This window comes from Desulfosporosinus lacus DSM 15449, assembly GCF_900129935.1.
In the GTDB taxonomy this organism is placed as follows: domain Bacteria; phylum Bacillota; class Desulfitobacteriia; order Desulfitobacteriales; family Desulfitobacteriaceae; genus Desulfosporosinus; species Desulfosporosinus lacus.
The window spans coordinates 1-46,886 of the sequence record NZ_FQXJ01000030.1; the positions used below are offsets into that span (position 1 = coordinate 1).

39 protein-coding genes and 5 pseudogenes are annotated in these 46,886 nt (G+C 41.3%); 36 read left to right on the top strand and 8 right to left on the bottom strand.

Going from position 1 to position 46,886, the window contains the following annotated elements; genetic code table 11:
* From BUB11_RS24095 to BUB11_RS24105, 3 genes are all read left to right on the top strand, one after another.
* A partial coding sequence (locus tag BUB11_RS24095; RefSeq protein ID WP_143187706.1) for a zinc ribbon domain-containing protein occupies window positions 1–220 on the top strand: 220 nt, incomplete at its 5' end.
* Window positions 221–752: 532 nt separating this feature from the next.
* Entirely contained in the window at window positions 753–1,166 is a 414-nt protein-coding gene (locus BUB11_RS24100; protein ID WP_073032925.1) for a MarR family winged helix-turn-helix transcriptional regulator, read from the top strand.
* Window positions 1,167–1,426: 260 nt separating this feature from the next.
* The gene (locus tag BUB11_RS24105; protein ID WP_073032926.1) at window positions 1,427–3,289 is read left to right on the top strand and encodes a heavy metal translocating P-type ATPase; all 1,863 of its coding nucleotides are present in this window, start codon (window positions 1,427–1,429) and stop codon (window positions 3,287–3,289) included.
* 86 nt (window positions 3,290–3,375) lie between these two features.
* Here BUB11_RS24105 and BUB11_RS24110 read toward each other — a convergent pair whose 3' ends face one another.
* Both BUB11_RS24110 and BUB11_RS24115 read right to left on the bottom strand, forming a co-directional pair.
* Entirely contained in the window at window positions 3,376–3,642 is a 267-nt protein-coding gene (locus BUB11_RS24110) for a hypothetical protein (protein ID WP_073032927.1), read from the bottom strand.
* A gap of 445 nt (window positions 3,643–4,087) precedes the next feature.
* On the bottom strand, window positions 4,088–4,672 hold the full coding sequence (locus BUB11_RS24115) for a Uma2 family endonuclease (RefSeq protein ID WP_073032928.1): 585 nt from the start codon (window positions 4,670–4,672) through the stop codon (window positions 4,088–4,090).
* 482 nt (window positions 4,673–5,154) lie between these two features.
* Between BUB11_RS24115 and BUB11_RS24120 the strand changes: the two genes are divergently transcribed.
* The 9 genes from BUB11_RS24120 to BUB11_RS24160 all read left to right on the top strand — a co-directional run bounded on the left by BUB11_RS24120 (window position 5,155) and on the right by BUB11_RS24160 (window position 18,776).
* Window positions 5,155–7,077 carry an OPT/YSL family transporter gene (locus BUB11_RS24120; protein WP_073032929.1) on the top strand — a complete coding sequence of 641 codons (1,923 nt, stop codon included), beginning with the start codon at window positions 5,155–5,157 and terminating at the stop codon, window positions 7,075–7,077.
* 127 nt (window positions 7,078–7,204) lie between these two features.
* Window positions 7,205–7,567 carry a VOC family protein gene (locus BUB11_RS24125; RefSeq protein ID WP_073032930.1) on the top strand — a complete coding sequence of 121 codons (363 nt, stop codon included), beginning with the start codon at window positions 7,205–7,207 and terminating at the stop codon, window positions 7,565–7,567.
* Between the two features lie 477 nt (window positions 7,568–8,044).
* Window positions 8,045–8,722, top strand: a complete 678-nt coding sequence (locus BUB11_RS24130) for a response regulator transcription factor (protein WP_073032931.1) — start codon at window positions 8,045–8,047, stop codon at window positions 8,720–8,722.
* The gene (locus tag BUB11_RS24135) at window positions 8,719–9,756 is read left to right on the top strand and encodes a sensor histidine kinase (protein WP_200797985.1); all 1,038 of its coding nucleotides are present in this window, start codon (window positions 8,719–8,721) and stop codon (window positions 9,754–9,756) included. Before BUB11_RS24130 ends, BUB11_RS24135 begins: the two co-directional genes overlap by 4 nt.
* 310 nt (window positions 9,757–10,066) lie before the next feature.
* On the top strand, window positions 10,067–11,224 hold the full coding sequence (locus BUB11_RS24140) for an efflux RND transporter periplasmic adaptor subunit (RefSeq protein WP_073032932.1): 1,158 nt from the start codon (window positions 10,067–10,069) through the stop codon (window positions 11,222–11,224).
* A gap of 11 nt (window positions 11,225–11,235) precedes the next feature.
* The gene (locus tag BUB11_RS24145) at window positions 11,236–14,292 is read left to right on the top strand and encodes an efflux RND transporter permease subunit (RefSeq protein WP_073032934.1); all 3,057 of its coding nucleotides are present in this window, start codon (window positions 11,236–11,238) and stop codon (window positions 14,290–14,292) included.
* 724 nt (window positions 14,293–15,016) lie between these two features.
* Window positions 15,017–15,571 carry a flavodoxin family protein gene (locus BUB11_RS24150; protein WP_073032936.1) on the top strand — a complete coding sequence of 185 codons (555 nt, stop codon included), beginning with the start codon at window positions 15,017–15,019 and terminating at the stop codon, window positions 15,569–15,571.
* A gap of 316 nt (window positions 15,572–15,887) precedes the next feature.
* A complete protein-coding gene (locus BUB11_RS24155; RefSeq protein WP_073032940.1) occupies window positions 15,888–16,829 on the top strand; it encodes an N-acetylglucosamine kinase in 942 nt (313 codons plus the stop codon).
* A 30-nt stretch (window positions 16,830–16,859) separates the two neighbouring features.
* A complete protein-coding gene (locus tag BUB11_RS24160; protein ID WP_073032942.1) occupies window positions 16,860–18,776 on the top strand; it encodes a beta-N-acetylhexosaminidase in 1,917 nt (638 codons plus the stop codon).
* Here the strand turns inward: BUB11_RS24160 and nagB are convergent.
* Entirely contained in the window at window positions 18,773–19,495 is a 723-nt protein-coding gene (nagB, locus tag BUB11_RS24165; protein WP_073032944.1) for a glucosamine-6-phosphate deaminase, read from the bottom strand. The two genes, BUB11_RS24160 and nagB, sit on opposite strands and share 4 nt — an antisense overlap.
* 10 nt (window positions 19,496–19,505) lie before the next feature.
* Window positions 19,506–20,687, bottom strand: a complete 1,182-nt coding sequence (nagA, locus tag BUB11_RS24170) for an N-acetylglucosamine-6-phosphate deacetylase (protein ID WP_073032946.1) — start codon at window positions 20,685–20,687, stop codon at window positions 19,506–19,508.
* Between the two features lie 170 nt (window positions 20,688–20,857).
* Here nagA and rsgA point away from each other — a divergent pair.
* The 4 genes and pseudogenes from rsgA to BUB11_RS24190 form a co-directional block, all read left to right on the top strand.
* Window positions 20,858–21,068: pseudogene (gene rsgA / locus BUB11_RS24175) on the top strand (GTPase RsgA); the annotation flags it as partial.
* Window positions 21,069–21,292: 224 nt separating this feature from the next.
* The gene (locus BUB11_RS24180) at window positions 21,293–22,816 is read left to right on the top strand and encodes a hypothetical protein (protein ID WP_073032947.1); all 1,524 of its coding nucleotides are present in this window, start codon (window positions 21,293–21,295) and stop codon (window positions 22,814–22,816) included.
* A 53-nt stretch (window positions 22,817–22,869) separates the two neighbouring features.
* Window positions 22,870–23,022 (top strand): annotated as a pseudogene (locus tag BUB11_RS27270) (sigma 54-interacting transcriptional regulator); the annotation flags it as partial.
* A gap of 452 nt (window positions 23,023–23,474) precedes the next feature.
* Entirely contained in the window at window positions 23,475–24,242 is a 768-nt protein-coding gene (locus BUB11_RS24190) for an alpha/beta hydrolase (RefSeq protein WP_073032949.1), read from the top strand.
* Window positions 24,243–24,499: 257 nt separating this feature from the next.
* Here BUB11_RS24190 and BUB11_RS24195 read toward each other — a convergent pair whose 3' ends face one another.
* Together BUB11_RS24195 and BUB11_RS24200 are read right to left on the bottom strand one after the other, a co-directional pair.
* Window positions 24,500–25,054: an ATP-binding protein gene (locus BUB11_RS24195; RefSeq protein WP_073032952.1), complete on the bottom strand. Its 555-nt coding sequence runs from the start codon at window positions 25,052–25,054 to the stop codon at window positions 24,500–24,502.
* The gene (locus tag BUB11_RS24200; RefSeq protein WP_073032954.1) at window positions 25,054–25,935 is read right to left on the bottom strand and encodes an efflux RND transporter periplasmic adaptor subunit; all 882 of its coding nucleotides are present in this window, start codon (window positions 25,933–25,935) and stop codon (window positions 25,054–25,056) included. The genes BUB11_RS24195 and BUB11_RS24200 overlap by 1 nt, the downstream gene beginning before the upstream one ends.
* A 355-nt stretch (window positions 25,936–26,290) precedes the next feature.
* Here BUB11_RS24200 and BUB11_RS24205 point away from each other — a divergent pair, with 355 nt between their 5' ends.
* The 4 genes and pseudogenes from BUB11_RS24205 to BUB11_RS24225 form a co-directional block, all read left to right on the top strand.
* Window positions 26,291–27,421, top strand: coding sequence for a zinc-dependent alcohol dehydrogenase (locus BUB11_RS24205; protein WP_073032959.1), 1,131 nt, complete (start codon window positions 26,291–26,293; stop codon window positions 27,419–27,421).
* A 286-nt stretch (window positions 27,422–27,707) separates the two neighbouring features.
* Complete coding sequence (locus BUB11_RS24210) at window positions 27,708–28,283, top strand: molybdopterin-dependent oxidoreductase (RefSeq protein WP_242947736.1); 576 nt, start codon at window positions 27,708–27,710, stop codon at window positions 28,281–28,283.
* 535 nt (window positions 28,284–28,818) lie between these two features.
* Complete coding sequence (locus BUB11_RS24215) at window positions 28,819–29,082, top strand: AbrB/MazE/SpoVT family DNA-binding domain-containing protein (RefSeq protein ID WP_073032961.1); 264 nt, start codon at window positions 28,819–28,821, stop codon at window positions 29,080–29,082.
* 298 nt (window positions 29,083–29,380) lie between these two features.
* Window positions 29,381–29,728, top strand: a pseudogene (locus tag BUB11_RS24225) (DUF3102 domain-containing protein); the annotation flags it as partial.
* Here the strand turns inward: BUB11_RS24225 and BUB11_RS24230 are convergent.
* Window positions 29,674–29,922: an ATP-binding protein gene (locus tag BUB11_RS24230; RefSeq protein ID WP_084110537.1), complete on the bottom strand. Its 249-nt coding sequence runs from the start codon at window positions 29,920–29,922 to the stop codon at window positions 29,674–29,676. The pseudogene BUB11_RS24225 and the gene BUB11_RS24230 sit on opposite strands and share 55 nt — an antisense overlap.
* A pseudogene (locus BUB11_RS27275) lies at window positions 29,919–30,002 on the bottom strand (macrolide ABC transporter ATP-binding protein); the annotation flags it as partial. The pseudogene BUB11_RS27275 and the gene BUB11_RS24230, both read right to left, overlap by 4 nt.
* Window positions 30,003–30,399: 397 nt before the next feature.
* On the opposite strand from BUB11_RS27275, the gene BUB11_RS24235 reads away from it, so the two are divergent.
* The 16 genes and pseudogenes from BUB11_RS24235 to tnpA form a co-directional block, all read left to right on the top strand.
* The gene (locus tag BUB11_RS24235; protein WP_073032963.1) at window positions 30,400–31,278 is read left to right on the top strand and encodes a uroporphyrinogen decarboxylase family protein; all 879 of its coding nucleotides are present in this window, start codon (window positions 30,400–30,402) and stop codon (window positions 31,276–31,278) included.
* A 35-nt stretch (window positions 31,279–31,313) separates the two neighbouring features.
* Entirely contained in the window at window positions 31,314–32,375 is a 1,062-nt protein-coding gene (locus BUB11_RS24240) for a uroporphyrinogen decarboxylase family protein (protein WP_073032964.1), read from the top strand.
* 31 nt (window positions 32,376–32,406) lie between these two features.
* The gene (locus tag BUB11_RS24245) at window positions 32,407–33,066 is read left to right on the top strand and encodes a corrinoid protein (protein ID WP_073032990.1); all 660 of its coding nucleotides are present in this window, start codon (window positions 32,407–32,409) and stop codon (window positions 33,064–33,066) included.
* A 25-nt stretch (window positions 33,067–33,091) separates the two neighbouring features.
* The gene (locus BUB11_RS24250; RefSeq protein ID WP_073032967.1) at window positions 33,092–34,120 is read left to right on the top strand and encodes a uroporphyrinogen decarboxylase family protein; all 1,029 of its coding nucleotides are present in this window, start codon (window positions 33,092–33,094) and stop codon (window positions 34,118–34,120) included.
* A 38-nt stretch (window positions 34,121–34,158) separates the two neighbouring features.
* Window positions 34,159–35,961: an ASKHA domain-containing protein gene (locus BUB11_RS24255; protein WP_073032969.1), complete on the top strand. Its 1,803-nt coding sequence runs from the start codon at window positions 34,159–34,161 to the stop codon at window positions 35,959–35,961.
* Between the two features lie 97 nt (window positions 35,962–36,058).
* Window positions 36,059–36,682: a CobW-like GTP-binding protein gene (locus BUB11_RS24260; protein WP_073032972.1), complete on the top strand. Its 624-nt coding sequence runs from the start codon at window positions 36,059–36,061 to the stop codon at window positions 36,680–36,682.
* Entirely contained in the window at window positions 36,675–37,058 is a 384-nt protein-coding gene (locus tag BUB11_RS24265; protein WP_084110533.1) for a hypothetical protein, read from the top strand. The genes BUB11_RS24260 and BUB11_RS24265 overlap by 8 nt, the downstream gene beginning before the upstream one ends.
* A gap of 250 nt (window positions 37,059–37,308) precedes the next feature.
* Window positions 37,309–38,006: pseudogene (gene vanR / locus BUB11_RS24270) on the top strand (VanR-ABDEGLN family response regulator transcription factor).
* Window positions 37,996–39,120 (top strand): sensor histidine kinase, encoded by a 1,125-nt coding sequence (locus BUB11_RS24275; RefSeq protein WP_084110535.1) that lies wholly within the window; start codon window positions 37,996–37,998, stop codon window positions 39,118–39,120. Before vanR ends, BUB11_RS24275 begins: the two are co-directional and overlap by 11 nt.
* A 92-nt stretch (window positions 39,121–39,212) precedes the next feature.
* Window positions 39,213–40,175 carry a D-alanyl-D-alanine carboxypeptidase family protein gene (locus BUB11_RS24280; protein WP_073032976.1) on the top strand — a complete coding sequence of 321 codons (963 nt, stop codon included), beginning with the start codon at window positions 39,213–39,215 and terminating at the stop codon, window positions 40,173–40,175.
* A gap of 57 nt (window positions 40,176–40,232) precedes the next feature.
* Complete coding sequence (locus BUB11_RS24285) at window positions 40,233–41,786, top strand: spore germination protein (RefSeq protein ID WP_073032978.1); 1,554 nt, start codon at window positions 40,233–40,235, stop codon at window positions 41,784–41,786.
* A gap of 5 nt (window positions 41,787–41,791) precedes the next feature.
* Window positions 41,792–42,946, top strand: a complete 1,155-nt coding sequence (locus BUB11_RS24290) for a Ger(x)C family spore germination protein (protein WP_073032980.1) — start codon at window positions 41,792–41,794, stop codon at window positions 42,944–42,946.
* Window positions 42,947–42,950: 4 nt separating this feature from the next.
* Window positions 42,951–43,160 carry a hypothetical protein gene (locus tag BUB11_RS24295; protein WP_073032982.1) on the top strand — a complete coding sequence of 70 codons (210 nt, stop codon included), beginning with the start codon at window positions 42,951–42,953 and terminating at the stop codon, window positions 43,158–43,160.
* A 7-nt stretch (window positions 43,161–43,167) separates the two neighbouring features.
* The gene (locus BUB11_RS24300; RefSeq protein WP_073032984.1) at window positions 43,168–44,274 is read left to right on the top strand and encodes a GerAB/ArcD/ProY family transporter; all 1,107 of its coding nucleotides are present in this window, start codon (window positions 43,168–43,170) and stop codon (window positions 44,272–44,274) included.
* 456 nt (window positions 44,275–44,730) lie between these two features.
* The gene (locus BUB11_RS24305; RefSeq protein ID WP_073032986.1) at window positions 44,731–46,488 is read left to right on the top strand and encodes a cell wall-binding repeat-containing protein; all 1,758 of its coding nucleotides are present in this window, start codon (window positions 44,731–44,733) and stop codon (window positions 46,486–46,488) included.
* A 182-nt stretch (window positions 46,489–46,670) separates the two neighbouring features.
* Window positions 46,671–46,886 (top strand): IS200/IS605 family transposase (tnpA, locus tag BUB11_RS24310; RefSeq protein ID WP_143187707.1); only part of this gene is annotated, 216 nt, incomplete at its 3' end.

The following is a 46,886-nucleotide window of genomic DNA, read 5'->3' on the forward strand; positions in this document are numbered from 1 at the left end:
AATGCTGGATTATAAAGCGAGATGGTATGGACGGAAATTATCGATCATCGGCAAAACATTCCCATCCAGTCAGCTTTGTTTTGCATGTGGTTATCGCAATAAGGATGTAAAAAACTTAAACCTGCGAGAATGGATATGCCCAATTTGCGGCATGTATCATGATCGAGATGAAAACGCGGCCAAAAATATCCTTAGAGAAGGATTAAGGCTGGCAGGATAAATTTCTTTGCCGCGGGACACGCGGTTTAAGCTTGGGGAGTACACGGCATAAGCCGGTATGATGAACCTGGAATCCCCTGGATTCATCCAAGGGGAGTGTCAACATTGTCTACCGTATTGACGAAGCGAAAGAGCAGGTTGTTATTGTGACTATAAGATATTCGAAAGGTGAGTTTTAGGGTCAGGAGCAGTACAGCCCTCATCGTTTTGCTGGTGAGGGTTTGAGATAATCTCATCTTTGACAGTTGAAAATCATAAAAAGCTTGAAAGCCCTCGCATTTGCAAGGTGTTCATGCTTTTTTTTATGACCCTTCGCGAAACGACAAGTTTCGCCGAGTACAACTCGGGACGGTGGATATCGTACAAGCTTGCGGCTGCTGAGAAAATCAGTACGATTGGAAGAGGATTAAGACTCTGCAGTGGGTAACTTGTTTCCGAATTGTAATAAGGATTGTCAGAGAGGGATGTTTTTAGTATAATATAACTTGAATATCAAACAATAAGATGATATAACTAAATTCGGAGGATGGCTTATGAGTGAGGAATTAACCAATGAACTTTTATTTTTCTTTAACGGGTTTTCGTCTTGGGAAAATTCAATAGTACGTGCAAGTGATTTAACAATTTCAGAGGCTCATGCCTTAGAGGTATTGGGAGAACACGAAAAAATGAATATGAAATCTCTAGCTCAAAAACTGGGAGTTACTACGGGAACTACGACGGTTACAGTCGATAGGCTTGAGAAGAAAAATTTTGCAAAACGTGAATCAACTCAGGAAGATAGACGGGTTAACTTAATTGTATTAACAGAAAAAGGGAAGAAGGCTTTTGAAGAACACCATAACTACCACCTACAATTAACGGAACAGATGGTCTCAGTTTTGAGCGAAGATGAAATAAGGCAATTTCATGATACCCTTAAAAAGATAAATATGGAGACTTTCTAACTGGGTCAGTAAAGTCTATCCCCAATTTAACAATATCTGTAAACCTACTGAAAACACTTTGTTTTGAGGGGGTATTTTTATCATAATATATCTTGATTATCAAATAGTAAGAATTTCTTACTTAGGTCAAGGGGCTTATAACTGAGTATAAGGTTTAAAAATTTTGCAAAACGCTAAAGCAACCCAGGAAGATAGAAGGACTAACTTAATTGCTCTAACTGAAAACGGTAAAAAGATAGGTGTATGAAAGGATGATATAGTTGATAAAACTATTAAAAGACGAGGAAAAAAGGACAGTCCTATTTCTTGTGATATCGTTCATTTCCGTCGTAATCAGCTTCTTAAATGTAGGGGATTTACCCTTTGATGTCGCATGGTTGGCAATATTATTGTGCGGGATACCGATCATCAAGGGGGCTGTTGTCGGCCTCGTTACCGAATTTGATATTAAAGCCGACGTGCTGGTATCCATCGCCTTAATTGCCGCGGTTATCATTGGCGAAATTTTTGCAGCTGGAGAAGTCGCCTTTATTATGGCAATCGGTGCGTATCTGGAAGAACGCACTGTGGCAAAAGCCCGAGCAGGTATTGAAAAACTGGTGCACCTCACTCCTACAACTGCAAGGGTTGCCAGGAATGGGGAAGAAGTTATTGTCCCTGCCGAGCAGGTTAAGGTTGGTGATAGCCTCCGGGTGCTTGCGGGCGAAACCATCGCCGTTGACGGCATCATTATAAACGGTCAAACCTCGGTCAATCAGGCAGTGATGACCGGAGAGAGTCTACCGGTCGACAAGAGCAAGGGCGATGAGGTTTATAGCGGTACGGTCAATCAGTACGGCACATTCGAAATGAAGGCTACAAAAGTTGGCGAGGACAGCTCCCTGCAAAGAATGATAAGGCTGGTACAGTCGGCGGACGCCGGCAAAGCGAAGATTGTCGGGATTGCGGACAGATGGGCTACCTGGATTGTAGTTATTGCCTTGCTTTCGGCCGGAGCCACCTGGTTAATGACAGATGAAATAATCCGCGCTGTGACCATTTTGGTGGTATTTTGTCCTTGTGCTTTGGTGTTGGCAACGCCAACAGCTATTATGGCCGGTATCGGCAACGCCACGAAATTTGGTATCCTGATCCGCGAAGGCGACGCCTTGGAAAGACTATCTGCAGTAAAGCGAATTGCCTTTGACAAAACAGGCACCCTCACCTATGGAAAACCTGATGTCGCAGCCGTCGAGAGCTTTGATCCCAGCCTGACTGTTGCTGAATTGCTGTCTCTGACGGCTTCCGCAGAGCTGCGTTCCGAGCATCCGTTAGGAAAATCCATTGTCGCTCATTACAAGCTTGCCTCAAACACATCCCTACCGGAACCCAGCGATTTTCAAATGCTTGCGGGGCGTGGTGTTTCCGCCCTAGTAGACGGCCGCGCGATACTGGCCGGGAATGCAGAACTGCTGCGTGATAACTCTATCCTCTTACCCCCAACCATCGTAGACAAGGCGGATACATACAGAAATGACGGCTGCACCATCATCTTTGTATCTGTGGACGGTCAACCTTCGGGTTTTATCGCCTTGTCGGACACGTTACGGCCCGATGCCGTGAATGTGGTTAGGAAGATTGAGAAATTAGGGGTTAAGAACGTCTTGTTAACGGGTGACAATCATCATGCCGCTTCTCATATGGCAAAGATCGCAGGAATTCAGGATATCCATACTGAATGCCTGCCCGAAAATAAAATGGCTATAATCGAAAAGTATCAAAGCGGCGGCGAGTTGGTTTGCATGGTAGGCGACGGTGTAAACGATGCGCCTGCGCTAAAAAAAGCCCATGTGGGCATTGCTATGGGAGGTATCGGCAGTGATATCGCCGTGGAAGCAGCTGACATTGCCCTGGTCGGTGATGATATAAAGAGTATTCCCCATTTGCTTGCATTATCAAAACGAACGATGAATACTATCAAGTTCAATATGGCCATATCCATGGCACTGAATTTTGTCGCAATTATTCTGGCCATGGTAGGACTTCTCGGACCTGTTATGGGCGCGCTGGTACATAATGCCGGTTCAGTCGCGGTGATTATCAATTCATCCTTATTATTACACTGGAAGGAGAATAAAAAATAAGCCCGTTGATGCTTGCCATCCATGGTTCCACTTGAGTCTTTAAAGGGTAAAACAAATAGGAGTCGTGGACAACTCCTTCAAACTTTCTATTTTATTTTGCGTACATGGGCTGTTTCCATTTGCAAGATTTCAATTTTAGTTTCGATTCTTTCGAGGGCACAGATAATAGTATCATTTTTCTCATTTTGTATTTCGCGAGCATCATATAATGCTTTAATTTTATAGCCTAAATCATTTTCAGCTTGTGTTTCTATTTTTCGGACTCGGGAGGTTAGTTCAATAAGTTGGGAATTAGTTTCGGTTTGGTTTTCAAGGATCTTTGCGAGAAGATCCATTACCTTATCATCCAACACTATCGCCTCCTGATGAAAAGCTTATCGCTTTTGCAAGATAAGTCAAGGAGAATTTTTCAAAAGAACATATTCATGGAATAATGGCACACCCAGTAAGATGATTGAAAATGCCTGTTTTGAGGTCTGACTAATCTAGATTAGTCATCTCAAAACCCCGAATTTTTAAATTGGATATTCCAAGAAGCGCCGAGGGCAGTGAGTCCGGCCAGGTCTAGGATGTGATTTGTAACAATGGTGACACAGCCTTCGGCTTGGCATAGATTACGGACTAACGGGTGCCCCCAGGTGGGTGGGGATGACCAACCAGGCTTGTACAAAGAATCTTACGCGCGTAAGATTCTTTGTACAAGCCCAGGAGAAAGATCTGATTCTTGTAGGATAATCCCATATTGTGTGGATAAAGGAAAAAAAGGATCTGTGAAATAATGGAGGAGATTCCACTTTGTCAATACTCTTTAAATACCTCTGATAAATCAATACGTATCGACCTAGATATCTCAGATTGTATTAGATCAGTTTCGCAATAGATGTCGGGGCGACCGAATTTTCCTTCTTTGTCCAATTTGAAAACTACGACAGTTTTTTGTTCGGGGTAGATTATCCAATATTGATTTACCCCCGCTTTTTCATAGAGATAAAACTTATCCTTAATGTCTTTACGTAGAGTTGATGGAGATGTTACCTCAATAACGAGATCAGGGCCACCAAGACATCCATGATTATCCAGTTTATTTCGATCGCAGATAATAGCTAAATCAGGTTGTACAACAGTGAAGATATCGTCACTTTTTTTCTCCTGTTCGGGTAATCTTACCTCAAAAGGGGCACCAAAAACTTGGCAAGGACTGTCTTTAAAGGCGTTGTAAAATTGAGCTATGAGCGTAGTAACAATTTTCTGGTGTTGTGTCGATGGAGCGGGAGTCATATTATAAGGAATTCCGTTAATGAGCTCCCACTGTTCTTCTTCCGACCAAGTTAGATAGTCATTATAAGTGAATTTACGGTCAAGATTCTGTTCAGGTCGGCTCATCAAGGATCACCTCCTAACAAAGTTGGTTAAAGAGTTCTATTTCTATTCTGTCAAGTTCCACATTTTACCTTAATTTAATCATAACATAGAGGTTACCTAGCGGCAAGCGCCAACCAAGCTTGTGAGACCTGGAAATTTGGACATGGCGGTTTATACGATTCATATGATTAAAAATTGCCTGTTTTGAGGCGGCTAATCTAGATTGGTCCATCTCAAAACAGGCAATTTTTAAACTGGAGACTGTGAAATTCCTCGCCGTACGCCATAGTTTGCACAGTGAATTATCCACATAGTGTTAAACTCATGGGCTGGATTTCAGTAAATTGATGCTAAGAATTATCTTGATTTCTATGAAAATATCTCCGCGAATTTCAGGCATTATAGTCAAGAAGGAAAAATTCCCAACTGATATTTAGCCTGAAAATAAATATTTTTGAAACTAGGTGACAATACTACAAAGAAAATATGTTGTGAGGTATATTATGGATAAAAAGTTATCTAAAGATGCATATGGTGGCGTAGCTGGAAAAGACTATGTACCTTTCATTTCCGGCGATTCTAAAAAATCTGGTGGAAACGCCGCAGTATTAACAATCGGTATTGTTTTGGCTGCTTTGTTTGCAGCTTCTACGGCCTATTCAGGGATGAAATCGGGTCTTACAGTTGCAGCCGGTATTCCAGGTTCGATAATAGGCTCCGCACTAATAGCTGCTTTTGCTAAACAGAAAGGTATTCTTGGGAAAAACCTAATTCAAGGTATGTCAAGTGGCGGGGAATCAATTGCCAGTGGTATGATATTCGTTTTGCCGGCAATTATTTTAATAGGTTCAAAAGCTTCTTTTTTAGAAGGTTTTGTTGTTGGTGTAGGTGGCGTCTTATTCGGTATAGCCATAGCTTCCCTAGTTCATAATTACTTAATCGTTGAAGAACACGGTGAATTAATGTACCCAGAGTCAATGGCTATATCTGAAACACTTGTAGCTTCAGAAAGCGCTGGAGAATCTCTTAAGTACATGGGAATAGGGTTCGGAATAAGTGGTGTCATAATTATTATAACGGGTTCATTTTTAAATTTAGTTAACAACGTTATAAGCTATGTAAACGAATCCTTTTATAAGTGGAAATTTCAAGTTGAAGTTAATCCCTTATTATTAGGCATCGGATTCATAGTTGGTATAGAAGTTTCATTAACTATGTTTGCTGGTTCCATTTTATCTAACTTCGGTATTTTGCCTCTAATAGGTTACTTCTCTGATCTGGCAAAAGGTGGCGTAAACGTATGGAATAATCCGGGAGTTGCGATAAACGCTATGAAAGTTAGTGATATAGCCGGTAGTTATGTAAAATATATCGGCGCAGGTATGATGCTTTCCGGCGGTTTAATTGGTGCTGTAAAGCTAATACCCACTATAATATTTTCAATTAAAGAAACTCTCAACGCTAAGTCGTCAAATACTGATGATAGCTCATCTGTCACAAACTTAATACTACTTTGTGGTATAATCGTAGGTCTTATTGCCGGTTTCTTGATATCCGGCGGTAACATACTAATGGCCATAACTGCTTCTGTTTTATCATTATTCTTATCATTATTATTTGTCATAGTTTCTGGTCGTTTAACAGGTACTATAGGAACTTCCAACCTTCCTGTATCTGGTATGACTATAGCTTCTTTAGTTCTTGTAACATTTTTATTCGTTGTAATGAGATGGACAAATCCTGAAAGCAACAGATCTTTACTTCTATTTGGTACATTTATCGTTACTGCTATAGCAACAGCCGGCGGTTACTGCCAATCCCAAAAAGTTGCCTTCATAATAGGCGGAGACAAAAACGAAATGCAAAAATACTTCGCCATAGCGGGTATCGTTGGCGTTGTAGTTGTAACTGGTACTATATTATTACTTTCCAATCAACTTGCCATGACCGGTGATAACGTTCCCTTTGCCCTGCCTCAAGCTAACTTAATGGCAACCTTAACGGCTGGTATAATCTCAGGAAAATTACCTTGGGCCATGATTATTTTTGGTGTTATTATGGGAATCGTTTTATTCTTTCTAAACCTTCCTATAATGACAGTTGCTATAGGATTCTACTTACCAATTTCTACAACTTCCATAATTTTAGTAGGTGCCTTAATTCGTTCCCTTGTAGAAAGAACTTCTACATCTGAAAAGGAAAAAGAAGTTAAAGTATCTAATGGAATAAGCTTATCTTCCGGGCTGGTAGCTGGTGGTTCTATAATAGGACTTATCGGTATAATACTTCAAGTATTAGGTGTTATAAAAGGGAGTGAGCCAAGGGGCTTCGCTGCTTCTAACGGTATGGCAATTATGATATTAGTGATTCTGGTAGTAGCTACCATAATACCTATAATTACCAGTAAGGTTAAAGACGCTAAATAACAACGAAGGAAATCAAGTGTCAATTTGAAATTTTGACAAAATGCGGTATGGTTTCCTCATCTTAAGAAAATGAGAGCTATGTCCAAATTATAGGGTAACAATTCTAATTTAAGGGAGGATTAGTCCTATGAAATTCTGCTGGAGCACATTAAGGGTCGCAAATCTAGAGGAATCTTTAAAGTTTTATCAGGAAATAGTGGGCTTAAAATTAGTTAATAGGTTTCCTGCCGGGCCAGGCGTTGAGATAGCCTTTTTAGGAGACGGAGAAACAAAGATTGAATTGGTCTGTAACGCAGCCGATACGAAAATTAATTGTGGGACAGATATTTCTTGGGGATTCGAAGTAGAGTCTGTGGATGAATTTATGACATTCCTGAAAGATAGAGGAATAGAAATTCAAAGCGGACCGTTTCAGCCCAATCCTCATACAAAATTTTTCTTCATTAATGATCCCAATGGATTCAAACTTCAATTTGTAGAGAATAAGTGATTTGGTCAATTATATTCAGTTGAAGGCTGCAATCCAGAGCGACAATAGGCTCTGGATTTTTAGTTTAAACCACTGTGAGAAAGTCTAAGTATAGCTGCACAAATGAAGCAATGTTAAAACAAGCGGTTTTGAGGTCTGACTAATCTAGATGAGTCAGACCTCAAAACCGCTTGTTTTTGCGTGCTGCCAGGGTTAACCGTCGGGCTTGTACCAAGAATCTTACGCGCGTAAGATTCTTGGTACAAGTTACAGGGCGTACCATCTCTGGTCATGATGACCCATGGAACAGAAGGGTATGTAGAAATATTCTAAGTGCTGAGGTCAAAAGAGATGACAAAGGTTAGTTGGAGGGAGAAAATCTCTTAATTGCAAAGTTAGAGCAGCTTCTATTTATATTGTTGGTCTTGTTTACACTCTGTTTAAAAACATATATTATCGTAAATATTAGTTTGTGTTTTACAAAAATGAGGTGTGGCAATGATTAAAATATTAGTGGTTGATGACGATGTTTATATTCGCCGACTGGTAAGTACCATATTGAAGGATGCCGGTTTCGAGGTTTATGAAGCTGCAGACGGCCGGGACGCACTTCTGAAACTCGACGAAAAAAGAATAGATCTTTGCGTAGCTGATATCATGATGCCTAATATGGATGGCTTGGAGTTTTGCCGGAATGCCCGCAATTATTACCAGGATATGCCGATCCTTATGCTGACGGCGAAAAGTGAAATAGGCTCAAAAATTGAAAGCTATGGATCGGGTGCGGATGATTACCTGACAAAACCTTTTGAAGCGGAAGAATTGCTGCTGCGCAGCAGAGCGTTGCTGAAACGCTATAAAATCGCATCCCAGCAAACCATTGGGATAGGCCTTCTTACCGTGGACAACACCAGCCATACAGTTTCCGCCAACGGAGAACGCCTAAGTATTCCCCTGCGGGAATTTGAACTTCTTTTTAAGCTGGGCAGCTTCCCGGGAAAAACCTTATCCCGCAATCAGCTGATTGAGGATATCTGGGGGTTCGATTTTGACGGCAATGAACGCACTTTGGATGTTCATGTCGGACGGCTGCGCGACCGATTTCCGCCTGAAAGATTCGGTTTTCAAATTCTCACCATCCGCAGCTTGGGTTATCGTCTGGAGGTGATCTCTTGAATGAAAAGAGCTGGTTGCAAAACTTGCTTTGGCTGTGTTTTGTTGCGTGCATGCTGGCGGCGTGTTTTGTAGCAAGCTATCTGCTGATGCTGCTGATTTACCGGTTCATAGGAAGACCGCCGGAACCGTGGTCGGATATGCTCTACGGTACTATCAATTTAGTTCTGATTGTCGGAAGTTTTATTTTAGTGGCGTTTATACATAAAGATGATCGAACCCGCCTTGCGCGGAGAACCCTTGAAGCTTTGGAGAGAATAGCCCAGGGTAATTTTGATGTCTTTATTGAGCGGGATAAACATGGGCATTTTCTGGAAATCACTGACAGCATCAATAAGATGGCCAAAGAACTGGGCTCCATGGAGCAGCTGCGGCAGGATTTTATCTCCAACATATCCCATGAGTTTCAATCACCGCTGACATCCATCAGCGGCTATGCAGCACTGCTGCGCAAGGACGGAGCGACGCTTAAGCAGCAGGAATATGCCGCGATCATCGAAGAGGAAAGTAAGAGATTATCCAAACTGGCGGATAATCTTTTGCGGCTGTCGGCCTTGGAAGGGTCGGACAGCTCTATCACCAAAGCCCCATTTCGGTTGGACAGACAACTTGAAAACGTTGTCTTACTCTTAGAACCGCAATGGAAAGCAAAAAATATTATTCCCGAAACAACCTTGCTAAAGATAACCGCCTATGGAAACGAGGATCTGCTAAAGCAGGTTTGGATCAACCTTTTGGTGAATGCTCTAAAATTTACTCCTGAAAATGGGGAGCTTAACGTCAGCTTAAAACAAGACGGCGAAACCGCGGTATGTAACATTTCCGATAACGGTATCGGTATAGCGCCAGCTGAGCAAATGCATATTTTTGAGCGATTTTATAAAGTAGATAAATCCCGTGACCGCTCATTGGGTGGAAGTGGGCTGGGACTTGCCCTGGTGAAAAAGATTATAAATTTACACAAAGGTAAGGTTACTGTGGAAAGTGAGTTAGGAAAGGGAACAGTATTCCAGGTTAAATTACCCATCAAGGAGTAAACAGAAAATCGGGCAAAAACGGCGTAGGAACTATCCTGCAGCCGTTTTTTTATTCAATTAGAAAGTCAAAATTTTCGTTATTCAACTGCAAGATGGTCAACTCGTGCGAAGACAGTGTCTTCGTCCAAACAAAAGTGCAACTAAGGCCGCTGCCTTTTCCGCCAAGTTTCTTTATGTTTTAAAAGCTTTTCGGAAATTGTATTTCTGTTTACGCTCCGTTTAAATTCCTATTCTATGCTGAGTTCAGGAATGCGCCGATTTTCGAGGGGAGCGAATTACCGGTGCAATTCATACAGGGAGGAGTCAAACAATGCTAACGAAGAAAAAAGTGATTATTTCTATTGCTGTTTTGGTTGTTCTGATGACAGGTGTTATGTTGTTAGGCAATCAGGAGGGAGCAGCTGAAGCAGAAAATAAGCAAGTTACTATTGAAGCTGTAAATAATAAGGTTTATGTCATGGTTCAGCAAGTGAATTTTATTGAAAAAGCAGCAGAAATTGAATTCAAGGCTTCCTTGGAAGCGTCGGAGGAAGGTATCGTAAGCAGTAAAGTCGGAGGAAAGGTTGTTCAAATTCTGTTTGAAGAGGGTGAGTACATACATCAGGGAGAGCCTCTGGTTAAACTTGAGGAAAAGGAGGCCGGAAATAATCTTAGAGCAGCAGAAAGTCAACTGTCTGCTGCTCAAGCAAGTTTGACAAGTGCGGAAGTGAATTTGGAATCGGAACAGGGTAATTTTGAGAGGCTGAAAGTACTCTTTGATCATAATGGAATTGCTAAGGTTGAGCTGGAAAAGGCAGAAATAGCTGTAAAGGTGGCGAAAGCAAACGTCGAGGCCTTAAAGGCTAACGTCCTTACAGCGCAGGTCAATGTGGAAAGCCTTACGGATTCTTTAGCCTATACCACTATTAGTGCGCCAATCAGCGGAATGATGGATGAAAAAAGTGTGAGTCTGGGTCAGAATGTGGATTCGGGAACTATACTTGGGAAAGTTAAAAACATTTCACCGATCAATGCTGTCATAGAAGTAAAGCAGACAAATCTGGAGGATATCAAAGTTGGGCAAAAGGCTAAAGTAACCATCGGGGAGAGGGAACCATTAGTCTATGAGGGAACGCTGAAAAGTATTAATGGGTCCGCTGATCCATCTTCACGGGTTTTTAAAGGCAAGATTCAGTTGGATAACCCAGACCAGGCCCTCAAGCCCGGAAGTTTTGCCAAGGCGGAAATAGTTAATGACCAAAAGGTTGAAATAGCTACAGTTCCCCTAGCAGCTTTAGCAGGCAATGAAGACAGCTGCTACGTTTACGTTAATGACCAAGGGATTGCCCGTAAACGTAGTGTAATCATTGGTGAAACGGAGGAAAATGTGGTAGTCATCAAATCCGGTGTGCAAAAAGGCGAGAGTGTAATTTGTACTAATGTTACCACATTGCAGGATGGAGACGTAATAGAGGTAGTTGCGGAATAGGGGGGATAAGAATGATTTTAGCTGATGTCAGTATTAAGCGACCTGTTTTTATTACGGTTATTTTCGTAGTCCTCCTGGTAGTTGGTATTCTCTCCTACGATAGGTTGACGGTCAATGATATGCCTCAGGCGGATATACCTTACGTTACAGTAACTGTTGAGCAAAGGGGAGCATCGCCGGAGCAGCTCGAAACTAAGGTGACGAAGCTTGTAGAGGAAGCAGCAGGACAAATTTCCGGAGTAAAGCATATAAGTTCGACTATCACTGAGGGAGTGTCTAATACAGTCCTGGAGTTTTCTATGGATAAATCCGCAGATGTGGCGGTTCAAGAGGTGCGGGATAAAGTCGGCTCCATACGAGGGCAGTTGCCTCAAGAGGTTGAGGAGCCGGTTATTGCCAAATTTGATATGTCTGCCGAAGCTATTTTTTCTCTGGCAGTATCCGGAACAGGAGAAACTGAAGAGTTATCTCAATTAGTCAATGATGTAGTAAAAAAGGGTCTCTATACGGTTAAAGGCGTTGGTGCAGTAAACATCCAAGGTAATACAGAACGGGAAATACATATTCTGCTGGATAAGGAAAAGCTCGCTTCCTTTGGCTTAACTACGTCAGAAGTAGTCAATAGCCTGCAAAGTGATAATCTTGAGATGCAGGGCGGTAAGGTGACGGATGCCAGCACAGAAATATCTCTTAGTACAACCAGTAATATCAATAAGGTTGAGGATTTTAATAATATTCTGATTGCCAAACGGGCCGGATCTGAGATCAGAGTGCGTGATATAGCAGAAGTGACCGATGGAATGAAGGATAGGGAATCTCTCTGCTTTTATCAAGGCAAGCCGGCCATAGGGATTGATATCATCAAACAATCAGGGGCCAATACAGTAGAGGTATCCGAAAACGTTAAAGAAGAATTGGCGCGGATTGCCGGACTGCTGCCTGAAGGAGTAAAGGTTGACATTGTTCGTGATAATTCCCAGGCAGTAAAGGACACGGTCAACAATGTTAATAAAACTGTCCTGGAAGGGTGTATCCTGGCAGTTGCCATTATCTTTCTCTTCTTGAATAAATGGCAAAGCACCTTGACCAGTGCAATTTCTCTTCCTATCTCCATCATTACCACGTTTATTGCCATGAAGCTCATGAATTTTTCCATTAATACCATGTCAATGATGGCCATATCACTTTCCGTCGGACTTCTGATCGATGACGCAATAGTTGTCATAGAAAATATTGAGCGCCATCTGGGTATGGGTAAATCTCCCTTTCAAGCAGCCCAAGATGCTACTTCTGAAATTGGTCTGGCAGTACTTGCCACGTCCCTGTCCGTCGTAGCTGTCTTTCTCCCCGTTGCCCTGGTTAGCGGATTTATAGGGAAAATATTTATTGAGTTTGGCCTGACAGTTGTTTTTAGTATGTTGGTTTCATTGTTCGTTTCCTTTACTCTGGTACCCATGATGTCCGCTAAACTGCTCAAGGCAGAGGATAAAAGGGAAAAAGGGATTATTGGCAAGTTTTTAGGGTGGTTTAACCAAAGGTTTGATAAACTTGCCGGAAATTATTCACAATTACTTAAGGTAGTCCTCCGCCACAGGCTGAAAACCCTGGTCTTGGTTTTCGCTATGTTTGCGGGAAGTATCGCTTTAGTTCCCGGGCTGGGGTTCACCTTTCTTCCTGCCACAGACTTGGGGGAACTTACCATTGATGTGGGGCTGGACTCAGGTTTATCCCTGAAGGCGGCAGGACAAAAAGCTAAGAACCTGGAAAGTATTGCTTTAAAATATCCTGAAGTACGGAGTATGTATACTACAGTAGGAAAGGATCAAGTCTCGATTTTCGTAAAGCTGTCTGATAAAAAGGAACGAAAGGACAGTACCAGAGAGATCGCTGAGAAAATGAGAAACGACTATGAAAAAGTTCCTGGGATAGAGTTGGCCATTTATACAGCTTCAATGGGGTCGGGCACCGCTAAGGATGTCACCTTTAATATCAGGGGAAATGATTACGAACAGATGCAAACTATTGCCCTGGCAGCAAAACAGATGTTGAGGGAAGATCCCAGTGCTCGGGATGTAAGCATTAGTTATAAGGCAGGAAAGCCTAAGCTACAGCTGGATGTGGATCGTGATCAGGCAGCAGATCTGGGAGTCAATCCGGCTGCAGTAGGAGAAACCCTAAATACCCTCTTTGACGGTGTCGCCGTGAGCAAGTTTAATGGAGCAAAAGACCGCTATGATGTGAGGGTTTCCCTGGAAGATGATCAGCGCGTGGACTTAGGCAGCTTGAGCGGGATCTATGTCTCAGGATCAAATGAGCGTATGGTTGCCTTGGATCAGGTGACCCGCAAGGTTTTTGCAACCACCTCTTCCACCCTGCAGAGGTATGACAGGACTGGACAAATTGAACTCTCAGCCAATGTTACAGGGATTTCTACCGATGATTTTTCAGCTTCAAATTTGCAAAAGCTCAATCATGAACTACAGATGCCCAAGGGTATTTCTCTTGTGCTGGCTGATGATCCAATGGGAGATGGCTTTATTGAGCTGGTGATAGCCTTGGGAATGGGGATTCTTTTTATATTCCTGGTTATGGCAGCCCAGTTTGAAAGCTTTATTGATCCGGTAGCGATTATGTTTGCTCTTCCATTGGCTATTATCGGAGCAATACTTGGACTGTTTATTGCCGGCAGTCAGCTAAGCGTCATGTCTTTGATCGGGGTCATTTTGTTGATGGGCCTGGTTGCCAAGAATGCCATTTTGCTTGTTGACTATGCCAGACAGAGGAGAAGCGAAGGAGCAGAAATCAATAAAGCCTTGGTAGAAGCCGGACTGGTAAGGTTGCGTCCCATCGTGATGACGTCTTTGGCTATGATTTTCGGCATGCTGCCTTCAGCATTTACGAAAGCAACCGGCTCGGAGATGTACGCACCAATGGCCCATGCGGTTATTGGAGGATTAATTACTTCAACGATTCTTACATTGTTTGTAGTGCCGGTTATTTACACCTTGTTGGATGATTGCAAAAAAATGTTCCAAAGGGAATCCTCGGCAATTGTTGTAAAAGGGTAAGTTGAAAATATACGGATGTATTAGTATGCTTTTGGCTTAGAGCGCCTGGATTCAGCTGACATCAACGGACAAATAGCGCTCTTTAGTTTCTGCAGAAGCTGAAGGGCGCTTTACTATCACAGCTTATGCTATATAGAAGAAGAGTCGGATATGCAATCTATCCGACTCTTTTGATTTAATGAGTTCTCACATAGCTAGTTTCTAGGGGAAAGGGGATGTTAGACTGCCAAAGACCTTTAACCCAAAATATCCATATGATCCTTGGGAGCGGTTCAGCTTGAAATGGGAACATGGTAATATTTGCGAAGCTAGAAGGGCTATCGAGAAGTATGTCGAATGGCTGTTATAATAAAAATTTTATAAACTATGTCACACTTTAAAAAGTTCGTTGTCTAAAGATACATAAACAAATTTCAGGGAGGTATAAACCGGTGTCAGATACAATCAATGCCCTGGCTGAAAGAGCGATGAATGGGGACAAACACGCACTCGACCAATTAATTCTGGGTATTAAGGGGAGCCGCTGGATATGGAGACCGGATAATTAATATCAGGGATGGTAAGGTTAAAGAGTTTGCAAGTTAAGAGTGGTTTGGCAGGATTCTAACATTTAATGAAGAAATCCCCAAGATAAGAACTTTGATAGACACAGGTGTTTTGACGATGATTTATTGACATGCATGCATAACATAAATAAATGCAGTAATAGCGGGAGGCAAATAAAGTGGACAAGAAAAACATTTTGGTATTAACCGGCAGTCCAAGAAGGAACGGAAATAGTGACAGGATGGCAAATGCTTTTATCCAAGGAGCACTATCAGTTGGACATGAAGTTGTAAAATTTGAAACAGCGAGGAAAGAGATCGGTGGCTGTAAAGCCTGTAAAACATGCTGGAAGAAAGGAAAACCGTGCTCTTTTGATGATGGCTTTAATGAGCTTGCTCCTTTGCTGGAAGCAGCAGATGTCCTCGTTTTTTCCACACCTTTATATTGGTTTGGTTTTCCTGCACAAATAAAAGCTGCTATCGATAAAATGAACGCATATTTGGTTGATAACTGTAAAACCCCTCTGAAAATTAAGGAATGCCTTCTGCTGGTATGCGGGGGAGATGAGGGTATGAAAATATTCGACGGGATAATAACTACCTATAGACAAATTGCCAGCTATATGAAGTGGGAAGAGAAAGGCGTGTTGGCAGTACCGAATGTTAGTGAAAAAGGTGATATTGAAGCAACGGATGCACTTTTAAAAGCAGAAGAGTATGGGAAGTCATTGTAGTAAGGCTCGTAAATAACAGCATAGAATCTCTGGAAAATAGGCTGAGCTTATCAAGAAGATGACTGCGAATTTTGAAGTGATTATTTTACGAATTGAAAAGTGAGTTAAAGAGGCTCATCCGGTTTCAGATGAATAATAAGGAATTAATACTCGAAGAATTCGATGAAGAAATATTTAATGCGTTGGTTGAGATAGGAAATTCTCACGCCAACGCATTTTGTCTTTGAGTTGAAGATCTCAACTATCTAGGTGTCTGCAATATCAATAGGAAACTCGTGCTATAATTTAACATCAATGGGAATAGGAAGTGACATGGATGGGAATCCAAATCGGGGTGGATGGCGGAGGCAGTAAAACAGAGATTGTTGCGCTGGATCAAACGGGTCGAGTGCTTCGTAGCCTGCGCAAGCCAGCGAGCAATTACCATGTGGTTGGGATGGAACAAGCTGTTCAACATATAATAGAGGGGATTGGCGAGGCCTTACAAGAGGAAACACTGGAGGGAATCGGAATCAGTCTTGCCGGTATTGACACCCCGGAGGACTGGAAGATCATGGCTGACGGCCTAAAGAAAAGGTTAATGATCTTAGCCCAGGAAACAATGATCCCCTACCCAGAGGTTCCGGTGGTTCTAGAGAACGATTCCTTTGGGGCTTTAATGTCTGTTAAAGGGGAATTTTCCGGAAATGTTTTGGCGGTGGGAACAGGGGCCGTGGCCTTAGGGGTTAATAATGAAGGGGAAGTTTTTCGCGTAGGCGGATGGGGGTATCTCATCGGGGATCAAGGCAGCGGCTATGATATTGGGCGAAAAGCACTGACAGCAATGGCAGCATCTTTCGATGGGTATGGCCCTAAAAGTTTATTAGAAACTACTATAACTGAGCATTTGAGATTAGCGCAAGTGTATGAAATTAAGGACTGGCTTTACCGGAGTAAACGTACGAACAAAGAAGTTGCGGCTTTGGTTCCGGTTGTTGTTGAAACCGCCAGGATGGGAGATTGCATCTCTCAATCGATTCTTGTTGAGGCCGGCAGGGCTTTAGGGTTACTGACGAGGGCTCTCCTGCGGAAAACAAAAGGTCTGGAGTTGGGGCTGGTTGGTGGGATTAGTTGTATTTGGGAAAGCCTTGAACTATCTTTTCAATCCACGCTTCAAGAGGAGTTTACTGGCCTTCAATTACTCAAGCCTATTTATCCCCCATCCGTTGGAGCGGCTCTCTTGAGCGGAATCAGCCAAGTACGACGGATCATATTTTAAAGAGAAATTTGCCATGAAGGAGGCAGCAGGATGTATTTAATCCCATTGCCAAGCAAGATTACTGTACAGAATGGATTATTTTTGATAGACCACTCTACTGCCATTGTGTTAGATGAGGCACAGGATGATCATGATTTGGAAACGGCAAAGCTATTACAGCAGGAAATCAAAAAGGTTATCGCAATTACACTGCCCATTAAAAAGGTGTTGCCAAATGCAACCCAGCTTAATGAAAACTGTATCTACTTTCGACAGGATGATATGGAAAGTAAAAGTAGTAAAGAAGCCTACTCGCTGACAGTGAAACCCAATAAAATTACCATTGTCGCTTCTTCCAACCGTGGTTTCCTATATGGGGCAGCGACGTTGATTCAGCTATGCAAGATATCCCGTGGGGAAATTAGCTGCGTGGATATTGTCGATGAACCATCCTATTCAAACAGAGGCTATATGCTTGATGTTAGCCGCGGAAGAGTGCCCACTATGGAAAGCCTGAAAGCGCTGGTCGATCGCTTGGCACTGTATAAAATTAATCAACTTCAGTTGTATATGGAAAACTGTTTACGCTTAGATGGCTTTGAGGAAATTTGGTCGCAGACGGATCCTTTTACCCCTGAGGAAATTCTGGAGTTGGATTGTTACTGCAATATAAGAGGGGTTGAGCTGGTACCCTGCGTAGCCACCTTTGGACATTTGTATGATTTACTCCGTTCAGAAAGCTTTGGTAAATACAGAGAAATGGACAACGGGCCGGGAGAGACCTTTACATGGTATAACCGCATGAGATACCACATCCTCAATGTGGCCGACCCCGAAAGCTTTACTCTTATCAAGGGTATTCTGGACCAATACCTACCCTTGTTTCGAAGTGATAAAATAAACATTTGTTGTGATGAAACCTATGATTTGGGCAAAGGGAAAAGTGCTTGTCTGTCTCAGGAAATGGATTACGGAGAGATGTATCTTTTCTATGTCAACCAATTAGTAAGTTATCTGCAAAGCAAAGGCAAAGAGGTGATGATTTGGGGAGATATTATCAAGAGCCATCCTGAGCATCTGGGTAATTTGAACGCACAGGTTACCTGCCTCAATTGGTATTACGACTATGGTGCTAACGAAGAAACTGTGAAAATCTTCTCCGACAAAGGCTTAAAGCAGTATGTATGTCCTAGCGTATCCGGATACAGTCGCTTGGTGAATGCCTATGACATGAGTTTTACCAACATCAGAGAGATGGCGAAGTTAGGGGATCAGTATCATGCGGATGGATTTTTGAATACCGACTGGGGGGATTGCGGTCACATTAATATGCCCGCCCTTGCCATTCCCGGTATGATTTATGGCGCAGCACAAGGCTGGAACGTGAAGGACGACAGGGAGTTTAAAGTCATAGATCAGGCTATTTCCTTGGTAGAATATGGAGACCACAAAGAAAGTCTGGTGGGACTGCTGCGCGAACTTTCACATCAAGACATTATTATTTTTAACAATCTGGCATTTTTCAGGGATTATAAGGTATACAATCAGACCTACACTGATTGTGGAATCTGCCTGTATGATAAAGCTAAAGAAGAAATGATGAAGGTTTCAGAGAATCAACTTAAAACAGCAGTTACCAGATGTGCGGAAATCTTCAATTACCTGAAACAGAATAATATAGGTTCCTATGCAGACCGTCAAGAGGAAATGTTGGAGTATTATCTGGCAGCCCGTGGGGTAGCACTGATGCAGGAATTGACGCTGGTCATTAAAGAACGGGAGTACGGGCAGAATGTACGACCGCTGGATGCTCCTTATGAACTAGCTGGTAAGCTGGAATACTGGCTGATGGATTACTGTGAGGCGTGGAGGACCGGCAGTCGTGAGAGTGAATTGCATCGAATTAAAGAGTTTATTGGGCAAATCTGTTTCATCCTCAGAAAATATGATTCAAAGAACCACAACTAGTGAACTCGAAGCTTAATATCTGTGAGCACGGTTAAATCAGCGTGCAGTTGCAGAATGCTGGAGGGAACCTCTGTGCTCACAGGTCCATTGATGGTTTTGGCCAAAATGTCTCGTTTGCTCTCCCCGCTGACTAGTAAGAGGATTTTTCGCGCTTGCATAATGTTGCCGACCCCCATAGTGACCGCCTGGCGGGGAACGGCGTCAGAATCTGGAAAAAATCGTGTATTTGCCTGAATTGTCGCCGCTGTCAAATCCACAACATGTGTATGAACTTCCATATTATGTGAAGGTTCATTGAAACCAATGTGGCCATTTGGACCTAGACCCAGTATCTGAACATCAATGCCGCCGACCTTCTGTATCGCGTCATCGTACCTGAGACATTCTACTGCTAAATTGGAAACATCTCCCCGAGGGATATTTACATTAACGTTTGGCAAGTCAACTTTACTCCAAAAATGTTCACGCATAAAGAAAGCGTAGCTTTGAGGGTGATCAGCAGTTAAGCCTACATACTCGTCAAGGTTAAAGGTACGGGCTTGAGCAAAGCTAATGATCCCTTCTTGGACAAGCCGGGTCAGATAGTGGTACATGCCGATCGGCGTACTTCCTGTCGGAAGACCCAACACTAGATTCGGGCATACTAAGATTTCACGCGCCACCCAACGAGCGGCCATTTGGCCTAAATTCAAATTATCCTGTGCGTAAATGATTTCCATTTTGCTCCTCCTAGATTACCTTAGTCTCAGAAACTAACCTGCCTTGCAACCATACCTGCTTAATCTCAAAGTCCGATGACAGTCGGATAAACGTTGCTTCCTTGTTGATTTCAAGACTGCCAACCCGGTTATCAATCCCCAAAAGTTTGGCGGGATTTAAGGTTGCATAACGCACAGCTTCGGGCAAGGAGCATCGGAGCTTTTGTACCAATATTTTTAGACCTTGGCGTAAGGGAAAGGCACTACCGGCGATTGTCCCATCGGGCAACAGGGCTTTACCCTGGCGAACAAGGGTCTTTTGTCCCCCAAGTTCGTATTCCCCATCCGGCATACCTACGGCTCGAGTGCCGTCAGATATCAAACAAACTCCTTCGGGCGGTTTATTTCTCAATACCAGTTCAAGCACAGCGGGGTGGATGTGCACCCCATCAGCAATGATCTCTAGAGTAATACTATTATCCAGCAGCGCTTTCGTTAATAGGCCTGGATTACGGTGATGAATTGAGGGCATGGCATTAAACGCATGAGTGATGTGCCGAACACCCCACTCTACTGCCAGTTCCATCTGAGCTAAATCTGCAGCGGTATGTCCGGCAGAGGGGATTAGGCCATGCGCTAGGCAAACCTCAGTAAGGTCTCGTCCATCCGGTCTTTCCGGAGCAAAGGTCAGGATCTTCACGAGACCCGGAAACTCGCGAAGGAGGTTAGCCAAGAATTGTGCACTCCCATCCCCAGCTCCATCCCAAATTAGTTCCCTAGCTTGTGCGCCTCGGAACTCCTCTGCTATAAAGGGACCTTCTAAATGTAGTCCCAAGATTTCCGCGCCCAGGAAGTGACCCTGTTGAAAATCCGCGGTATTTTGCAACACCCTCTTTAGTTTTTCCGGGCGGCATGACATCGTTGTGGGCAAAAAAGCGGTTGTACCTTCTTTAAGCAGAGCCTCAGCTAGGGTCTGCAAACTCTCTGGGGTACCATCCATGACATCGCAGCCACCGGCTCCATGCACATGCGTATCGATTAAACCGGGGATTAAGAGATCCCCTTCCATGTCCCACACTGTTGTTTCCTCAAATGCTTGTTGCGATGCTTCTTCAAAGATCTCCTTCAAAATTCCATCTTGCCAGATTATTCCCCCATAACAAATTCGATCCGGCAGAACTAATGTTGCGCCGCGTAGCAAACCTCGATCCATTCGTATGCCTCCCCAAGTGCCGACACTATTTATTCCCTTGACCAAACATCTTGAGATATTTTAACTAACCGGACTGATTCCGGTCCTTAAAATTCAGGAACATACTTGAGCATATCTATTACACTATCATAACCTTGGACATTATTATCAATCTTTTTGAAATAGTTTAAGTAGAGGCTAATATTGATACTGTTTTTATATGTATGTCACTCAACAATGATTTTAATCTTCGCAGACTAGAGCGTTATCTTTCCATTGCCTGGGATAGTAAAGCAATTCCCGTTATTGTACTAACAAAGGCGGACTTGTGTGATGACTTAGCTCATAAGTGTCACTACAAGCAGGAGTGATGACGGTTATCAGCAGGTTTTAGCATACATCAAGGAGGAATTATGCCACCAATTATTCCTGAGACGCTTCTTGACATCTCCAGACTATTGCAATAGTATAAAGGTATAAACTATTGCAATAGTCTGGAGCGTTTTTATTGGAACAAATCAGATTATTCGATTCCGAACTGCGATTGATGGAGATCATCTGGAGTAAGTCGCATTCGGCGGGACAGCGGTCAAGCAGCGAGTTATGAATATTGTGAGGTATAAGCAATGAAAAAAAGAAGTTTGCAATTATCAATTATCGCAGTACTTATTTCTATTCTGTTATTAACATCAAGTAGCAACCCCGACCCCAATGCTATGCCAAGTGATAAAGATAATGCCGGCAAGCTTTTACTAGATGCCGGTTTCTGGCATACGCTCAGTGGGGTGACAACAAATTATGTTAAGCTCGAGGATATCAACCCGAAGGCTGTTCCTGAAATAAAGCTGGGTATGAATATTGACATTTTGGGAGGTTTTATCGTCCGGGAAACAACGGACGGGATACTTTGTGGATATAAAACTAGTCCTTTGCTGTCTTATGTTTCTTCTGAAGTCCCAAAGAACACGCCAAAAATTCGCAAGCTTGATAAGCAGGGGAATATTTTATGGGATAAACAATACGATTATCTTACAATTTCGGGACAGCTTAATAACCTAGTGGCCTATCCTGATGGAAGTTATGTTTTTTCGGTTCAAACTTATCCTCATTCAAGGGACCGTGATTTAGTTTTTGAAAAAAGCTTGATCATTAAATGCGATAAGGATGGAAGGGAGCTTTGGAAACAGGAGTTTGAGGATTATTCTGGTGATTTACTTCGTTATCTCTATATAACAGAGAGGGAGGAAATTATTGCAGTAGGGCAATGGCTAAGTAATAACGGGAAGCAGACAAGCAATGGAGCAGCTGATATTGTGGTTACAAAGCTCTCCAAGGACGGTAAGGTCTTAGAACAAAAAGGGTTTGGAGGAAATGGTTTTGAGAATCTCAGGTTTGCTCAATATGACAAGGAACTTGGGATCATAATTAATGGTACAACGACATCGAGGGATGGAGATTTCGGGATTAGGGAAGACCTGCCTTACGCTGATTTTGTAGCCTGTCTGGACGAAAACCTTACTTGTAAATGGGTAGTCCAAAGCAAGGAGAAAGAAAGATTCGTCTATGACCAGCTTGCGCTGGCCGATGGTTTTATCTATCTTCTGGGTATTGATCGAGGTAGGGCTGGTATCCCTGCTACAGAAGGATTCCGTAACTATGTTTTAGGGGATGATCAAGGTGTGGGTAGCGCACCTGGTTCACAAGGATTCCTGATTCAGATTGATAAAAGTGGCAACAGAGTGTGGAAAAAATCGCATCTGTATACGGATTGGGGAAGTACGATGTCCAACCTGAAAAATGGGGATATTGTCATTGCTTCAGGACAGCAAAATCAAGGAATCATGCTGATTCTCGATAAAAAGGGTCAGGAAAAGAAAATACTTGAGGATTTAAAGTTTGTTGCCAAGGAGATTATGCCTACTCAGGACGGTGGTTTCATTGTTACAGCAATCAGAGAAATTAAAACTATCCCTCAGCCCGCTTATGTTTCTTCAATTTGGTCGGACACAGAGCTTGTTGTAGTTAAATATAAGAATGATTTTTCGGTAGAATGGCGAAAGACTTATGATCGACATAAAGATATAAAGAGTTTGGACTATGTGTTTCCACTTGAAAACGGAAAGATCATTGTGGAAGGATTGCAAGAATGAATATAACACTTGAAATATACCGTATTAGATAATCCTCTTCCCCTAAAAGTCCAGTAGACGTAAGAATTGTTGCGGCCACAAACAGGGATTTGGAAGTTATGGTTAAAGAAAAAGAGTTTCGTGAGGACTTATATTACAGGCTAAATGTGGTCCCCATTCTTATTCCACCTTTAAGAGATCGTAAAGTAGATATCCTCTCTCTTGCCGCGGTAAAAGACTGTGTGAGCTGTAAACTTGAGTTTGATAGTAATGCTTTACCAATTATAAAAGAAATTGATGATAAAAAAATATTATCTTCAATCAAGAAAAAACTTTTTATTATCACGTCAGCATTATTATTTCTAGGAATTTTTTCGGCATGGACTTAAACAATAAAACATCTTCAAGCTTAATGCTGGCAATAACTATTGTATTTTGTATAGCATTTGTAGGAATACTAATACTTAAATTTGATATAAAAGGGAATAAAAAATGAATAGATTTTTTTCAGGAAAAGCTATTGGTACAATTATTATCTTTGGTCTATTAGGGATTTATTTATTGTTAAAATATGTCCTGCATCTTTTTTAGGGTTTTCTCTACTTTAACATTGTTGGCGCGCCTTTTTACGATAGAGGACGATTTTGTAGCTATTTAGCATAGTAGGAAGGTGTTTAGGATGAAGAATAAAGTCAAAAGCATAAGAAAATTATTAAGAAAAATTTGGATATTATGTGGGATAATTTTTACTATCTTGCTTTTTGTTTCATTTCAAGCTAAAGGCGTCGATAAAACTTTATTGCAAAGCAACGATGCTGTAAAAGTTGTAAATGATTCAATTAAGATAGAATTCACTCCACTAAAAGACTTAAATACTTCTGCTTTACTTTTTTATCCGGGTGGACTTGTCGATCCTAAAGCCTACGTACCTTTGGCAAGGAAAATTTCAGAGAACGGATATAAGGTTATAATTGTAAAACTACCATTTAGAATAGCGTTTCTTGAATCCCAGAAAAATGAACTATTTTCTCTCAGCAAGGAATTAATTCAAAGATATGATGAAGTAAATCATTGGATTGTGGCAGGGCATTCACGAGGAGGAGCGTTAGCAGCAGAATTTGTTAAAGACGAAAATAAACTTATGGATGGCTTAATATTAATGGGTACAACACATCCAAAAGAGTTTGACCTTTCAAATTTAAATATTGATGTAACAAAAATACTTGCGACTAATGACGGGTTAGCAAGTGAAAAGGAAAATATTGAATATGCAAATAATTTGCCAGCTCATACTAATTGGGTAAAAATAGAAGGCGGAAACCATTCGCAGTTTGGTTATTACAGTTTTCAAATAGGCGATAATAAAGCTACTATAAGTAGAGATGAACAACAAATATTATTAGCGAATTCAATAATACAGGTATTGCAAAGAGTAGCGTCTAAATAACTTAAAACAAATCCTATTATATGGAGTCATGTTTCAGCACAAAATTAAAAATTGATGACATGATACCGTATAGGCTGTAAGATGATTAAGTTTTTCATAAATGCTGATGGGCAAGCTAGATTAAAACATGAAAAAGATACCTGTTTATACGGAATGTGTGACCGTATGTACAGTCTGTACAAGATGATAAGCAAGCAGTTATCAAAAGCAACGAGCAAATATTTACGGTATTAATTCCAATGACCTATTCGACGAGCCTATTGGAGTGCCATCAATGACAAACATGCTGGAAGAAAGGAAAACCGTGCCAGACCCAAGCCATTACCATCTTTTGAACGTGATTTGTCGGCCTTATAGAATCTATCAAAAATACGTTGCTTATCTTTATCTGGTATGCCTTTTCCATTATCGGCAATATCAACTCTAATGATTCCATCGCTTTTGTGAAGAGCAACTCTAATAACACCATTTTGATTTGAAAACTTGATGGCATTTTGAATTAGGTTAAGCCATACCTGTTGAAGGAGATGCTCATCCCCCAAGTAGGATATTTTTTCAAGGTCAATATCTAAATTAAGATTTTTCTTTGTCCAATCCCCTTCATTGCCAGAGAGCAGATATTTACCCGATGTCGGGACATCCAGGCAGCCGATAATGTTCATCATGGTAGATTTCCCAGAGCCTGAGGGTCCAAGTATAGATAGGAATTCACCAGAATTGACGGTTAAATTTACGTCATGCAAGACCTCCAGCTCTTCCTCACCCATATAGAAGCTTTTAAAGATATTTTGCATGTTCAGGACTTCAGTCATTAAACGTTACCTCCTGTACCATTTACCCCTCCGCCGGGGAATTCCAATCCTCCGGTTGCTGCAATCTTGGTATAGAGGATGGTTTCTCCGCTCACAATCCCACTTTTAACTTCCACTGTTATACCATCATTAATACCTGTGGTTAATTCTTCTTTGACAACGGTATCATTCTCACCTTGCTTAAGGATATAGGGCTCGTTATACTCGTTAAATTGAATAGCCGTCATAGGCAATGTGACAACTCCACTCACCTGATTACTGATAATCTTTACCTCTGCTGACATGCCATTACGAATACTCTCATTTTTTTCGAGGTCGATTGTCGCGGTGAAGAAGGTCACTCCATTCATAATCTGTCCTTCTTTAGAGATTGAACTGATATTGCCTTTAATTTCTTGGTTGATTGCTCCAATTGTAACAGATGCTTCCTTACCTTTCTCTAAGGCTGCAATGTCGTATTCGTCGACCTTAACTTTGATTTCGAGATTATCATAATCGACAACGTCTAATAATTTAGTTCCCGCCATCACTTGGGCATCTTCTTCTACGTTAATGTTAACAATTTCTCCACTGATTTTAGATTTTAGTTCTTCTCCGGCTGTGGTTTTAATTAAGACGGTTCCTTCTTTAACGACATCTCCCTCGTTGACTAAAATTTCAGAGGCTTGCATGACCTTTTCTGAAGTGACGGTTTGACGATCTTTGGTTTCAACATTTCCAGAAAAGGAATAGTAGGTTGTAATGTCTCCCGTTTTAGCAACGACGCTTTCATAGGGTGACGGTGTTGGTTTCATGAGAAAGGTCAAGGCTACCCCCGCAACAGCCGCCACGATAACCCCCGTAACAATCCATTTAAGGTTTGATTTTCTTTTCTTAGTCATTTATTTATACCCTCCAATATATTTTCTCGAACCCACGAACATCATCTTAACCTTGTTGTATGAACTCAATATGAACTATAACTTAGAAAATTTATGAGAATTATCCATTTCAAATCAGTTCTTTTCTAGTTACCACCCATTTATGGACTAATTCGTCCTTAAGCCCATGAATATGAATAGGCTTGCTTTTTATTTTAGGATTTTAGAGATGATCCTTGGAGAGGTTCTAATACTGCGGATAAATGAGGACCAATGGTTGGTCAGCTACCAGAGCTTTAGGGTGGAATAATTGATTACCCATCGTCAAAGACTATTCAGAATGAATTTGTGTGAGAGGGTTATAAAGGAGAGCAATATGAAAGCTATTACATTTCAAGGTGTTCAAAACGTGGAGGTACGGACTGTTGAAGACCCCAAAATTGTCAAAGAGGATGATATTATTGTTAAAGTAACCTCCACAACGATATGTGGGTCAGATTTGCATTTAATTCGTGGCAGAATTCCTAAAATGCCGAAGGGTTTTATTATTGGGCATGAGGCTATGGGGGTCGTTGAAGAGACCGGTAAGGAGGTTAATAAGGTCAAGAAAGGTGACCGGGTCATTGTGCCTTTCCCTGTGGCTTGTGGACACTGTTGGTATTGCAATCACGATTTGTGGAGTCAATGCGATAATTCCAACGAGCACGGTGAAGTAGGAGGAATATTTGGCTATAGCGAACTCATGGGTGGATATGATGGCGGTCAAGCCGAATATCTGAGGGTACCTTATGCCAATGTTGGCCCTAGGACCATTCCCGAAGAGCTCACGGACGAACAGGTGCTCTTTTTAACAGATATTCTCCCAACCTCTTATTGGGGAGTTGAAAACGGGGGCGTGAAGAGTGGTGATACGGTTGTCATTTTAGGGTGTGGTCCTGTGGGTTTACTGGCTCAAAAATGGGCAGCTTACATGGGAGCCGGTAGAATTATTGCAGTCGATAATCTTGACTATCGGCTTAATCATGCCAGGAAGTTTAATAAGGTGGAAACCCTGAATTTTAAGAATCATGATAATACCGGAGAATTTATCAAAGAGATCACTCATGGTGGAGCAGATGTTGTGATAGATTGTGTAGGCATGGATGGAGAAATGTCCACTGTTGAAAAGCTTGAGACTGCCTTGAAAATCCAGGGCGGTTCCAAGTCTGCCATTGAAATTGCCTCTCAAGCTGTACGCAAAGGGGGAACAGTATCTGTTGTCGGGGTATATGGTGCCAGATATAACAACTTCCCATTTGGAGATTTTTTTTCGAGAAACATAACTTTAAAGATGGGCCAATGTCCTGCGCATTCCTACATAGATCGGATTTTAGATTTAATCAAACTGCATAAATTTGATGCTACCGACATTATTACTCACAGAATGTCGCTGCATGATGGGAAAAAGGCTTATGAATTGTTTGACCAGAAGCTGGATGATTGTATTAAGGTAGTCTTAAAGCCGTAATCTGCGAAGAGTGTGCACTAATACTCTTCGCTTACGAAAATATCTCGGAAAAGTATTAGCGAGTCTGTAAACAAGAAAGGGGACGCCTGTGGAAAATCAAGAGTTACCTGGAGCTATCAACGATAAGCTTGGTTTAATTCCACATCAAGTGATGCCGGAGAATCTGGAAATCACCCATTAACAGTGTTATGACCCGGATAACTCCCAATGAACGTTTTATGCTCGCAACCATTTACCATATCCTACGATTCAGTTAGAGTCGTGGGCTTTGGTATGGGGAGGAGAAGTGGAAAAACCCTTGAATTTTACTTACGAGCAACTCAAACAAATGCCGATGATTGAACGATATGTAACCATTGAATGCTCAGGTAATAAACGGGCTTTGCTAACCTCACCCACACCAGGTGAGCAATGGCAGACCGGGGCAGTCGGTAATGCCAAATGGACAGGAGTTCCGTTAGCTTATCTGCTGGATCAGGTCAAAGTGAAGGCATCGGCAGTTGAGTTGGTTTTCACAGGGTTTGATTCAGGCCTTCGACCGGATATGGATCGTCCGGTTAATTTTGAGCGCAGCCTCCCTATGGACAAAGCTCTCCTTAACGAATGCATTTTGGCCTTAAAAATGAATGATGAACCGATTCCTCATAAACATGGCTTCCCCTTACGCTTGATCGTCCCCGGTTGGTACGGCATGGCTCATGTTAAATGGGTCTCTCAAATCACGGCGACCTCACTTCCCTTTAAAGGACCCTTCCAGGCCATCGACTATGTCTATCTCACTAACGAAGGGGATTATAGTAATGCTGGAGTATCCGGTCAGTTTCACGGTACCTGGCGATTATACCTTGCTGGCCCGCGCTGAAGATAGTAACGGTCATAGCCAACCAATGGCAACACCATGGAATGCAAAGGGGTATGGGAACAATTTCGTCCATAGAATCACAATGACAGTGCCTCAAATTCTTCATTAAATATTCCTACAAGGAGACCTCTCGGGCCGCTAAGGCTCGAGAGGTCTCCTTGTAGGAATAATATGCATTTTCTGACCTGTTTTTTTAGGGCTTTTATAGATGACATTTGATTACTTTTTAGGAGTGGTGAAAAAATAATGGATTCCTTATGAAAGAAATATTAACTTCCTACTGTTATCAGTAACAGGGTTGGCAAACTTAAACCGTATTTGCATTCTGCTCTTGAATTGGATATTCGAAATTATGGAGAACATTATGAGCGTTTCTGATTGGGAAACCATTTTATGTGGTTTTTTTAATGGTATTAGACATTAGTCCGACTGTAACAGAATGAGGAGAATTATGTAAATTGCCTATCTACCAATTTTAGTAGTATAATAAAAGTAAAGAAAGTAAAGAAGTAAAGAATAGAAAGGTGGTTCCTCTATGGAAATATCAAGGATTAGTTCCAAAGGACAGGTTACGATTCCGAAGACCATTCGAGACCTGTTGAAATTAAACGAAGGTGATAGGGTCGCATTCTTAGAGGACAACGGCAAGGTTGTAATTACGAAGGCTAGTCTAATTGCCTTGCGTGAATTACAAGATGCCCTGGGTACAGAGGCACAACAGAAAGGTATTACCGAACAAGACCTTCTTAATGAACTGGAAGTAGTTCGAGAGGAAATGTGGAATGAGCAGAAAAAGTAATGCCTTACGCGTATTCGTTGATTCGAATATCCTGATATCCGCTGTGTTATCAGAATCATCAATAGCAAATAAGCTTCTGACTTTGCTCTTATTATCCTATGCGCCTTGTCCGGGGTTTAATGATGACAAAATAAGGGCAAAACCGTAAAGTGCCTAGGCGCTGACGGTTTTGTCCTAATTTTTGTCACAAGTGAGGGATTGAATCCATAGGCTATGGGTAAGGTTGTTCGAATCCGTCTTGTCTTATGGGAGCTTTTCCTCTGGAAAAGCTGATAATAAGCAAAGGAGCTCGAAAATCATGGTAATTGGAATAACCGAGATAACCGAGATAACCGAGCGGACGCCACAGATTATTAACAGTATTAAAGACTATACAGGCAGAATGCTACTTTACAGCTCCGTGGAGATCGGACGGCGTATGACGGAGGCCAAATCCATGGTTGAGCATGGAGAATGGGGAAAGTGGCTGGAGAACTCGGTGAGTTACTCCCAAAGTACGGCCAATAAACTGATGCGCCTCCATGAAGAGTATGGGGCCAAGCTCAGCGCCGGACAGGACAGTTCAAATTCGGAATCGATTCCGAATTTGAGTTACACCCAGGCGATTATCCTCCTGGGAATTCCCGAGGAGGAACGGGAGTCCTTCAACGAGAATTTCCCACTGGATAACTCAACGATTTTCTTTACTATTGCCAGACCCGAGCCATTACCATCCTTTGAACGTGATTCGTCAGCCTTATAGAATCTATCAAAAATACGTAGCTTATCTTTATCTGAGATGCCTTTTCCATTATCCGCAATATCTACTCTAATGTTTCCGGCGCTTTTGTGAAGAGCAATTCTATGACTTGAGCCCCGGTTTTTTGATCTAAAGCACCGGTCGGTTCGTCGACCAGCAGAATCGTCGGTTCAGTAACCAGGCAACAGAATTTGCTCATACCTCCGACCGTGGAGTTGATATCATAGGTCGTCGTTTTAGTGCAGACCCCTGCGTGTTGCGCTCTATTGGAGAATGAAAAAATTATTAGAACGTATTATAGCAATAAAGAACGACCTCTAAGTTGGAGGCCGTTCTTTATTGTTGAAGTGAACCATAGATGGTTGAGAGTAGTTCGAATATTCGACATTACATACTATTAGTATGTTTAAAATAATGAACATTTAAGAATGGGTTCTAAAGGTAGAAAATCATGCTTTAATTACGTATTAACTTTTAAAGAGTTGTGCTATAATTATTTAGTTATATAGAGAGATTAATGAAAGGCTATATGATTCTAATACTTTATACTACTTTTGGACAATGGTTAGGAGGGACCGATGATCGCATTTACAGATTTTAAATGCCCCCAAGGGTCAGATGCCAGCGGTTTTACAGAGGAAGTGGTGAAAAAGGTTGGGTTGCCTTTTCCTGAAGCTTATACATATGGAGAAGGGATAGCAAAGATTGCTTGCACAGTGCGGGAAGCAGAAGGAGGCGCCCTCAGTATGGTGCCTTTCTGTCATACTGTGGAAGCGGAGAACTATGGCGGCAATATCAAGCTGGGAACGGCGAAGATTGGACCGCGTTGCGAAGCACCGGTGTACAGAGATGAAGAAGATTTGTTGGGGTTAACCGATCTGGATTTTGAGAAAGGTCGATTAAAAGAAACCCTGGCAGCCGTTAAAATACTTAAAGCATCAAGGGAAACCGTTGGCATCCAGATCTGTGGTCCAATGACCACCTTGAATAATTTAATGGATGTCGGTAAACTCTTTAAGATTTGGAGAAAAAAGCCGGAAGTGCTTGAAACAGTAGTAGAGAAGATGCGCCTCCAGCTGTTACGTTATATCGAAAAGTCCCTAGAAGCTGGAGTGGATTTCATTGCCTTTGAAGATCCGGTAGGAGGACTCAATATCCTCGGACCAAAATATTTTGAACAGCAGGGTCATCATTTTTCAAAACCATTTATAGAAGAATCACTAAAATTAATTGGAGGACGGGTAGTAATGCATCTCTGTCCCAAGGCCTCTCTTCAGTTAGTAGCGCTGGGAATGGCTGAGTGGGAAAGCTACACATTGCCAAAGCCCATGTCCTATGCCCAAGCCTGTTTGGAACTTCGCGGTAAAGTTAAACTGGTAGGTAATGCTTGTATCCATAACCGTAATCTTGTCCTTAAAGATGGTCAGATCAAGACGTTAAAGCTTCTGACACCTTAATATCGAATAAATAGGAATAATAAGGAGGAATTGTTATGCATGAACAAGACCAAATGACGCCCAATGAACGGCTTCAAGCTTTCATTAAAGGGGAAAAAATGGATCGCATTCTTGCAATGCCGATCTTAGTTTCCATCTCACACAGAGTGGCGGGGATAACTCATCGAGAAAAACGTGCTTCGGCGGAACTGCAGGCCCAGTCGCAAATCGATTGTTATAAGCGTTATGGGAATGATCTCATGATTATCGAATATGGCCTTCACGGCGTAGGAACCGCACTGGGGTCAGAAATGAATGATCCTGAGGATAGTCTGCCTGCCATTGTGCATCACGTTTTGCAAGACCTTAAAGATATCGACCAACTGGATTTTGACAAGACAAAAAAAGAAAATGATCCTTGGTTTGCGAAAACTTTAGAGGCTTGTGAAATCTGTCAAGAAAAGATGGGCCGGGAGATCCCGACAGGCGTTCTGATTACAGGTCCTTTTACAGCCGTATCAAGTATCTATCCCACTGAAAATCTTTTAAGGGCAACCCGTAAAGATCCGGCATCTATCCACCGGCTCCTTCGCCTGTGTACCGATGCCCTTAAAGATATTTATAAAGAATATATCCAGCGGGGAATCATCATTGTTATGTGTGATCCGATAGCATCGGGTACGCTCCTCAGAAAAAGCCAATATATAGAATTCGTAAAGCCCTATGCAACTGAACTTATGAACCATATTCATGAATTGGGGGGGATGTGTTGCTATCATATATGTGGTAATACGACCAAGATTGTAATGGACATGGTGGATACAGGACCGGATATGCTCAGCATTGATAACCTTGTGGACTTGGAATATGTGAAAGGACAAGTGGGAAAACGTTTACCCATACTGGGCAATGTACCCCCTGTAGATGTGCTTATGCTGGGCTCTAGATCGGATATTTTCGAATCCGTAAAAACCTGCATCCTCAAGGGTAAAGACAGCCCAAAAGGCTATATCGTCGCTTCCGGCTGTGATATTACGCAAAATGTTCCTGTTGAAAATATTGACTATATGATGGAAGCGGTTCGCAAATATGGACGCTACCCCATTGATGAAAATTAATAGAAATAATTTAGAAGGTAAGGTGAAGGATATGGCTAAGTCAAAAGAAGAGTTATTACAACAATTATCCGATTGTGTATTTGAAATGGAAGATGAAAATGCAGCAGATGCAGCCAAGGAATATATTGATGCAGGCTACGAAGCACTTGACGGGGTCCTTAAAGGTCTTGTAGATGGGATGAACCGCGCTGGTCAAATGTATGAAGAAGAAGAGTATTTCGTTACCGATCTTTTGGTGTGTTCAGATGCTATGTATAATGGTCTGGAAGTTTTAAGACCTCATCTGCCTCTGGACCAGGATGCTGACGCTGTCAACTATAAATGTGTTATCGGCGTGGTAGAAGGGGATACCCATGATATCGGCAAAAACCTTGTGCGAATTATGCTCGAGACGGCAGGGTTTGAAATGTATGACTTGGGCAGAGATGTTTCCCTGATAAGTTTCGTCGAAAAAGCAAAGGAAGTGGATGCGCAGCTAATTTGTCTTTCCACTTTGATGACGACCACCATGCCAGGTATGAAAGAAGTCGTGGAGATGTTGGAAAAAGAAGGACTTAAAGACAAGGTAAAAGTTATGATCGGCGGTGGACCTATTTCCCAGGCTTATTGTGATCAAATCAACGCTGATGGTTATGCTGTCAATGCCATTGGGGCAGTTACCTTGGCGAAAGAATTAGTGGGAATGGCTTAGAACATAGGACAGAAAGGAAGTACCCATGAATTCTAAAGAAAGACTTTTAAAAGCTCTAAAGGGTGAGGATACGGATCGCTCCCCTTGTATTTGCCCGGGTGGTATGATGAATATGGTGGTCACTGCCTTGATGGAAAAGGCAAATATCCACTGGCCGGAAGCGCATACAGATCCTATCAAAATGGCAGGGTTAGCCAAGGCTGTGTATGATTATGGTTGTTTCGAAAATTATGGCGTGCCCTTCTGTATGACTATCGAAGCAGAACAGATGGGTGCCGTAGTGGACTTAGGTTCTACTGTCTATGAACCCCATGTCACAGGCTATGTCATCGATAATCTTTCTGAATGGGGTAAATTACCACGTTTAGACCCCTATGGCAAACGTGCAAAAATAGTGCTAGATGCCATTAAAATTCTGAAAAAAGATGATAATCGCGTGCCTATTATCGGCAATCTCTCAGGACCCGTAAGTGTTGCTGCTTCTCTGATTGAACCGGTAGATTACTATAAGGGGTTAAGACGCCATAGAGAAGATGCGCATGCTTTTATGAGTTTTGTCACTGAAGGGCTCATTAGTTTTGGCAAGGCTCAGATCGAAGCAGGAGCAGATGTGATAGCTATCTCTGACCCCAGTGGCACAGGGGAAATCTTAGGACCCCGTTTATTTGACGAATATGTGGTGACCTATGTAAATCAGTTGATTGATGGGCTCCACGAGATCAATCCGGAACTGCCAATCATCGTGCACATCTGCGGACAAATGCATAAAGTTTATCAAGAACTGAATAAAATTCGTGCCGATGCTCATAGCTTCGACTCTATTGTCAGCATCAAAGAGTCGAAAAAAGTGATGCCCGGTAAGATTATGATTGGTAATGTAAGTACCTATGCTCTGGAGTTTGCTGATGCAGATCGCATTCGCGTTTTGACCCAAAAGGTGATGGATGATGGGTCGGATATCATCGCGCCTGCTTGTGGTCTGGGAACTAAGTCTTCTCTGGAAAATATACAGGCGATGTTACAAATCGTTCAGCAAAGTAGTCATGAAGCTTAGAATTTTGAGGGCTTCGTATTGGAAGACGAGGTTTTAGTATGCGTACAATTGCTTTACCAAGACAAAATATAAAATTTACTTATGATACTGATATAAAGGACAGTCTCTTAAATATTCTTATTGCCCAGCAGATTTTCATTGAAAGCCCCTGTGGGGGACGAAGCAGCTGTGGCAAGTGTAAGATAAAACATTTAGGAGGGGATCTTCCCCCTCTATCTGTTGACGAGGAAAAACGCCTTACCCAAAAAGAGATCGAGGAAGGTATTCGTTTAGCCTGTCTCATCTATCCAAATACAGATCTGGAGATCGACATCATCGATCAGGAGGAAAACCACCCGGTTCTGACTGGCGGTTATGTACCAGAGTATCAGCGCAATCCTGCCATCTGGAAAAAGCCCATTGAGATAACAAAGCCCACCCTGACAGACCAAACCCCCTATGAAGTGCTGTTTGAAAAGGCGCTGGACATCAGTCATTTGCCCTGGGACGTACTTCGCCAAATCTCCATGGGGGAGGGAACGTATACTGGGGTATTTAATCAAGACCAGCTTATCGGTCTTGAAAAAGGGGATACCAGTGAGCTGCTTTACGGAGTTGCAGTAGATATAGGAACTACAACCGTTGTAACCTCACTTATCAATTTAAAGACAGGCGAAGAAATTGATAGCGAAGCGGCTATCAATGCTCAGAAAAATTTCGGTCAGGATGTTCTGACTCGCATTACCTATGTTCTCGATCATGGCAAGAAGGGGCGGAATCAGTTACAAACAGCCATTGTTGATTCCTTAAATGAGATGATCCAGACCATGTGTGAAAGGCAAAAACTCTCCTCTTCACTCATCTATGAAGTCGCCATTGCGGCTAATTGCACGATGATGCATATGGTTCTTGGAGTTGATCCGCTATCGATTGGGAAATCTCCCTATGCGCCGATTTTTGTAGAGGAGAAAGATATTTCAGCGAAAGAGATTGGCTTGACTGCCCTTTCTTCCTTCGGGCGGGTATATTGCTTGCCAGCTGTATCATCCTATATCGGAGCAGATATCGTGGCGGGAGCCTATGTGGCCAAGCTCCACGACAGGAAAGATAAAGTGCTTTTTATCGATATCGGGACCAATGGGGAGATCGTTCTTTCTAACGGGGGAAAATTAGTGTCCTGCTCCTGTGCTGCGGGACCTGCCCTTGAAGGGATGAATATCAGCAGCGGTATGCGTGCCGCCGACGGGGCCATCGAGGAAGTCCATTTCCATACAGAGAAGGGCTTTATTTTGAAGGTTATTGGAGACAAAACTCCGGTAGGCTTATGTGGCAGCGGGATACTGGCAGCTATACGAGAATTGCTGAAACATAATTTTATCACTGTCCGCGGAAATATCGTTAAGCCTGAGGACCTAGAGGGTGGGGACCCGAGACTGTCCTATATCGACCTCGACGGCAAGAAAAGGCGAATTTGTATTGGAGAGGGCCCAACGAAAATCCTGATTACCCAAGGGGATGTTCGCCAAGTTCAACTGGCAAAGAGTGCGATTTTATCAGGGTTTGTAGCGCTGGTAAATGCCATGGATCTCACCTTTGCGGATCTGGATGAGGTGATCGTGGCCGGTCAATTCGGCGCTCATCTTCCTGTGGAAAGTCTGGTAGGGACGGGTATCTTACCAAAGGCTGTCAAAGATAGGATCACCTATATCGGTAATTCCTCAAAAACTGGGGCCTATCTGGCATTGATGTCTCTTGAATCCCGTCAAGAAATGGCAACGCTTGCCAAAGCCTTTGATTATCTCGAATTGAGCGTGACAAAAGGTTATGAACGATTATTCGTGGAGTGTTCTCAATTTAATTAAAATAGAATATAGGTTGGACTTAAAAAATCACTATATAACGACGTGGTCGTTGACATAGACTTTGTGTTATTTAGTTATTCATAAGGGGTTAAAAGTAATGAATGTTTTACTTTTTGGCGGATTCTTAGGTTCCGGAAAAACTTCAATTATATTGCAGGTCGCTCGATACCTTGTTAAAGGATTTTCGAAACAACAGTTGGAAAGTGATAAACCGTCTTTGGTAATTATTGAAAATGAAGTTGGGGAGACGGGTATTGACGATAAAATCCTCAAAGCAGAGGGGCTAAATGTTCGGGAGCTTATTGCTGGGTGCATCTGTTGCACGCTAAACGCAGAGCTTACCGTATGTCTCAATGAAATTCAGGAGGAATTGTCGCCACAATGGGTGATCATTGAGACAACGGGAATGGCCTTCCCACATACAATCGCGGAAACGATCGCTAAGTATGGTAAGGGCATTGATAGTTTGAAGACGATTGTTGTAGCTGATGCAGAGCGATGGGATGAACTTTCGACGATCATGCCCGATTTAATAGAAGAGCAAATCGTTAAGGCCAACATCATTCTCTTGAACAAGATCGATTGTCTAGAACCTGAGCAAGTATGTGGCGTCAAAGAAAGCATTAGAAGGATAAATCCTTCAGCGCTTTTCTATGCAATATCCGCGCATGATGAGGTTAATCCGCAAATCTGGCGTACGGCGGTGACTTATTGTGAGTGAGTGGTCAACTAAGCATTCTGGCCCAGCAATCTTTTCCGAAACCCAAACCTTGGGTTTTTTAGAAAAGGTCACGTCCGAAAAGATTCAACAATCTCTCATTCTATGGGTTAAAGAGATTAGTGATTGGTCAAAGGATAAGGCTTATTTGGTTGGACATATAAAAGTTTTTGTTGAAGGTCTGGAGAATTTATGGTTATCTTCCACAGGTAGGAGCATTAATATCAAACACTCCCAAGGGTGGAGTGAATGGACTGCTGACATGGTTACCCTGAACGTGACAGCAATTGTATTTGGAACGTCAAAGAAGGTGTTAGAGGAAGTAGCCCAAGAGAGACTTAAGGCATGTTTTAATTTTGGAACTGAATTGTACAAATGAAGATTAGTCCATCTCAAAAGCGTATTGAACAGTAAACAAAACGTCCGGTTTCCGGGCGTTTTTAGTTGTATCGTTGGAAAAGTTTGACGGCCCCTTTCTACTTAGATAATATGTTTTACCATATTAATAAAATCTTAAGGTTTTAATAAGAAAAATGTTATGATAATATCATGTATTTCGCGGTAACATGATATGAAGATAGAAGTTTTATTTACAAGCCTTTACAAGCAGGAAGAAGAGGGTGGTACTTATGGGCATCAGTATTTTAGTTGTAGACGATGAACAGTCCATAGCGGATCTAATTGAAGTTTATCTGAAAAATGAAGGTTTTACAGTCTACAAATTTTATAACGGCCAAGATGCCTTCAAGTGCATAAAGTCAGAACAACTGGAGCTTGCAATACTTGATGTCATGCTGCCGGACATTGATGGTTTTACCCTCTGCCAGAAGATCAGGGAAAAGCACAATTTTCCTGTTATTATGCTGACAGCAAAAGAAGAAGAAATCGATAAAATTACCGGACTGACCCTGGGTGCGGACGATTACATGACAAAACCATTTCGGCCTTTGGAGCTTGTTGCTCGTGTTAAAGCACAGCTGCGCAGGTTTACCAAATATAATGCTGCAGAATCAGTACGTGAAGAAAAACTGATCGGATTTTCGGGGTTGGTTTTAAATAAGGACACTCACATATGTACTTTAAATGAAAAGCCGCTGGCGCTACTCCCACGGAGTTTTCTATTCTGTGGGTGCTGGGTTCCAATCGGGGTCGCGTAGTCAGTTCTGAAGAGTTATTTCACGAAGTTTGGGGGGAGAGGTATTTCACTAACAGCAATAACACAGTGATGGTACACATCCGGCATTTGAGGGAAAAGATGCACGATTCCGCAGAGCATCCAAAATACATTAAAACCGTGTGGGGGGTCGGCTACAAAATTGAGCAATAACAGAACGAGCATTATAAAAGCTTCACTTATCTTCTTAGGGGTTATCTTGTTTTGTATAGTTACGGTGTGGCTGGTGGACCAAGTATTTAATGGAGTATTTTATGAATGGTTTTCTAATAGATTTTATATTGAAGCAAGATATCAAAGTAACGAAAAGATAGGGGTTATTTTTCGAAGATGGTCTGAAATAAAAGAATTTTTGATTTTTGTATTTTCCGCTCTGTTAATATTTTTAGCGTTATGCATTTGGATCTCAGCGTATTTTTATGAACGTTATAGAAGCAAAAAAGACATCAGCTTTATTACAGACTCAATTAATTCCTTCATCAAGTCAAATAGTTATGATTTAACCTTGCCGGAAAAATATTCTGAAATCGAAAAACAGCTGATAAAGATAAAAGCAAACTCCCAAAAGAACGAGCAGCTTGTGCAAACGGAAATGCAGCGAAAAAATGATCTGATTACTTATTTAGCACATGACTTAAAAACACCGCTTGCTTCAGTTATCGGTTACCTGAGTCTGTTGGATGAAGCACCGGATATGCCGGCAGAACAAAAAGCCAAATATGTAGGGATAGGTTTACAGAAAGCTTACAGGTTGGAAGAATTAATCAATGAGTTTTTTGAAATTACAAGGTTTAATCTCCAGTCTATTGTTTTGAATAAAGGCAAAATAAAACTCGCTTTTATGCTTGAGCAGATGGCTGACGAGTTTTACCCCATGCTCACACCACAGGGCAAACAGGTTGCTATTCATGTTCCCGATGATCTCATCCTTGTGGGAGACGCAGATAAGCTTATTCGCGTCTTCAACAATATTCTTAAAAACGCAATTGCCTATAGTTATGAAAACAGTGTTATTGAAATCATGGCGGATCAACAGGGGGAAAATGTCATACTAACTTTCACTAACCAGGGAGATCCGATTTCTCCTCATAAGTTGGATACGATCTTTGAAAAATTTTACCGCCTGGACTCTGCCCGTTCAACAAACACCGGTGGGGCAGGGTTGGGCCTGGCGATTGCCAAAGAAATCGTCGCGGCTCATGGTGGAACGATCTCAGCAGAAAGTAACCCGGAGCATACTATATTTACGGTAAAGCTTCCGTCATAAGTAATTCTTAAGAAGTTCATAAGAGGAAATTCCAACATCTCTCCTTGTTCAGTGCTTAAATAGAAACAGCACAGAATAAGGAGTTTTTTATAATGCGAAAAACAAAAAGAAAATCAAAGTTTTGGACCCTTCTGTTAATGATAGGTGTTATTGTTATCGCTTTCAAATCTAACATTACTCTTACCGGTCAATCATTGTTCGGAAAAATTGACGGTGATAAAGCCGGATCGGTTCCCGTATCAACAACATTTGATTCTGCTGATTTTATATCCACAGACAATCTGCACAGTTCCAATGCGATTCTGGTTCGCTTGGATAATCAAAAAGTTTTGCTGGAGAAAAACTCTAAGCAAAAAGTTTTCCCGGCATCTTTGACCAAAATTATGACGGCAATCGTTGCAATTGAAAAGTTACCGGATTTAAAGAAATCTATAGTTCTTCCTAATTCCATGTTTCGGGAATTATACAAAGCAGATGCTTCAATGGCAGGATTTACAGCGAATGAAAGAGTGCGGGCAATTGATTTGCTTTACGGCGTAATGCTGCCGAGCGGAGGGGAATGCTGTATTGGCCTTGCTGAACATATTGCGGGATCAGAAAAAGAGTTCGTTGAGATAATGAATCAAAAAGCAGCAGAGCTCGGGATGAGAAATACGCATTTTACCAATACAACAGGACTTCACGACGATAAGCACTACACGACCGTCAAGGATTTGTCCATACTTCTGAGCTATGCGCTAAAAAACAACACATTTGAAAAAGTCTTTACAGCTTCACACTACTCCACCCCACCGACAAATGTACATTCCGGCGGGATTACTTTTGATAGCACACTGTTTAAAAATCTGGAGAATCCAGCGATTGATGGCGGGAGAATTTTGGGCGGCAAGACCGGATACACCAATGAAGCCGGGCTATGCTTGGCAAGCCTTGCCCAGAAGGATGGCAGGGAGTATATACTTGTGACGGCTGGAGCTAAGGGTAATCATGAGTCCGCGCAATACGCCATTGAAGACGCTTACACCGTGTATGACAAATTTTTTAAACATACTTAAGATATTGGAAAATCGGATATAATAGTAAAACTTGTTAATAATTTATCGGGAGATGCTATGATTAAAAGAATTAAAAAGAGGAATCTGGAAACTACCACTAAAAGTATGGAAAAAAACCATTCAGAGAATTCAGGATTGAATAAATCGCTGGATGATAATATATCATTGTTTAAAAATATCTTTAAAAATGACGAAACATTAATTATAAGGGGATTTCAAAATAAGCGGTTACAAAGTGCGCAATGCTGTATTTTCTATCTAGATGGCATGGTTAATGCAGAAATTATTAACGAGAATATTATCCAGCCAGTTCTCAGCAATGATTTATCGGAGAATATCGAGAGTAACAACTTATTAGAAGAATTGAAGAAGAAAGTTATAGTTTCAAATAATGTGACTTTGGAAACTGAAGTTAACAAAATGGTTAGTTCGATTATTAATGGAGATACGCTTTTTTTGTTAGAAGGATACGATAAAGCGTTAATCATCAGTTCAAAAGGCGGGGAGACTAGGCCGATAACAGAGCCTACCTCTTCAAGAATTATCCGTGGACCCAGGGAAGGCTTTACAGAATCAATTATGTTAAATTTGTCGTTGGTACGGCGTAAAATAAAAAATCCTGAATTTAAGGTCAAGTTCAAGGAAATCGGAGAGAGAACACATACTAAGACCTGCATCTGTTATATTGAAGGCTTGGCGCTGGAGGGTATATTAAACGAATTGGAGCTGCGTCTGGATAAGATAGAGATCGACGGTATTATTGATTCAGGGTATATTCAGGAACTGATCAAAGATGCACCTTATTCTCCTTTTGAGACCATAGGTTCAAGCGAAAGGCCAGACGTTATTGCAGCCAAGCTTTTGGAGGGCAGAATAGCTTTATTTGTTGATGGAAGTCCCTTTGTATTAACCGTTCCATATTTAGTTGTTGAGAATTTTCAATCAAATGAGGACTACTATAATAACTACATTTTTTCCTCCATGAATCGGCTTATTAGAGGTTTTACTGCAGTAACCTCCATTACTATTCCTGCAATATTTCTGTCTCTTGTCACTTACCATCAGGAAATGCTGCCTACACCGTTGCTGTTGAGCATCTCTTCTTCAAGGCAGGGAGTTCCATTTCCAACAGTAGTATCCTTATTTATAATGCTCTTTATCTTCGATATGTTACGGGAGGCCGGTACCAGAATGCCATCTTCTGTAGGTCAGGCAGTAAACATCGTTGGTACACTTGTCTTAGGCCAGGCGGCTGTAGAAGCAAGATTGGTAAGTGCTCCTGTCATTATTGTCACGGCTCTGACAGGTATTATGACGTTGATCAACATGAATTTCATAAGCGCGACTATTATTTTCCGGACTTTTCTATTAATAGGAGCTTCATTTTTAGGAATCTACGGATTCTTAATGTGCATTATTATTCTTTATCTGCATTTAATGAGTATCCGCTCTTTTGGTGTTCCTTACATGATGAACGTCACGAGAGCTAAAGACCATGATGGACAGGATGCCTGGATTCGTGCTCCATGGTGGGCCATGACCTTAAGGCCTAAAATTATTGCAGCGAATGATTTAGTTAGACAGTCCTCGAGGCTAGGCAAGGAGAAATAGCTCATATGAAAAAAACAAGAATACCCTTGCTGGCATTGATGATTTTGATAATTTCAACAGTCACTACTGGCTGTTGGAATTACAGGGAAGTCGATAAAATGTCAATTGTAGCCGGTGTAGCTGTTGATAAAGGGCAAAAAGATAAATTTCAAATAACGGTTGAAATTATCCAGGTTAGTGCTGGCAAGGATACAAATATGACGTCAAAAACGATAACCATGGAAGGAAAGACTATGTTTGATGCTGCGAGAAATATCATATCCATATCCGGAAAAAGACTTTATTGGAGTCATGCAAAGGTTATTATTTTAAGTAAGGAAATTGCAAGTCAAGGGGTAACAGAAGTAATTGAGTGGTACAATCGTGATTCTGAGACGCGGGAGGATGTTCGGATCTTGATTTCTAAAGGAACATCAGCCAAGGAAGTGTTTGCTGGACAGGGAAGTACAGATGATATCAAGTCTTTTGTATTGGAAGAAATGATAAAAAATCAAGTAAGTTTAAGTAAAGCGCCAATGATGGATATTTTAAAGTTTAATATTGAATCAAAAACTCAAGGGATTTCTACAATAATTCCTACTGTAAATCTACTGAAAAAGGATGGGAAGATGTATCCTCAAATAATGGGGACTGCAATCATCAAAAACGATAAGCTGGTAGGCTTTCTAGACGGTGAAGAAACTAAAGATTTGACTTTCATTAGAGATGAGGTCAAAGGCGGAGTATTAATCGAAGAAATGCAAGCAAACGACGTACATACCTTAGTATCTCTTGAAATATTTAAGAATAAAACAAAAGTTACGCCTGTTTCAGATGATCAGGATATTGAAATAAACTTAAATATTGATACAACAGTGGCTATTGATGAAATAAATAGCTCAGAGACTATTTTTAATGAAGAAGGACGAAGGGAACTGGAAGAAAGTGCTGAAAATACGTTAAAAGAACGAATTGAATCTTTAATTAAGAAAATACAGTCCGAATATAATGCGGATATATTTGGATTTGGGGCAAAATTACGGGAAAATGATGCACAAGTTTGGAATGATGTGGGCAACAATTGGGACGAGGTTTTTAAAGATTTAAAAGTGAACGTTCAAACGGCAGTGCATATAAAAAATAGCGCAATGTTATCGAAGTCTTCTAAAGAAGGTGACTAACAATATGTTTGTATTGCCAATAATAGGCTATACTTTTTGGGTTATATATGAGTTTATCCCTTTATACAAGCAAAAACTTTGGCATGACTTTTGGGTAAATGCTGTATTGGGGATTTCATCCTTTACAATTGCCATGTTATTGAGTCTGGGTGTAGAGGTTCCAAGCCCTGAAGGACCAATTCGGGAATTGATTATTTCTATATTCGGAAAGTAGGTTTATCATGCAGAAAGAGCAACTTTCGGACAAGGAAGCCATATTTCTTATAATCGTATTCGTTATTGGAAGCTCACTTATTACTGGCGTTGGAGGAGAAGCTGATAACGATGCGTGGATCGCTGTAGTAGTGGGTTTAATTATGGTTATGCCAATGATTCTTGTCTTTTCAAGAATACTATCACTTTTCCAGGGAAAAGATTTATTTGATATTCTGACGCTAACACTTGGAAAAAGGATAAGTAAAATTGTTGCCATCATGTATATCTGGTATGCTTTTCACCTTGGGGCCTTGGTGCTTCGCAACTTTGGCGAATTCATCAATATTGTAGCGATGCCTGAAACGCCGATGTTTGTGCCCTTGTTTTGTTTGGGATTATTATGTATTGTCGCTGTAAGGTTAGGAATAGAAGTGATGGGAAGAACCACTGCTTATTTTCTTCCAATCCTATTCTTAATAATTGTCATAGTACAATTGCTGGCAATACCTCAACTTCATCTAAACTATCTTAAACCTATCTTAGGGAGTGGCTTAATCCCAGTGTTAAAAGGTGGATTTTCGGCTCTTTCATTTCCCTTTGCTGAAACTGTCCTATTCATAGGAGTATTTGGTTCCCTAAAAACAAAAAAGTCACCTTTTAAGGTCTATTATTGGGGAATATTAATTTCAGCACTCATTATAATTATTACTACAATTAGAAACCTCGCAGTGTTGGGAAATATGCGTGATAGTTTTTATTTTCCTTCATATGCAGCTGTAGGCAGTATTAAGATCGGTAATTTCATCGAAAGAATAGAAGTTTCTGTGGCCTTTATTTTTGTTTTTGGAGTTTTTATAAAAAGCTCAATCTGTTTGTTAGTTGCGTGTAAAGGGATTGGGAAAATGTTCAATCTAAAGGATTACAGATCAATAGTGATACAGACTGGATTATTAATGATCTATCTTTCATATATAATTTATGATAATAGTATGATGATGAAATATTGGGCTTTCAAAGTTTATCCTTTTTATGCTTTTCCTTTTCAAGTGATAATACCTATTACGATATGGATTTTTGCAGAGTATAAAGCAAGGAAAAACAAAATGAATTGTTTCTCAAGTAAATGTCCCTAACTAAATGATTGGAAAAATATACCGAAGCTGACTTTTTCTCTAAAAGAAAAGTCGGTTTTTTATATTGCGGGATTCTTTGAATCGAAATGACTAAAAGATAGGCTTAAAAATATATCAGAGTCCTGCGGTTGCATCTGCCGGTGCGAAAAGCTCGCTGAGGTTTACACGGTATAATAACAGATAATTTGATTATAAGAATTAGGAAACTTTGACATCCGGCATTGGACTTTTATTTATTCTAATTAAGTAATTTGGTTAGGGATTATATTAAATTCCAACATAATTAGTATCATCTTCTTATTAATTTTTTTATTCTGAGAAAATAGCTACGTTATTCGTATAAATGGGACACTTTTGTGATTAAAAAGTACGTTAATACGATGCTCATTACGACATACTTCACTTCTTCAAGATGAGATAATTATCCAGATACAAATTGAAGGAGTGTAGCATCAGATGAACAAAAAGATAATGGTCTTAATCTTAATCTTCTTTCTATGTAGTTGCATTTTTGTAGGAACTCCAGCGGTTGCTGCCACTAATAATTTGAGTCCAGCGGCTGACTCACCACAAATAGTCAGCTCTAATAGGCTGTACGGACAAACAAGATTTGAGACCTCAAAGGTTATCGCTGAGTATTATTGTATCGGAAAGGTTAAGAATGTAATCCTTTCAACAGGAAACGATTTTGCAGATGCTTTATCGGCAAGTGTCCTAGCCCATGAAAAGGAAGCGCCTATACTATTAGTGGATTCATCGGTCGATAACTCTAAGGATGCTTTTGATTATGTCACTCAACATCTTGTTGCAACTGGAAGGGTTTATATCATTGGCGGTACTGGAATAATAAGCACGGAATTCGAGACTAAGCTTAATGATCTTGGCATCAAAAATGTTCTTCGAATTGCTGGTATGGACAGGTATGATACATCTTATAAGATAGCAGGTTCGCTCCATGATACAGGTATATCCACTGTAGTGATATCCTCCGGAGAACAATTTTCCGATGCTTTAAGTATTTCCAGTTTTGCAGCTAATAAAGGCTGGCCGATTTTGTTATCTCCCCAGGATGCCCTTCCTCAAGACATGAAGAACTTTTTGCTGGAAAAGAAGCCTTCTAAAGTATACATAACTGGGGGAGAAGGAGTAATCTCAGATAATATAAAATCCGAAATCATTAGTTTGTTACCTCGGGCTGATATCGAACGGTTAACGGGACAATCCCAGTTTGATACGAATGTGATCATTGCAGAAACCTTTGCACCTAATCCTTCAACAATCTATCTGGCCACAGGGTATAGTTTTGCTGATGCTTTGGCAGGCAGTGTTGTGGCAGCCAAAACAGGAGATCCTATTATATTTATAGACCCCTCAGTACCGACACTACCGAACTCAACAGCCAGTTACTTTGCTAAATTTTATGCGAATATTTTAAATCCAAGTCTGGTTTCCTTTGGGGGAAGCAGAGTTGTAACGGATGAGATCATTAAAAGTTCGAGAGACTTGATATGGGGAAAAGCGAAAGAAACTAGTATTCATTCAATAGCGGATATTACTGCAATAGTTACTCAAAATGAAGAGTATTCTTTACCGGCAACAGTTCAGGCTAAGCTTTACAACAGCGATGCTATTGAGGTGCCTGTTCAGTGGAATCCGAAGTTCGGCGATACCAACAAAATTGGGTCAAGTGTTTATGAGGGAGCCGTAGAAGAATATGGTCAAATGATTAAACTTACTCTTACTGTCAAAGAAGCGGTGTCAGTCCCAATCGCTCAATACTCTACTCACTTTGATCTAAACCAGGTCAATCGTACCGAGAACATTCGCCTTGCTGTAAAGGCTCTTGATGGAAAACTATTGGCACCTGGAGAACGTTTCTCCTTCAACGAGGGTGTGGGGGAACGAACCGTTGAAGCAGGTTATAAAGAGGCAATGGTCATAGTGGGAGACGCCTTCACCCCAGGACTCGGGGGCGGAATCTGCCAAGTATCTTCTACTCTTTACAATGCAGTCACTCTTGCTCATTTAGAAATTACTGAAAGGCATCCTCATTCCCTGCCTGTAGATTATGTACCTCCGGGACAGGATGCAACCGTAAGCTTTCCTATTCTTGATTTTAAATTCAGAAACAACACAGACGCTTATATCCTAATTCGCAGTTTTGTAGAAGGGGATACCTTAACCTTTCAGCTTTATAAAAAGGCTAAAAAATAATAGAGTTGCTTAGAAAAGGAGAGGGAGGTCGAAAGACCTTCCTTAATCTTTTTTGAGAATAATCAAGTTTTCTAATGCTATTTACCACTTGTTGCCGTAAAGCCCCTAGTTTCAACTATGGGGATATAAGGCAATTCTAGGTTCTAATTGTATTATATAAGTATGCGCGGTATAATATAAATATGGATATAAACTACAAATCTAACAACAACATTGTCTATTCATGCAAGTACCATGTGGTGTGGTGTCCAAAGTATCGTAGGAAGGTTTTGGTTGGTCAAATTGAAGTTCGCTTAAAGGAGTTGATAAGGGAGATATGCGAAGAACTTCAATCTGAACTAATAGAACTGGAGATCATGCCCGACCATGTCCACCTTTTGATAGAAGTAGATCCTCAA

Bases quoted from the DNA above. Each gene is read 5' to 3' on its own strand.
- nagB (WP_073032944.1), bottom strand. From the start codon at position 19,495: ATGGAAATCATTTACGCACAGGATAATTTGAATTTAGGCCAAATGGCC.
- BUB11_RS24285 (WP_073032978.1), top strand. From the start codon at position 40,233: ATGATTAAAAGAATTAAAAAGAGGAATCTGGAAACTACCACTAAAAGT.
- nagA (WP_073032946.1), bottom strand. From the start codon at position 20,687: ATGGATCGAGGTTTGCTACGCGGCGCAACATTAGTTCTGCCGGATCGA.
- BUB11_RS24115 (WP_073032928.1), bottom strand. From the start codon at position 4,672: ATGAGCCGACCTGAACAGAATCTTGACCGTAAATTCACTTATAATGAC.
- BUB11_RS24300 (WP_073032984.1), top strand. From the start codon at position 43,168: ATGCAGAAAGAGCAACTTTCGGACAAGGAAGCCATATTTCTTATAATC.
- BUB11_RS24205 (WP_073032959.1), top strand. From the start codon at position 26,291: ATGAAAGCTATTACATTTCAAGGTGTTCAAAACGTGGAGGTACGGACT.
- BUB11_RS24140 (WP_073032932.1), top strand. From the start codon at position 10,067: ATGCTAACGAAGAAAAAAGTGATTATTTCTATTGCTGTTTTGGTTGTT.
- BUB11_RS24100 (WP_073032925.1), top strand. From the start codon at position 753: ATGAGTGAGGAATTAACCAATGAACTTTTATTTTTCTTTAACGGGTTT.
- BUB11_RS24245 (WP_073032990.1), top strand. From the start codon at position 32,407: ATGGCTAAGTCAAAAGAAGAGTTATTACAACAATTATCCGATTGTGTA.
- BUB11_RS24155 (WP_073032940.1), top strand. From the start codon at position 15,888: ATGGGAATCCAAATCGGGGTGGATGGCGGAGGCAGTAAAACAGAGATT.
- BUB11_RS24255 (WP_073032969.1), top strand. From the start codon at position 34,159: ATGCGTACAATTGCTTTACCAAGACAAAATATAAAATTTACTTATGAT.
- BUB11_RS24180 (WP_073032947.1), top strand. From the start codon at position 21,293: ATGAAAAAAAGAAGTTTGCAATTATCAATTATCGCAGTACTTATTTCT.
- BUB11_RS24290 (WP_073032980.1), top strand. From the start codon at position 41,792: ATGAAAAAAACAAGAATACCCTTGCTGGCATTGATGATTTTGATAATT.
- BUB11_RS24305 (WP_073032986.1), top strand. From the start codon at position 44,731: ATGAACAAAAAGATAATGGTCTTAATCTTAATCTTCTTTCTATGTAGT.
- BUB11_RS24195 (WP_073032952.1), bottom strand. From the start codon at position 25,054: ATGACTGAAGTCCTGAACATGCAAAATATCTTTAAAAGCTTCTATATG.
- BUB11_RS24240 (WP_073032964.1), top strand. From the start codon at position 31,314: ATGCATGAACAAGACCAAATGACGCCCAATGAACGGCTTCAAGCTTTC.
- BUB11_RS24125 (WP_073032930.1), top strand. From the start codon at position 7,205: ATGAAATTCTGCTGGAGCACATTAAGGGTCGCAAATCTAGAGGAATCT.
- BUB11_RS24235 (WP_073032963.1), top strand. From the start codon at position 30,400: ATGATCGCATTTACAGATTTTAAATGCCCCCAAGGGTCAGATGCCAGC.
- BUB11_RS24130 (WP_073032931.1), top strand. From the start codon at position 8,045: ATGATTAAAATATTAGTGGTTGATGACGATGTTTATATTCGCCGACTG.
- BUB11_RS24280 (WP_073032976.1), top strand. From the start codon at position 39,213: ATGCGAAAAACAAAAAGAAAATCAAAGTTTTGGACCCTTCTGTTAATG.
- BUB11_RS24250 (WP_073032967.1), top strand. From the start codon at position 33,092: ATGAATTCTAAAGAAAGACTTTTAAAAGCTCTAAAGGGTGAGGATACG.
- BUB11_RS24190 (WP_073032949.1), top strand. From the start codon at position 23,475: ATGAAGAATAAAGTCAAAAGCATAAGAAAATTATTAAGAAAAATTTGG.
- BUB11_RS24215 (WP_073032961.1), top strand. From the start codon at position 28,819: ATGGAAATATCAAGGATTAGTTCCAAAGGACAGGTTACGATTCCGAAG.
- BUB11_RS24120 (WP_073032929.1), top strand. From the start codon at position 5,155: ATGGATAAAAAGTTATCTAAAGATGCATATGGTGGCGTAGCTGGAAAA.
- BUB11_RS24160 (WP_073032942.1), top strand. From the start codon at position 16,860: ATGTATTTAATCCCATTGCCAAGCAAGATTACTGTACAGAATGGATTA.
- BUB11_RS24295 (WP_073032982.1), top strand. From the start codon at position 42,951: ATGTTTGTATTGCCAATAATAGGCTATACTTTTTGGGTTATATATGAG.
- BUB11_RS24200 (WP_073032954.1), bottom strand. From the start codon at position 25,935: ATGACTAAGAAAAGAAAATCAAACCTTAAATGGATTGTTACGGGGGTT.
- BUB11_RS24260 (WP_073032972.1), top strand. From the start codon at position 36,059: ATGAATGTTTTACTTTTTGGCGGATTCTTAGGTTCCGGAAAAACTTCA.
- BUB11_RS24145 (WP_073032934.1), top strand. From the start codon at position 11,236: ATGATTTTAGCTGATGTCAGTATTAAGCGACCTGTTTTTATTACGGTT.